Below are 49,473 nucleotides of genomic sequence, written 5' to 3'. Positions count from 1 at the left end.
CCCGCATCGACTTGCTCCTGTACTTGCGAATGATCGCGCGTGAGCTGAACGAACGCACCCTCACGCAAGCGATAGCAACGCGAATCGCCTAGATGAGCTAACACTAGTTTGGAATCGCAAAACAGTGCGGCAACCAGCGTCGTACCCATGCCGTGCAAATGCGCCTCGCCCAAGGCAGCGGCGCGAATGTTGTCATTGGCTTTTGTGATCGCCCCAACAAGCAGTTGCCTCAAATCGCTGATTTTTGCCTGATCGTCAGCTTCTGCCATGCATTGCATGGCATCCCTCAGATAATTCACCACGCCATCTGCCGCCATCCGGCTGGCGACTTCACCGGCGTTGTAACCGCCCATGCCGTCGGCCAGTGCAATGATGCCGTGCGTCACATCAAGTGCAATCGCATCCTCATTATGCGCACGTACCAAACCGGTGTCGGTTTGCGCTGCGACATGAAGAACGAGGGATGACATCATGAAAAAATTGAACGTGGTGACGAGGATGCGTCCATTATCCACGGATTAACACTTCACCCAAAACGATGCAGCAAGTGATCCGATGTAGTCGGGTGAAGCTTCGGACAAAGCTTGCCCACTATAATGCGGGTAAATCGCGGCAGCTGCCTGTCCGGCATTGCCATCAATTATTCACATTGCATTCACAGAAGAAGATGCGCCCATGCGCATCGCACCATCATTCCATGACAACGCGTATTTATACCCACGAAGATTGCCTCGATCACCAACCGGGCTCCGGCCACCCCGAATCGCCGGAACGCCTGAAAGCCGTGCTGCGCGTATTACGCACACCGGCCTTCGATGCCGCCGAATGGCGCGATGCGCCGATGGGAACACGTGAGCAGGTTTTGCTGATCCATACTGAAGACCATGTAGCAGACGTCGAAGATGCTGCGCCAGTGCGCGGCACCATGCCGCTCGATGGCGGCGATACGGTCATGTCACCCGGCTCACTGGATGCCGTAATGCGTTGCGTAGGCGCAGCCTGCGCGGGTGTCGATGCGGTGCTGGATAACGAAGTCCACAATGTATTCTGCGCGACACGTCCTTGCGGCCACCATGCAGAACCCAATAAGGCAATGGGCTTCTGCATTTACAACCAGGCGGCCATCGCCGCTGCGTACGCCTATGAAATGCACAAACTCGAACGTGTCGCAGTCATCGATTTCGATGTGCACCACGGCAATGGCACGCAGGCTGCGTTCTACGATCGGCCGGAACTGTTTTATGCGTCCAGCCACCAATCGCACTTCTACCCATACTCGGGCCTGGAATCCGAAACCGGTACTTCGCACAACATCGTCAATGTCCCGCTGCCACGCGGTTGTGACTCAGCCCTTTTCCGCGAACAGATCGCGGCCAAGATGCTGCCTGCGATTCGTGATTTCAATCCTGAACTGATCATCATCTCCGCCGGCTTCGATGCCCACCATCTCGATCCGCTAGCTGGTCTGAAATTGCAGGATGACGATTACGACTGGATCACGCGTGAACTCATGTGCATCGCCGACGATACCTGCGAAGGTCGCATCGTATCGATTCTCGAAGGCGGTTATAGCCTGGAAGGCTTGGCATCGGCCACAGCCGTACACGTCAAGGCACTGATGGACCACTGACTTAATGAACAGACAAATAAAAAGCGGACTTTGATCCGCTTTTTATTTTAATAACAAAATGAGGGATTTGTTGTCTTCACACGACAGCACAATATTTCTACAAAACCCTGCCTAATCCCGCAAGACCCAAGCCCAGCGACACTTCTCCGCCTTTTCCCGCGCCCCATATTCATGGGATCACATTGCCGCAATTCGCTTTCGAAAATATAATAAGAACGATTCGCATTTATTTAATCGAGTATTCTTTCGGCAGACTATTCGCATGCACTCATGCTGATTTCGGTAAAAGGGCTGGCGCTCAAAACCGCGGCATAAGCAAATCTGATACGCACACGACAAGCTGTTTTCTCATGACTACCGCCACCCATTCGGACATCGAAGCGCTCTATACAGCACATCATGGCTGGCTGCGTACTTGGCTGCACCGCAAGCTGGGCTGCTCGTTCGATGCCGCCGATCTGGCGCAGGATACGTTTGTACGCGTGATCAGCAGCGATCAACGCAAGGAGGCACTCTCTCTTTTGCGAGAACCTCGTGCCTATCTGAGCACCATCGCCAAAGGCTTGATGGTGGATATGTTTCGCCGTCGTTCACTCGAACAAGCCTGGCTCGAAGCACTTGCCACGCTCCCCGAAGAAACGGCAATTTCTCCCGAAGAACGATTCGTGATCCTGGAAGCATTGCAAAGGCTGGATGCCTTGCTCGATGCCCTCCCCGAAAAAGTACGCACGGTATTCCTCATGTCGCAACTGGATGGCATGACCTACGCCGATATCGCCTGCCGGATGAACCTGTCCCTGCGCACCGTCAAACGTTACATGCAGCAGGGATTCGTGCAATGCCTGACGCTGATGCTGTAATGCACATGGGTGCCAGCGTTCCTGTCGATCAGCGCATCATCGTCGATGCCGCTGGATGGCTCGTCAAAATACATGCGCATGACATGACGGCGACCGATCACGCTGCCCTGGCGCGCTGGCGTCAGATCAGTGAGGAACATGAACGTGCCTGGGCCGCAGCCAATGATCTGGCGCGCACCTTCGGCACAGTGCCCCCGGGACTCGGCAAAACGACGCTAGGCCGTCAACGATCACGCCGTACGGCACTCAAGACCTTGGCCATTCTGGCAACGGCCGCGCCAGTCAGTTGGTTCACCTGGCGTTCACTCACACGCGAGCGTTACCAGACCGCTTCGGGTGAGTGGCAAACTCACACACTGTCCGATGGCAGTACCGTACGACTTAACAGTGGCAGTACGGTGGATATCGCATTCAATGACCAGCGACGGCTTGTTCGCCTACAGGAAGGCGAAGTCCTGATCGAAACCGTGCACGATACGGCAGGAAAGAATCGTCCGTTTCTGGTTGAAACGAAGGAAGGTACGGTGCGTGCACTGGGTACCAGCTTCATCGTCCGACAACATGTCGGCAGCACACAGGTTTCCGTACTCGAACATGCTGTCGAAATCCTCACCGGCCGCAACCAGCGCCGCCTGCTCGAAGCGGGTGAAACAACCTATTTCACACGTCAGTCGATCTCGACAAACAACACCATCGACGTCGCAAGCACGGCATGGACACAAGGCATCCTGATCGCAGACAACCAGCGACTGGGCGATTTCATTCAGGAGCTTTCTCGCTATCGTCCCGGCATGCTGCACTGCGATCCGGCGGTCGCCGATCTGAAAATTTCGGGTGTGTTCCAACTGGCCGATACCGACCATGCCTTGAACATTCTGCAGGAAACCTTGCCCGTTGCACTTCACACACGCACACGTTACTGGATCACCGTCGCTGCGGCAGAGAAAAAGACAACAATGCGCAGCCGTTGAATCCGAACTTTTTTCAAAAAAATCGAAAAATCGTGGCCCCTTTTTGCAGATCGTTCGGCAAGTCAGTGAAGAAGCAATACAACTGACTACCAAGGAATGATCATGCATCTTGAATTACAAACGCGGGCCGGCAATCATGCACGCGCCCTTCATCCCACGCCACTTGCCCACGCCGTGGCGACCGCACTGCTCAGCATGGCACTGGGAGGTGCCGTACTGGCTCCTGCGTACGCACAAACCAACACCGCAACCAATAGTGCCGTCAAAAGCTACAACATCCCCGCTGGCCCTCTGAGTCAGGCTCTCTACAGCTTTGCAGGTAATGCCGGCATTACACTTTCTTTCGAACCTGGCTTGACAGAAGGTCTGCGCAGCAACGGCTTACATGGGAATTACTCCGTGCAACAAGGATTGGATGCCTTACTCGGCGCGCACAATCTTGAGGCAGTCGCCGGCAATGGCGGCTATCGCCTACGTCGCGTAGTACAAGATGCAAGCACACTGCCAGCCATCAATGTGGCAACAACCACCGTAACTGATTTATCTCCCGCCTATGCCGGCGGTCAAATTGCGCGCGGTGGCAGCCTGGGCCTGCTGGGCACCCAAAACGTGATGGATACCCCTTTCAGCACCAACAACTACACCGCTGAACTACTGGAAGACCAGCAGGTTCGCACTCTGGCAGATGTGGTCGTGAATGATGCTTCGGTGCGTATGACCACAGGCAGTACCGGGTTCGACGATACATTTCAGATTCGTGGTTTTGCAGTCAGCGCCACGGATGTGGGATTTAACGGGCTGTATGGCCTCATTTCGCAAAACAGAGTGCCAGCCCAACTTATTGAACGTGTTGAAGTACTAAAGGGGCCAGGCTCATTAATGAATGGCATTTCGCCGAATGGAAGCGTCGGCGGTGGGCTTAATATCGTGAGCAAACGTGCTAGTGACACGCCTCTTACAAGGCTGACCGCGCTCTACAGTGGCAAGGAGAATTTTGGTCTTGCAATTGATTTAGGCCGACGTTTCGGTGAGGACAATGCTTGGGGTCTCCGATTCAATGGCCTTTTACGGGATGGCGAAGCCACGATCGATGGAGGTAATCAGCAAACAGGCCTTGCAGCATTGGGGATCGACTATCGCAGCAGCCGTTTACGCTGGTCTCTTGACGCGATTACGCAAAGAGATGATACGGACAATTTCCGGCCACAGATCAGTCTAGATGCGGGATTATCATCAATTCCGGCGCCACCGGATGCACGCTCCAACTGGTATCCGGGAACAACGCTGGTACAAAAAGACTCAACACTTGCCACTCGTCTTGAGTACGACCTCACAGAGGTCGTCTCGGTCTACGCTGGAATTGGTTATAGAGATGGTACAAACGATCAGATTTTCCCTAGCACTTTGCGCACAGCTCCGGTTAATGCAGCAGGCAATTTCACGGTACAAAATAATTATTACGACTCATACACAAAAACAACGAGCGCAAATGCAGGTGTGCGCTGGCGTTTCAATACAGCCAGTGTTGGACATACGCTTACCGCTGCCGTGACAGAAATGCGGCAAGAGGCAGGCAATGCCTATATCACGGGAAATACTGCCGCTTCAAATATTTATAATCCATCGGCCTTACCTTCAATTACCTCTGCTCGCACTTCTCCCAATAAGGCCTCGGAAACGACATTGAGCAGTATCGCGATTGCGGATACGCTCTCTTTTGCAAATGATCGGTTGTTATTGACACTTGGCGTACGCGATCAAACCGTAGAGCTCAGAAGCTTTAATACATCCACTGGCATCGAAGGTACGCCTTACAAGGCAAGTACAGCTTCTCCGCTAGCTGCGATCGTATTCAAGCCTGTTGCCAATGTAGCTGTTTACGGGAATTACTCCGAAGGTCTTTCACGAGGTCAAATCGTCGGGGCTGGCTATGCAAACACCGGTGCGGTTCTCGCTCCATTTAAATCGAAACAGTATGAGGTTGGCGTAAAAATCGATTTTGGAGGAATAACTACGACTGCGGCTGTGTATGAATTACTCCGCCCCAACGCAATTCGGAATGACACCAATGCACTTGCTTATGATGGAGAACAACGTAACCGTGGATTGGAGCTTTCAGCTTATGGTGAATTAAAACGTGGGCTTCGCGGCATGGCTAGCATCGCGTTTGTGGACCCAAAACTGACCCGCACAGCCGGTGGTATAAATCAGGGGAATGATGCCGCAGGTGTCCCTGATACCACAGCGAGCGCAAGTCTGGACTGGGATGCACCTTGGTTAGCTGGCCTAGCATTCAATGGTCGTGTGATTTATACATCAGGTTCTTACCTGAATGCCAGCAACACCCAGAAATTTGACGGGTGGACACGGTACGACATCGGCGCACGTTACCGTACTGCCATTAATGGCAAACCGATTGTATTGCGGGCCAATATCGAAAACCTGTTAGACAAAAACTACTGGTTGACGACAGGCACATACGTGACGGTCGGCTCACCGCGCACATTGGTGCTTTCTGCTTCCATCGATTTCTAAAACAGTTGCATCTAATTTCAGCGCAAAAAACCTGCCCATGTGACAAAAGCCATTCCATAAACCGCGATCAAATCTTGCCGGCTAAAAAGGATCGCTGATGCATGTGCACCCCAAAAAAAGCCGTTGCGAAATCCTTCGCAACGGCTTTTCTACATTTTGTGGCTTGATAGAACGCGTTCGTCAGAACCACATCATCCTTTCTGCGCTATCGCTTCTGTCATCAGGAAACAGGATCATGTTCCCAGCAAACGCTTGTACCCCTCCACCAACCAATTATTCGTTCGCACCACATCTTCCGAAAATTCCGAAGCCTGCACACTGACACGCGGCACCGTCGCCAGATCGGTTTGTGCACCGATGCGCTCTGTCGAGGGAACGTAAAAGCCAGGTGGCAATGTGCAGCCGTCAACCACCGCGTTATGTCGAACCACGCAGCCTTCACCAATCGTGCAGTTGAACAAGACGCTATTGAAACCGATGAATACCTTGCTCCCCACGTTGCAGGGGCCGTGCACGATGGCACGGTGAGCGATCGAGGTATAGGCACCGATCGTGACGGCAGCGCCTGATTTCGAATGGATGACGACGCCATCCTGAATGTTCGAATGGGCACCGATGACAATGGGCTGCATTTCACCCGTGGCATCCACTTCATCGGCACGAATGACGGCATAGGGGCCGATGAAGACGTTTTCATGCACGATAACCTTCCCACACAGGATAGCGGTCGGATCGATAAAGGCACTCGGGTGAATGACCGGTTCATCGCCTTGCGGATTGGGGCGGATCGTTCCGAAAGGCTTTTGCTTCACCATGGGAATGGATCCTCCATCTGCATCCATGCTTCCGGTCCCGTCGCCATTTCGGCATCGGTCAGCAGGCAGGCATCGAATTGTTCCGTCAGTGCGGATTGGTCCAGATGCATGCCGATCAGCACCAGTTCCTGCCGCGCATCGCCGGTTTCAGGCGACCACTCGGCACGTATGCGTGCCACGCTTTCTGGATCCTCAGGCCAATTTTCCTGCGGCACGGCGGCCCACCATAAACCGGCGGCACCGTGCCGGCAAATACTTCCGGCTTGCGACCACGAGGCTGCATATGTCGGCCGACTGGCCAACCAGAAAAAGCCCTTGGAGCGCACAACCCCCGGCCATGCGCGTTGCGTCAATGCGTAGAAGCGTTGCGGATGAAAAGGCCGACGCGCACGATAGACAAAGCTGCCAATGCCGTAAGTTTCCGTTTCCGGCTGATGCGTGCCACGCAATTCCTGCAACCAGCCCGGCGCCTGCGATGCCTGCTCGAAGTCGAACAGGCCTGTATCGAGCACCTTGTCCAGCGGCACCTCACCAAAGCGTGATCGTTCGATACGCGCCCGCGGATTCAATCGTTGCAGGATGACCGTCAAACGCTGTAACTCGCCTTCACTGACCAAGTCGGTCTTGTTCAGAATCAGTACATCGCAAAACTCGACCTGCTCGACCAACAGATCGACTACCGTGCGCTCATCCTCATTCCCCATCGATTCGCCACGCTGACGCAGTTCGTCGTGGGATTCATAATCCTTGAGGAAATTGAACGCATCGATCACGGTCACCATCGTGTCCAGCCGCGCCATGTCGGACAGGCTTTTGCCTTTTTCATCGGTGAACGTGAAGGTTTCCGCCACCGGCAAGGGCTCGGAAATCCCGGTCGATTCAATGACCAGTTGATCGAAGCGCCCCGCCTGCGCCAGCTTGGTCACCTCTTCCAGCAAATCCTCGCGCAAGGTGCAACAAATGCAGCCGTTGCTCATCTCGACGAGTTTTTCGTCCGTGCGCGACAGGTCTGCCCCGCCGTCGCGCACCAGTGCGGCATCGATATTGACTTCCGACATATCGTTGACGATCACGGCAACACGCCGCCCCTCACGATTGGCGAGAATATGGTTCAGCAAAGTGGTCTTGCCAGCACCAAGAAAACCGGAAAGTACCGTAACAGGTAAGCGATTCATCTCATTCTTTCGAAACATCGATCAACATATTTGCAACTTTGTTGCATAATACATTAATGCAACAAAGTTGCAAATATGGGTCATCACGACGCTATGACAAATCAAAAATGGCGTTCGATTGACAATGAGCAAACTGCCAATACTGACTGTAAAAAGAATGTAAAAAGTTGTCAGGCAGGCGTTGTATTTGCGGCGTGAACCGGGAAACAGCGGGCAAACGCATCGACGCGACCAACTTCCATCGCTATACTGAAAATCGTTTCCATGTGGAAATGCAATTCTGTATCAAGGATGTCGATGAACACGCCACACCTCGTTAATACCCCCTCTACTCCCCTCGAATTTCTGGCATTTACCCTCGGCAACGAAGAGTACGGTATCAATATCCAGACGGTGCAGGAACTGCGCGGTTATGACGCCGTCACGCAAATCGCCAACGCACCGGATTACCTGAAGGGCGTTATCAACCTGCGCGGTACCATCGTCCCGATCATCGACATGCGCATCAAGTTCAGCCTGAGCGAACCTGTCTATGATCAGTTCACGGTTGTCATCATCCTGCAAATTGGGGGACGTACGATCGGCATGGTAGTCGATAGCGTGTCCGACGTACTTACACTGACTCCTGAACAAATCAAGCCCGCTCCCGAGATGGGCTCGACGGTGGCTACCGACTATCTGCTCGGTCTGGGCACCGTCAACGAACGTATGCTGATTCTGATCGACATCAGCCAACTCATGCAATCCAGCGAGATCGGTCTGATCGAAAAACTCGCCGCCTGATTTCTCTCTTTCTTGTAAAACCTGATCATGATGAAAAACATCTCAATCAAGCTGCGTCTTGTTTTAACCATGGGCTTTTTAGGCTGCATGCTGATTGTCGGCGGTGCCATGGGCGTACTTGGCCTGCAAGCAAGCAACAATGTCATCAAAGAAGCCATTACGGTTCGCATGCCATCGGCAGAAGCTGTGCAAAACATGATGGTTGCGCTGCTGCAGTCCCGCGCCACACTAAGCCGCGTCGCTCTCCGTCCTGATGCGCCCACTGCGAATACATCAATGGCACGCGCGCAGGAACTGAAAACGGAGTCTGACAAAGCATGGCAGAACTATCTTGATTTGCCGGCAACGGATGAAGAGAAGAAACTGTCTGATGCTGTGGTCCGCGATCGCGATGCTTATCTCAAGGTTGGGCATACAGCACTTATCGAAGCGATTAACAACAAGAACACCGCCGAGATAGAAGATATTCTTACCGTGAAGGTTTCGCCTGTCTTTCAGGCTCTTCGAAAGAGCTCAACGGCTTTGGCTGATTATCAGAAAAATCTGATCGCAGAGCAGTATGCGCAAAGTCAATCGACGTTTTCGGTTTTCCGCATCGTGGCCATTGGTGGCGTGTTGTTCGGTTTAATTATCGTAGCCATTTCGGCACTCTTTCTGATTCGCGCAATTACACGACCCTTGCAGGAAATGCTCGGACATTTTGAAGCCATTTCTGCAGGTGATCTGACGACACGCATCGAGGTCAAATCGAAAAACGAGATGGGTACGTTGATGGCTGGCCTGCAAAAGATGCAACAACGTTTGCGCGAAACAGTGACCAAGGTACGTGAAGGCAGCCTGACGATTGGTACCGCAACGACACAAATTGCCGCAGGCAATCTGGATTTGTCGAGCCGCACCGAACAACAGGCTGCGTCCCTTGAAGAAACTGCCTCGTCAATGGAAGAACTAACATCCACCGTCAAGCAGAACGCTGACAACGCACGCCAAGCCAATCAGTTGGCTGTCACGGCGTCAGCCGTTGCTGGCAAAGGCGGAGCCGTCGTCGCCGAGGTGGTAGATACGATGGGATCGATCGACGCGTCGGCACGCAAGATCGTGGACATCATCGCCGTTATCGATGGCATCGCTTTCCAGACGAATATTCTGGCATTGAATGCTGCAGTCGAAGCTGCTCGTGCCGGTGAGCAAGGACGTGGATTTGCCGTCGTGGCAGGCGAAGTGCGCAGCCTTGCGCAACGTTCGGCCGCTGCGGCCAAGGAAATCAAGACACTGATTGACGACTCCGTCAACAAAGTCGATCAGGGCAGCAAGCTGGTCGCGTCAGCCGGGACCACGATGAAGGAGGTCGTCGACAGCGTACGACACGTGACAGACATCATGAGTGAAATCCTCGCTGCCAGCCAGGAACAAAGCTCTGGTATCGAACAAGTCAATACTGCCATCAGTCAGATGGATCAGGTAACACAACAGAACGCGGCCTTGGTGGAAGAAGCCGCTGCCGCAGCGGCCTCCCTGAACGAACAGGCAGAGAAACTGACCGAAGCTGTCAGCGTGTTCAAGCTCAACAGTTTTGATAGCCAGACACAACAGGTTCAACCGAAAACGATGACGCGTTCGCTACCTGTCGCTCCTGCAAAAACCGCGGCGACGAAAAGCGCCACAGCGGCGGCACTGGCAGCACCTGCTGCGATGGCAGCCGCCAGCGGAACGAGCGAAGACGATTGGGAACAGTTTTAATTCCCCTGTATTTTTTACAAAAATCCGCCATTCGGCGGATTTTTTTGTGCGTTTTACAGGCACGGTCTTTCTTGTGAATCGAATGTGAAAAACCTGGATGGCAATTCGTGTTTCATCGCGGAATGTTGGTTTACACTCCCTCGTTTGACATGCTGCCCGGAAGACTGAAATGAGTGACGCTGCCATTGATCAGGAAGGTTTCAAACGCATCCTTACCCGTAACATCACCCTGCCTCTCGCGGCAGGTGTCATTAGTGCAGGCGTATTCATCGCTCTCATCGTCTATCTGCTGACCGTACTCGAATGGGTAGAGCATACGGATCGCGTGATTGCCAATGGCAACGAAGCTAGCAAGCTCGTCGTCGACATGGAATCCGGCATGCGCGGCTTCGTCATCACCGGCGATGAAACCTTCCTAGCACCTTACGAAATTGCCAAGGCAAAAGCGATTCCTGCGGTACGCCAACTGACCACACTGGTTCAGGACAACCCTGCCCAGGTCGATCGTCTGGCGCGAATCGAAGCACTGCACAACGAGTGGAATAACTATGCGCAGCGCATGATCAATTTGCGTCGTACCGACAAGGATGTCGTAGCAATTGCAGAGATTATTCGCAGCGGGCAAGGCAAGCTACAGTTCGATGAAATGCGCCGAGAATTCCGCAACTTTCTCGATCAGGAACATGAGTTGCGCCAAGAGCGTAGCGCCCAAGCAAAGACGATTACCTTCTTCGTCGTTGCCGGCTATCTGACATTGAGTCTGCTTTTGAGCTGCATCCTGGCGTTTCGCGGACGGCGCGAACTCGTCAGCCTTGCCAATACCTATAACGACGCGATCACAAGCCACCAGGAACATGCACACATGCTCGAACAGCAAGCATGGTTGCGCACTGGACAATCGCAACTCGCCGAACAAGGCATTGGGCAAATGCCTTTACCGCAATTAGGCGGCACCGTGCTGAGTTTCCTGGGTCAATACATTCAGTCCTCTGTCGCTGCACTCTATGTGCGGCAGGATGACGGTTCCTTGCGTCGCGTTGCCAGTTACGGCTTTAGCAAGGAAAGCGACTTGATGGAGCAGGTTATTCATAGCCAGGAAAGTCTGGTGGCACAAGCCGCGAAAACGCGAGAACTGATCCGCCTCGACAATGTGCCGGACAACTATCTAAAAATTACTTCCGGACTCGGTAACAGCAAACCACGTTTCGTCATCATGGTTCCAATTCATCATGACGGCAATGTCAACGGCGTCGTGGAACTCGGTTTCCTCCACGCACCGGTGGAACGCGATATCGACTTCCTGCAACTGATGTCCGCCAACCTTGGCACTGCCGTCGAGGCAGCGCTGTACCGATTGCGTCTACAAAATCTGCTGGAAGAAACGCAGCAGCTCAATGAAGAGCTGCAGGTTCAACAGGAAGAGTTACGCACGGCAAATGAAGAACTTGAAGAACAGTCGCGTGTTCTCGAAGAATCGCAAGCCAATCTGGAAAACCAGAAGGCCGAGCTCGAACAAACCAACGAACAACTGGCGGAACAGACACTGAGCCTGGATCAGAAAAATGTTGCGTTGATTGAAGCGCGACAGGCACTCGAAGAGCGTGCGCAGGAATTGCAACGCGCGAGCCGCTACAAATCCGAATTCCTCGCCAACATGTCCCACGAATTGCGGACACCGCTGAACAGCTCATTGATTCTTGCGAAGCTGCTTGCCGACAATACGAAAGGCAACCTGAACGAGGAACAGGTCAAATTCGCCAACACGATTTATTCTGCAGGCAACGACCTGCTGAATCTGATCAACGACATTCTGGACATTTCGAAAGTCGAAGCAGGCAAGCTTGAGCTGTCACCGGAAGATATTCCGCTGCATCGTATTGCGGAAAACTTGCAGATGATCTTCGAGCCGCTCGCAACGAGCAAGCAGCTCGACTTCGAAATTCGCATCGATCGCGATACACCACTGTCGATTCATACAGATAGTCAGCGTCTGGAGCAGATCGTCAAGAATCTGCTGTCCAATGCAATCAAGTTCACCGATGCCGGCAAGGTTTCCCTTGTGGTACGTGGCGATCAAAAAGGAAATATCGAATTCGTCGTCAGCGACTCGGGAATCGGCATCACGCCCGAAGAGCAGACACTCATCTTCGAGGCATTCCGACAAGCCGACGGCACCACCAGCCGCAAATATGGTGGGACAGGTTTGGGTCTCTCGATTTCGCGCGATTTGGCAGCATTGCTTGGCGGTGGCATCACGGTCGACAGCGTCGCTGGCCAGGGCAGCACCTTCACATTAAGTTTGCCGCCAGTTTTGCCATCGCACCCGCCGGAGATTGCGCAAACGACGACTGCTGTGACGACTGCACGCACCGCCCGCTCCACGCATGACGTCAACATGCGCCCTGCTTTGCCACCTGACATGTCGTCATCTGCATCGCCTGCACCATCCGCTCCGGCATTCCCTGATGACCGCGACAAGGACAGAGGCAATGCACGCATGGTGCTGATTATCGAAGACGACGTCACGTTCTCGCGCATCCTCTACGATCTCGCTCATGAAACCGGTTATCTCTGTACCGTGGCGCACGGTGCAAGCGATGGCCTGGAAGTTGCCAGCACCTTCTTGCCAGACGCCATTCTGCTCGACATGGGGCTTCCCGATGGTTCGGGCATGACCGTATTGCAGGCACTCAAAAGCAATCCTCACACGCGTCATATTCCCGTACATATTGTTTCGGCGTCGGATCGCAAGGAAATTGCATTGCAACTGGGTGCAGTAGGTTATGTGATCAAACCGGCAACGCGCGAACAACTCAGAGATGTCTTGCAAAAGCTGGAACTGAAATTTACGCAGACCAACAAGCATGTGCTGCTAGTAGAAGACGATGAACGTCAACGTGAGAGCGTCAAGCAACTGATCATGGATGATGACGTCAAGATCACGGCTGTCGCATCGGGTGAAGAAGCACTGGCTCTGCTACGCACAACCGTGTTCGATTGCATGATCATTGACCTCAAGCTGCCCGACATGCAAGGCGAGCAATTGCTCGAGCGCATGTCGTCTGAAGAAATTTGCTCGTTCCCGCCAGTGATTGTCTACACGGGCCGCAATCTGACACGCGATGAAGAAGCCGATCTGCTCAAGTATTCGCGCTCCATCATCATCAAGGGCGCGCGTTCGCCAGAACGTCTGCTCGATGAAGTCACGCTGTTCCTGCACAAGGTGGAAGCCGAACTGTCTGCAGAAAGGCAGAGCATGCTCCGTACCGTGCGTAGCCGTGATCGCGTATTCGAGGGACGTCGCATCCTGATCGTGGACGACGATGTACGCAACATCTTCGCGCTCACCAGCGCGCTCGAGCAGCGCGGCGCGCTGATCGAAGTGGCTCGTAACGGTTTCGAGGCCATCAACAAACTCGATACCGTTGCCGATATCGACATTGTTCTCATGGACGTGATGATGCCGGGCATGGACGGACTTGAAGCGACACGCCGGATTCGTGCCGATGCACGCTTCCAGAAACTGCCGATCATCACGATTACCGCAAAGGCAATGAAAGATGATCAGGAACAATGTCTGCGTGCGGGTGCATCGGATTACATGGCCAAGCCGATCGATCTGGATCGTCTGTATTCCCTATTGCGTGTGTGGATGCCAGGTCTGGAACGTCTCTGATGCCATCAACAAACAGTATTGATATCGAGCTGCGCCTGCTGATCGAAGCAATCTACCTCAAGTACAGCTACGATTTCCGCAATTACACCGGCGCTTCTCAAAAGCGCCGCGTCTTGCATGCTCTGCCCCATTTGCGATGCGCGACCATTTCGGAACTGCAGGCGCGCGTACTGCATGATCCGGAAGCATTCATGCAATTGCTACAGTTTCTGACGATCCCTGTCAGTGAGATGTTTCGTGATCCGCTGTATTTCCTCAGCCTGCGACAAAACGTCATTCCGTTTCTGCATACTTATCCATCGCTGAAGATCTGGATTGCCGGCTGCAGCACTGGGGAGGAAATCTATTCCATGGCGATCCTGCTCAAGGAAGAAGGCTTGCTTGACCGCAGCATCATTTACGCAACCGACATCAATCCGGTATCGCTTGAAAAAGCGCGCAAAGGTGTTTTCCCCTTGGAGAAAATGCGCAGCTACACCATCAACTATCAACAAGCTGGCGGCAAGGCATCTTTTTCCGACTATTACACTGCGGGGTATGAAGCGGCGTTGTTTGATCGCTCACTGTGCGAAAACATCAGCTTTGCCGATCACAGCCTCGCTACAGATGCTGTTTTTTCCGAGACCAATCTCGTTTGCTGTCGCAATGTACTGATCTATTTCAATCGTGAATTGCAAGAGCGTGCGCTCGGCCTGTTTCACGAATCGCTGTGTCACCGTGGTTTTCTCGGCTTGGGTAGCAAGGAAAGCATCGAATTTTCCAGCCATGCGACGCGCTTCGAAGCGCTCGACAAAGCGCAACGCATCTACCGGAAAATCTGATCATGACAACCATCCAGTCACTCAGAGCTGAGGCAGTCGATGCCATCGTGATCGGTGCTTCGGCTGGTGGTATCGATGCCTTATTGCAGCTATTCGATCAGCTCCCAGCAAGCTTTTCGTTGCCCATCGTGATCGTGTTGCATTTGCGGGACGATCGAGATAGCCGCCTCGCCGAACTATTCGCGCAACGCGTCGTCCTGCCAGTGCGCCAGGCACAGGACAAGGAACCCGTGACACCAGGTGTCATGTATTTTGCCGCGCCGGGCTATCATCTGTCGATCGAACAGGATCGTAGCTTTTCTTTCAGCAATGAAGATCCGGTACATTTTTCTCGGCCGGCCATCGATCATCTGATGACATCAGCCGCTGATGCGTATGGACCACGCCTTGCTGGCATTCTGCTTACCGGTGCCAATGAAGACGGTGCAAGCGGTATGCAGAGTATCAAGCAGGCTGGTGGCATAACCATCGTGCAAGACCCAAACGAAGCCCAAATTGCCGTGATGCCACAAGCGGCAATTGCTCTTTGTCCGCCCGACCATATCCTGCCGTTGAAAGATATTCGGCAATACTTAATCAGATTGGGACACGCCTGATGTCTACCCAGCACAACACCAAGCTTTTGATTGTCGACGATCTGCCCGAGAATCTTTTAGCACTGTCGGAAATCATCAAACAGGAAGACCGCACGATTTATCAGGCTACGTCCGGCGAAGAAGCACTCTTCCTTCTGCTTGAGCATGAGTTCGCGCTGGCGATTCTGGACGTCACGATGCCTGGGATGGATGGCTTCGAACTGGCCGAACTGATGCGCAGCACGGAGAAAACGCGCCATGTTCCGATTGTCTTCGTCAGCGCTGCCGGCAAGGAACTCAACTATGCATTCAAGGGCTACGAGACAGGGGCCGTCGATTTTCTGCACAAGCCGCTCGACATCGCTGCCGTCCGCAGCAAGGTGAATGTCTTCGTCGCGCTGTATCAGCAGCGCAACCAGGTACGTCATCAACTTGAAGCATTGGAAAAAAGCCAACAGGAATTGCACGCCACGCAGGTCGAATTGCAACGCTCGCTACGCATGCGCGACGAATTCATGTCGATGGTGGCACATGAATTGCGCACGCCGCTCAATACGCTGTTTCTGGAAACCCAGATGCGCAAGATGCAACTGGAAAAAGGCCATATCGACGCCTTCAATGAAGACAGTCTGCAGCGCATGGTCGCGCGTGACGAACGGCAGATAAAGAGCATGGTACGACTGATTGACGACATGGTCGATGTCTCGCGCATTCGTAGCGGCAAACTGTCGATACGGCCATCGAAGAGTGAATTGTCCTGTCTACTGCAACGCATCGTCAGCGATTTGTCCCATCAGGCGGCCAATGCCGGCTGCGAAGTGACGCTCTCCGCAGAAGCAAAGGCGCATGGCGTATGGGACGAGTTTCGGGTGGAGCAAATCATCGTAAATCTGCTAACGAATGCCTTCCGCTATGGTGGTGGCAAACCGGTCCATGTGACATTACGCACGAATCACCTTGACGCAGAAATCGCGGTGCGCGATCACGGCAATGGCATTACGCTGGCAGATCAGCATCGTATTTTTGAACCGTTTGAACGTGCCAATACGAAAATCGGTTCGGGGCTCGGGCTCGGTCTGTACATTGCCCGTCAACTAGCCGAAGCACATGACGGCACATTGGAAGTGGAAAGCGCTTATGGTGAAGGTGCCACCTTCAAATTGCGACTGCCATTTCGCAACGGACTCGAGCAGGAATAAACGCAAATATTATCTCGGCGACAAGAATAAGCTGGGTTTTTCATCCTATTCTCAAGCCGATTGCTATAATCGATCACGCCCCATCGCTTCGGCGCAATACGGTTTTCGTCATGACAATCACTTTACGTATTTTTCTTGCCCTGCTCACTCTGTCCGCTAGCACATTGGCAACCTCTGCAGAACCTGGTGAACATACGATACAGGGGCCGCAAATCGATGTGCGCCTTTCCGTCGCAGATCCTTGCCTCAACTCACGCTATGCAGACCTTTCTGCCTGCAAGGAACGTCTGACGCAACGAACCAGCGAAAAGTCCGAACTGATTCAGCTACATACCGACAACGGCGAAGTCGTACACTTCTCGCCCGGCACCTCCTACATCGTGCGCACAACCGATTTTTACTAGGACGTGTCTAGTCGTACGTCACTGTGACGGTCAACGTATCCTGATAAGTGCCAGGCACTAGTGTGTTCTGACCGGCAGCGATTCGTCCATACATGGTGGATGTGAGCGAAAGGGTTCCCAGTACGTTCAACACAATCGTCCCAGAGATCGTCGGCGCGCCAGACGTGCCATCTCCCCAAATGGTCGAGTAATTGCTGTTCGAATAAATGTTGTAGGCAAGATTGCGCGTGCCATTCTTCATGAGACGTCCGGTCATGGTGCCACTGCCAGCGTTGATTGCAATACTGTAAGGAATCAACAACCCGGCAGCCCCCGAACAGGAAAACGTCACGCTTCCATTGGCGTCCTGCAAAGCCCCGCCCAACGGATTGTAAGACCCGAACGCAATCGAGGTTGCCGAGACGCTGCAGGTACAGACGGGGGAGATGCACAGTGCCGCAGCCTGTGTGGCACCAACAGCAAGCAAACTGGCAACGATCCATTTTTTCATCATTCACTTTCCTCGCAAACAATCGTACCGAGTTCGTCCACGATTTCTGCTGCGCCCTGTAATTGCAAGTTGGCACGGCAGGTACGCGGCCCTTCTGATTGCAAATGCACCCGCAGGTCTGGACTACTGACGAAAACCTTCCCATCGAAACCGGTGATCGCATTTTTCCCCTGCCCTTGTACGCGCAGAACAGTCCCTGGCGGTAATGCCGTGCCGTCACGGTAGATCAGGCGGGCTGTGGCCGAAGCCATGCGTCGAACAGGAAAGTGAATGGCGATGCCACTGCGCATGGCTGGCGTGACGATCATATCCAGTTGATCAATTTCGGCATCGAATGGCAGATCTGCCTGATCGATGCTAAGACGATTACGCTGGTAACCACGCAATCCCGTCACGAAAGCATATCCCTGCCGCCCCGTCTTGGCGACCTGCTGATTTTCACGCAAAACATTGACATTGGCATAATCCCCAACCTTCACAACAGCAAAGCTGTCATCGATTTGCCTTGTGGGATAAAGCCCACCGTTCAACATCGCCACCGCGCCCGCGGCGCCGAGTCGGTAAGTGGTTGCGCCCTGTTCAGCGCCGGCTACACCGGCATTCAATCTGGCGTAAGCATTGTTGAGCGTACCTTGGGCACTGTAACGACGTGCGATGCCATCTTCGGCATTGATCTGATAACCATAACCAGGCCCTGCGGGACCATTGCGTTGCAGCTGTAGGGCGGTAAACGAGCGTTGGTTTTCCTTGCTGCGAATTGCCGATACGCTATCGCGTAATCCAAGTGCGTGGATAAAGCTCACCACAATCGATGTAGCACGCGCATCGCCCGATTGCCGCGTAGCGGCAATACTGATGAACGACTGCGCGCCGACACTGCGGCTATAACTCAACGTCACGATACGATTGTCCTGGTCCTGCCATGTCGTCTGCCGTGCATAACTGGCACCCAATCCGCCTCCCATAAAAGGCATACCAAACCCAAGCGCTGCCGATAGCCTGGTCGAACGACCTTCGATTTCGCCTAGTTGTCTGAAATCCCTAGTCGCATAGCGCGCCACAAGGTTACTACTGAAAGTCGGTGCCTGACGCTCGAGACTGAGACCCGAAGACCAGCCATTCGCCTGTGTGGTCCGACTACCCGCGGCCTGCAAGCCTATCGTACCGACCGTACCCAGTAACCAAGTACCACCAGCCGATAACATCTGCTGCGAACTCAGCAATTCGGCGCGCAATTCACGTGTAAAGCGCGGTGTGATACCCACTCGATCGGTTGCAGCGATAAAAGAACGTCCGTAGCGATTGCTGAAGAATCCATAGTCTTCACGAATGCTCCCAGCTTCTACCGAAAAGTCGTGCAAACCCGGTTTTAACAATGCCTGGCTTGCATAGTAGGGTTGCGTAATGATCTGCTCCCTACCCAACAGGTCACGCACCGCCATGCGTATTTCTCCTTGCCCGGTCACCAGCGGTACATTTGCCAAATCAAAAGGTCCGGCTGGTACACGGGCTTGCGATCCGTAATTGTTATTGATGTACAAATCAAGCGTGGATGGCAAAGCCGCTTCACCGCGAATCGTCGGTAGCGCCAGCGTCGAAAATCCTGGCGTCAAGCCAAAATTCGTACCCCAGCGTACCCCACCGAAACGTACTGCCCGCCCAAGCGTTCCACCATAACTGATGGCATCGCCAAGCCAGATTGACTGGCGCTTTTCAGGCATGTCGATGGTCCATGTTGTATCGAGCCGTACATTACGTTCGAATCCTTCAACCATATTGCTGCGATAAACCGAAGTGTAGGCACCTGTTCCCCACTCACCAAAGACCGAGAATCCATAGAAGCCGGAGTACGCATGCCTTCCATTGCTGTAATCGCTCTGGACGTCGTAGTTGAAAAACCCGCCGGGTGGCGATGGCGTAACGGCCGGCGACCGATCGCCAGTCAGCGCTACTTGATGAGAGACGAATGCATCGGCTCTGGCTTCGAGAATCAACGTTTGTGTGCGCGTATCGATACGCCAGCGAAGTTCAGGCAGATCGCGCAAACGAATATAAACATGCTCGTTGAAGCGCAATTCTTCGGCTGAAGAAACCGACAGATTCCATGTCAGCAAATCCGCTTTGGCAACGGCCAGATCGTTGTTTGGCAGTTGCAAGGCTTCGATCGTGTCGTCACGCAAAAGGCCATTAATTGATACGGCCAGAAAGACGATATCGACTTTCGCCATTTCCTGTCCTGCATTGGCGATACGACGGGATGGACTGCCGTTGACAATTGTTGTGAGTGTGGGCGAAGAAGATGCGGCAACGGGTTCCGTTTTTTCCGGTGACGGTGGCAACGTTATGTCATAGGCAAGCATAAGCCGCGATGGCTTTTTTTCAGGCACGGACGTCTCACTTACCGTCTGCGCGCACAGAAAAGACGATTGCAAAGACAAGATGAGCAGGCAGTGCCAGCGCATCTAGTCGCCTTTTTGCAATTCCGTCAGAATGGTTTGCGGTCCGCGATCGGTAAATACCTCCAGCGTAACCGGCATCTTCTTCAGCGGACGCGATTGCATCTGCTTGAGAGTGAATGTACGTGATTCACCAGGAAACAAGACTGCCCCCTCGGACGAACTGGCCAGCGGCACGTTGGTCGACTCTTTTGCATCATCCGCACGTACCTTGATACTACCTACCTTATAGTGCACATTGCCCCGGTTATACAAAGTCACCTGTAGGTTGTTGCGCGCATCGGATACGACTTGCCATTTTTCATCCTGCACGATCTTGTCCGGCGCAACATAGATTGGCAGACGCATTGCCACCAATACGCGAACACTGGTTCCCTGTGTCGGATCGCTCGCTACGGGTACTTCCCGCAATACAAGTCGATATGTTGCCTCCATCGATTGTTCGTTAGGCCGTCGCAAACCTACACGCACAATCTGCGTCTGCCCCGGTTCGATGGTGAACACGGCAGGGTTGACCATCACATCACTAGTCTCGCCATCCTGATCCACACCATCGATACGCTTCCATGCAATGGTTTCCGCCTGCATTGTGACAGCTTCAGGCCCGTTGTTGACGACACTGACCGTCGTGCGATTGATACTTCCACCCATCTGGATCGCAACCGGTGTAACGCCCAGATTCGCAGCCCACGACGGCGTACTAAGGAAAGCAAGGAAAATTGCCAGAATGCGCGCTGCCGTCATATCGCTGCCTTTCCTTCTCAATAAGTGATGGTGACTGTCACCGTATCGGTATAGCTACCAGGCACAGCACCCGTCAGCGAAGGCAGACGACCGTAGATGGTGAGCGATTGATTGCTGCCGGAACCGGTACCACTGACTTGACCGCTGCTGTTGCTACCGTTACCCCAGACCGTGCTACGGTTTGAATCCGAGTAGAGCTGATAGCCCAAAGTACTGGAACCATTCTGGATCGCCCGCGCGCTGAAGTTTGTCGCACCACCGGCATGGGTACCTGCATTCAGTGCCACCGTATACGGCGTGGTGTTGGTACAGGCAACGGTCAGCGTCGAAGTCGAATCCAGCGGAGTGGTCGCAGAAAAAGGATCGATGCTGTTACCGAAGTTCAATGTGGTACCCGACACGGTGCATGAACTGATCACTGTTGCCGTGACCTGAAACGTATTGTTCGCCGTTGCCGACCAGGACATACCGCTTGCAAGTGCTGCAGAGCACAGGACTGCCGCTTTCAACATGTTGGACATTGCATCCTCCTCGATTTACTGGTTACCGGGCTTGCCGGCGTCGACCAGCGACTTGATCCGGTTCAGCACGTTTTCAATACCGCTACTCTTGTCATAAAAGCCGTTGGCCCCCAGCAGCATGCTTTGCTTCCTGTACTGCTCATGCGTTTGGTTGGTCACGACAAATATTTCAGCGGTATTGCCTGAAGCACGCAGTTCCTTGAGTACGTTGAAGCCATTTCCCGGAGAGAGATTGACATCCAGGATCACAATATCCGGCTGTTTCGCGGGAATCACTTCAAGTGCGGATTGTTCGGATTCGGCTTCGCCGACCACTTCCACGCTTGACACCGACTCCAGCAAGGCAATCAGATGCTTGCGTATGACTGCAGAATCTTCGACTACGACGATTTTCATAAGGCACTCCCGATGAGTCTTCAGAATAAACATCGGAGCGCCTTTGTATAAGACGCGAACAACGACGGTGAATGACAGGTGTTTCCACCAAAAATCGTAAGGAAATCCCTACACCAATCACCTTAATTTTTTTCAGTCAGGCCGTGCTGCACACAATATTTGGTCATCTCGATCTTGTTCTTCCAACCGGTCTTTTGCAGAATGCGCGCCGTGTAGGTACTGACCGTTTTCGCAGATACGTGCATGGTTTCACCAATCTCATTGGCCCCCTTGCCCGCGGCCAGCAGCAGCATGACGCGATACTCTTGCGCAGATAGCTGCTCATGCGGCAATTGTTCCATCTGCTTGCCATCGAGGATATCGAGCAGACGATCAGCCATGCTTGGTGTGACGTAGCGTCTGCCAGCAAGAATGCGCTCGATGGCCGTCACCAATTCTTCAGCCGCCAAATCTTTGGGGACATAACCGGAAGCCCCCATCTGCAACACGCGCGCGGCATAGACGGATTCAGCGTTCAAGCTAAGAACAAGCAGCGGCACGCCTTTCGCTGCACGCAGCATGCGTGTTACGCCCTCTGTCCCGCTGACATCGGGCAAACTCAAATCAAGAACGATCAGATCGGGCCTGTCTTCTGCACAACGTTGGACGGCAGCAGTAATCGACTCGGCTTCATTGATGGTCGCATCAGGCCAGCGACCAAACAGCAACTGTTTGATACCCAGCCGCATGATGGGGTGATCGTCAACGACCAGATACTTCATTGGAACTCCTCGTCCAAGGTCAGATGGATGACGACTGTCGTTCCCTTGCTGGTGCCGGGACCAAACCGGAATGTGCCTCCGGCTAATGCAGAGCGTTCACGCATGTTGCGCACGCCGCTTGCATCGCTGCGTATGGGTTGCGGGCCGATACCATCGTCAGCAATGGAAAAACAATAGTGTTGATCCCCATCCCGGCGCCCTTCTACCTCAATGGATTCGGCATGGGCATGACGACGCACATTTGCAGCAGCTTCTTGCAGAATACGGAAAAGTTGATTGGCCTGAAGCGGAGAAAGCAACTGATCATCGCGCACAACCACGCGCATCTGCGGACCACCCTGCTTGTTGAACTGTTGCGCGTAATGCTGAAGCGCGGCAGCCAGACCGAAATCGTCAAGCAACGCAGGACGCAGCTCTGCTGAAATGCGACGTGACACATGAATACCTTCATCCAGTAGTTGCGCAAGTTCATCGAGCTTTTCTGCAGAAAAATCGGCTGCAGATTTCTTTGCGCCTAACAGCACAAGCTTGAGAGAAGTAAAAACCTGGCCCAACTGATCGTGGACCTCCCGAGCTAAACGCCTTCTTTCGGTTTCGATATTCTGGTCCTGCTCAAGAGCGAATGTCTGAATACGCTGCAACGCAGCCTGCAATTGTGCAGTCCGCTCGCCGATGCGTTCCTCGAGAGCGAGATTGGTTGTGCGCAGTTGCGTTTCGGCGATATCCCGACGGCGCTTCTCCCGTACGAGAAAAATACCGCTCAGCAAAAGCAAGAGGGCGGCACCGACACAGATTTGATAATTGAGGTTGAATGATCGACGCTGTACTTCGCGCGCCAGTTCGATATGCGCTTCACTGATGGCATTCTGATCGGCCTGCAGCAGGCTGATCTCTTGCCGAATTTCATCCATCATGCGTTTGCCTTCGACAAACAGCATGGTGTTCGCCAATAGCAATTCGCCGAGGATACGGCGTTGTTCGATCGTATAGCTCGCGTGCTCGATTCGCTCATGAACCAGTTTGTCCAGACGCTCGTGCGAGTACTTAATCGGGCGATCGTCGCTTTCCAGGACGTGGGTAAGCTTGCTGTACGTTTCGCCGAAACGCTTACGCGCTTCGTGATAAGGGGAAAGAAACGCTTCGTCACCCGTAATGATGAAACCACGCTGCCCGACCTCAACATCTTTAAGAAGCGATAAGGTCTCAGCGAGTAACGTCGTATTTTGCAAGGCGGCACTACGCGCCTCGTTATGCAGCCGTATTTGTTCGATGCTGTGCAACCCTTTTTGCGCGGTATAGATAAACGCGCATAGTCCGGCCACCAACAACAGTATTGCAATATTGGTATACGGCAGGTTTGCCACAGATCGGCCCCAACCTGCCATGGCGCCACGTAAATGAACGTGCATGTATGTCCCTTTTGTCGCCTTATATTCAGCTTCTGCGAACATCTGTAGAAGCGAATCGAGGCAGATGATCTGCCTCGAAGCACAAAAAATATTTTGGGGGGATTCCTTACCAACACCTATCCCATGTTCATGGGATATTTATCTATGAGCAACGAAGATGACACGGACGCCTACAGAAGATGGTCCAACATATCGGGACCAAATACCTCACGATGTATTTTTTGTGAAGGAACACCCGCAGTCAGCAATGCAGCCCGTTGTTCCTGCATGAATGGTAACGGACCACATAGATAAACATTCGTCACCTCCCTATTCCACTTCGGCAATCCGTTGATCTGCATGCGGCCCTGCCACGCTTGATCATCTGCTTTTACGTTTTCATAAAACACCACACTCTGCAGATTTGGCATGCGCTGCTTTGCCTTCTCTACATCGGCGCGATGCGCGTGATGTGCGGCTTCACCGGCTGCATGAGCGAAGATCACATGACGTTCGGGCTGGCGTGCCGCGATATGGTTCAACGTCGCAATCATCGGCGTAATGCCCACGCCCGCAGACAACAACACGATAGGCTCGTTGGAATCTACATCGGGGGCGAACTCACCAAACGGTTTGCTGATCGACAGCGTGCAACCGACCTCGACATTGTCATGCAACCAGTTGGAGATGGTGCCGGCCGGCGTCTCTTTTCCGGCAACCTCACGCTTGACCGAGATGCGCAAATAATCCTTGCCCGGCGCATCGGACAAGCTGTACTGACGCAATTGCTGCAAGCCACTCGGCAGCAACACACGTACACTCACATACTGGCCTGGCTGAAACGTCGGCAGCGCAGTACCGTCCGCCGATTTCAGGATGAAGGATTTGACCTGCTCGCTTTCCTCGATGATCTCTGCGACCCGCATATCAAACAGCTCACCCGGCTTGATCCCCACGCTCTCATAAAGTTTTTTCTCTGCATCGATCAATGCATCGGCCAGCAAACCATATGCTTCCGCCCATGCTGCCAACAATTCAGGCGTGGCAGCATCGCCGAGCACTTCCTTGATGGCCCCCAGCAAATGGTGACCGACGATTGGGTAATGCTCGGCCTTGATGCCAAGTGAGGCATGCTTGTGCACGATACGCGTAACCACCGGGGCCAGCGCGGCTGCATTGTCGATGTTGGCCGCATAGGCGAATACGGCCGAGGCCAGCGACTGCTGCTGCGAACCGTTGGCCTGATTACCGGAATTGAAAAGATTTTTCAGTTCAGGGTGCGCCGACAACATGTTGCGATAAAAAGTCTTGGTGATGATCAAGCCATGCTCACGCAAAACAGGAACGCTGGCGTCAATATACGGACGGGATGCTGCTGACAACATGATGACTCCTCAATTAATGCATTTTTTATGCAACATTTAAATTAACAAAAAAGCCCTTGCGGGCTTTTCCCTTTTTAAGCGGCTTCCAGTTTCTCAGCCAGGAATCGCTTGTGCATGCGCACGATCTGCTCACCGGTATTGCCAGATACCACTTCTGCCAGCGTGTAAGCATCTAGCGCCTTATAAAAGGCTTCAACCCCTTCGCGCAATACATGCCGCACGCGGCAATCGCCAGACAAACGACAACCGATACCGGCACAGTCGATCACTTCATCGTCGCCTTCCAGTACGCGCAAGATACTGCCGACACCCAAGACTGCCGGATCAGCGGCAAGCCTGATACCGCCATTACGGCCGCGCATGGCATCGATCCAGCCCATTTTGGCCAACGTACCGACGACTTTGACCAGATGGTTGTGCGGCACATCGAACTGCTGCGCCACTTCAGCCACTGTAACCGGAGAGGTGCGCGTATCCTTTGCCAGATACATCAGCACACGCAAGCCGATATCCGAAAATCTGGTCAGTCTCATTGGCCCGTCCTTTTTCGCATCACAATTTTATTTAATATGCATATTAAATGCAATATATTAGATTACCCGCCATCGCAGCCTAACAACGATGTCGCTATCACCGTTTTCCCATTTTGCGCAGTTTCCGGGCTATTATCCATGCATAAAAAAGGACAATCCTGTCCAACCCAAGGAGACCACCATGCTGCTCGGCCTGATCGGACTGTTCATCGTCTATGCCATTTCGCATTACCTGATCACCATTAACCGCCGCGATCTGTTCGCCACCATTCTGGTGATCGGGCTGCCTTTCGTCGGTCTTTACTATCTGGGCTGGATGTCTCTACTTTACTGCCTCGCTGGCGCCTACCTCGGTACCAAAGCCGGGCTCAAGAAACTGCAGCGCGACCGCCCGCTGCGCACATCGTTTTATCGCGACGACGAAGAACCGCAAAAATGATTGCTGCCGCTTGTGAGCAAACGCAATCGACTTTCATCTAGCAAGAATTCTGCCAGCAAAATGCATCAAAACGCAGGATTCTCTTCGCTCCTGCCGTTTTCTGCCGAGGCAAGACACAAACGGGTGGTGCAAGGACTGTCTATAATTGCACCATTCCGTTCTGATAGCGCCTATCCATGCCCGTTTCACTTGACCGCCTGCTCGTCGTGGGCATTTCTTCGCGCGCCCTGTTCGATCTTGAAGCGGAAGAGACAATCTTTCGCACGCAAGGACTGGAAGCTTACCGCAAACATCAGATCGAGCACGAAAATGCCATTCTGAAAGCCGGCGGAGGCTTCGCCTTGGTGCGTGCGCTGCTCAAGCTGAATGCGCTTGCACCGGATCAGCGCCTGGTCGAAGTGGTTGTCATGTCGCGCAACTCCACGGAAACCTCGCTGCGCATCTTCAACTCCATCAAGCATTATGACCTCGACATCACGCGCGCCGTCCTGTCGGGTGGCGCTTCGCTGACACCCTATCTTCGCGCCTTTAACGTCAGCCTCTTCCTTTCGCTGCATGAAGACGATGTGCAGGCGGCCATCGACTCGGGCACGGCGGCCGCCCTGCTCTACCAGAAACCCAGTAGCGCCTTCGAGGAGTTGGACCAGATTCGCATTGCATTCGACGGTGATGCAGTGATCTTTTCGGACGAATCCGAGCGCATCTATCAAACGCAGGGCATCGAGGCATTCGAGAATCATGAACGCGAGAATGCCCTCAAACCCTTGCCGGAAGGTCCATTCGCACGTTTGCTGAAGGCCATCTCCTTCATCCAGCACAACTTCCGTCAGGCTGGCGTGCAGAAGCCGCCGATTCGCACCGCGCTCGTCACTGCACGCTCATCGCCAGCGCACGAGCGTGTGATTCGTACCTTGCGCGCATGGAACATTTTGATCGACGAAACCTTTTTCATGGGCGGCGTCGCCAAATCCGATGTGCTGGCCGCCTTCAAACCGCATATGTTCTTCGACGATCAGCCCGGCCATTGCGATCGCGCTTCGACACTGGTGCAAACCGGCCGCGTACCGCTACGCGGCGAGATCAAGACCATCAAGGATCTGCCGACACCATGAAAAAAGCCGCTGTTCCCAGCGGCTTTTTTTTCACAACTTGCGTCAATCCTATTTTCAAGCGCCCTCGGTTCCCATTGCCTCCGCCACGCAAAGCGCCGTCATGTTGACGATGCGCCTTACCGTCGCCGATGGCGTCAGGATGTGCACAGGGCTCTTGCAACCGAGCAAAATCGGGCCAATCGCCACGTTGTTGCTGACCGTTGTCTTCAACAGGTTATAGGCAATGTTGGCCGAATCGATGTTCGGCAGGATCAGCAGATTGGCATCGCCCTTGAGCGGCGTATCGGGCATGACCTTTTTCAACTCGGCGTAATTCATGGCGATATCGCCGTGCATCTCGCCATCGACTTCCAGATCGGGCGACTGTTCTCGCACGAGAGCCAGCACATCACGCATCTTGCGTGCCGACTCAGAATTGAACGAACCGAAATTGGAATGCGACAGCAAGGCTGCACGCGGTGTCAGACCAAAGCGACGCATTTCTTGGGCAGCCAGCAATGTAATCTCTGCCAGTTGCTCGGCAGTCGGATTTTCATTGACGTGCGTATCGACCAGGAACAACTGTCGATCCGGCAGAATCAGGCAGTTCATCGCACCATAGACCTTGGTGCCCGGCCGTTTTCCAAGCACCTGCTCGATGTAATGCAAATGCAGGTTGTTGGTGCCGAACGTACCGCACACCATGCCATCGGCGTCGCCCTTGTGGATTGCCATTGCACCGATCAGCGTATGACGGCGACGCATTTCCAGACGCGCATATTGCTCGCTGACACCCTTGCGGCGCGTCATGTCGAGATAGGTTTCCCAGAAATCGCGATAACGCGTGTCGTACTCGGGATTGATAACGGCAAAATCGACATCGGGCTTGATACGCAAACCGTAACGTTCAATACGTTGCGCCAGCACTGCCGGGCGACCGATCAGGATCGGCTTGGCAAGGCGCTCGTCGACCACAACCTGCACGGCACGCAGCACACGCTCTTCTTCGCCTTCGGCAAAGACGATGCGCTTGCGTTCGGCAGGCGCTGCCTTCGCGATCTGGAAGATCGGCTTCATGAACGTGCCGCTGCGATAGACGAATTCCTGCAGACGATCCTGATACGCTTCCATATCCTTGATCGGGCGTGCCGCGACACCACATTCTTCGGCCGACTTGGCAACCGCCATTGCAATACGGATCATCAGGCGCGGATCAAATGGCATCGGGATGATGTAATCCGGACCGAAACTCAGGTTGGTGATGCCATAGGTGGTGGCAACGATGTCCGACTGTTCTTCCTGCGCCAGACCGGCGATCGCATGCACCGCCGCGATTTCCATTTCACGCGTAATGGTGGTGGCACCGCAATCGAGCGCGCCGCGGAAGATATAGGGGAAGCAAAGCGCATTGTTGACCTGATTCGGAAAATCCGAACGACCAGTCGCAATCACGGCGTCCGAACGCACGGCACGTACTTCGTCCGGCAGGATTTCCGGTGTTGGATTGGCCAGTGCCAAGATGACCGGTTTCGCTGCCATCGCCGCGACCATCGCCGGCTTGAGTACGCCACCCGCCGAAAGTCCGAGGAAAATGTCAGCACCGCCGATGACTTCGCCCAGCGTGCGCGCATTGGTTTTCTGGGCGAACTTCGCCTTGTCGGGATCCATCAGTTCGACACGGCCTTCATACACCACGCCACCCAGATCGGTGACGATGATGTTCTCGCGGCGGAATCCGATATCGACCAGCAATTCCAGACAAGCCAGCGCAGCTGCACCAGCACCGGAAGTCACCAACTTCGCCGTTGCTACATCCTTGCCGACCACTTTCAAGCCATTGAGAATGGCTGCAGCAACGATGATGGCGGTGCCATGCTGATCGTCATGAAACACCGGAATCTTCATGCGTTCGCGCAGATTGCGCTCAATCGCAAAACATTCCGGTGCCTTGATATCTTCAAGATTGATGCCGCCAAACGTCGGCTCCAGCGCGGCAATGATGTCGCACAACTTGTCAGGATCGGTTTCGTCGATCTCGATATCGAACACGTCGATACCGGCGAATTTCTTGAATAGTACGGCCTTGCCTTCCATCACCGGCTTGGCGGCTTGCGGGCCGATGTTGCCCAGCCCCAGCACAGCAGTGCCGTTGGTGATGACAGCAACCAGATTGCCGCGCCCCGTATAGCGGTAGGAATCTGCAGGATTGATCGCGATTTCTTCACACGCTGCCGCCACGCCCGGCGTATAAGCCAGCGCAAGATCATGCTGATTGGTGACCTGCTTGGTCGGCATCACCGCGATCTTTCCCGGCTTGGGGAATTCATGGTACTCGAGCGCCGCTTGTCTCAATTTCTGGCGCAGCTCTTCTTTCTTTTCCAGGTCCGACTCCATTGCACAACCTTTCCTGTCTTTGTAGTTATGAGAGATGAGGCAATTTGATTCTAGCAGGGTAAGCCCCTGTTTTTGCCAGCGGCCATCTTTCCACGCCATGCTTGCGCCTGCCTGACAAGATTACGTTAAATTAGATGCATATAATATGCATATTAAAAGAAGGCTTTGCTACACTCTCTGCATTAGAATGCTGCCCAAATTCGTTCTTTTCGCTCTTCATCATCTACTGCGTGCCATACGGCACACCCGGAGAATCCCGCATGAACCCCATCGTCATCATTGGCACCGGCATGGCCGGCTATACCGTCGCGCGCGAATTTCGCCGCCTGAACAAGGAAACACCACTAATGCTGATCACATCCGACAGTGGTGGCTCATATTCTAAGCCGATGCTGTCGAATGCCTTTGCACAGAAAAAGGACGCGGCCCAACTGATCATGCAAAGTGCTGAGCAAATGGCAACCCAACTCAATGCCGAGATCAAGACCGGCACGAGCGTCACGGCCATCGACACCGCCGCCAAGACCATCGACACGTCAACTGGCCCCATCAGCTATGACAAGCTCGTGCTGGCTGTCGGCGCCAAACCGATCCGCCTGGCGCTGGAAGGCGATGCTGCCGAGCGCGTACTGTCGGTCAACAATATCGATGACTATGAAGCCTTCCGTAAACAAACAGCCGCATCGCCATCGGTACGCATCGCCATCATCGGGGCTGGTCTGATCGGCTGCGAATTTGCCGACGATCTGGCTGGTGCCGGCCATGCCGTGTCAGTGATCGATCCCAACGATCGTCCGCTGGCGGCGCTGGCCGCACCAGCACTTTCCGAGGGATTGAAAGCGGCGCTGGAAAAACTCGGCGTCGCCTTCCATCTTGGCACCAGCGCGCAGAAAGTCACGCAAGGACAGAACGGTTTGCAGGTTCATCTGGCAAACGGCAGCGCCATCGAAGCCGATGTCGTGCTTTCTGCCGTCGGCTTGCGCCCCGACCTACAACTGGCACAACTGGCTGGACTCACGACCAAGCGCGGCATCGTCGTCGATACGCAGGGGCAAACCAGTGCGGCCGATGTCTATGCGCTTGGCGATTGCGCCGAATACACGTTTGCGGATGGCAGCGGCCACACCCTGCCTTACATCGCACCGATCATGACAGCTGGCCGTGCGATTGCCGCCACGCTCAATGGCGCACCAACCGGCATCGATATCAAACCCTCGCCCGTCCTGATCAAGACGCCAAGCTACCCACTGGCCCTGATCGCACCGGCACCGCACACGCTTGCCAACGGCCAGTGGACGATGGAAAACGTGGACAATCGCACCGTCTGTCGCTTCCACGATGCCGAAGGCGTGCTGACGGGCTTTGGCACGTCGCCACATGACAATGCCATTCGCCAGACGCTGCTCGGCGAACTCGGCAAGAAAAAAGAAGCGGCTTGATCCAACGTCACTCTCCCATTTATCTGTCATTGCCGAAGATTACTGAAATCGGCGGGCAGCATGGGAGATACGGTCCCCTACTGTCGAGTATTTTGCATCCATGTCAGTGCATCATCGCGGCATTGTTGAGTCCGGGTGCACCTCTACCGGCAAGCGAAAGGTAATCCGCCACCGGTAAAAGCATGGCGTGCTTCTGTACAATCACGCCATGCTTTCCGAATTCGATCTCATCGCCCGCTATTTCAAACGCCCATCCCATCGCCAGCACGCTGCACTTGGGATCGGCGACGATTGCGCGCTGCTGACGCAACATAACGGCATGCAGACCGCCGTCTCGACCGATATTCTGGTCGAAGGGCGTCATTTCTTTGCTGGCGCCGACCCGTGCATGCTCGGTCACAAATCGCTGGCCGTGAATTTGTCCGATCTGGCCGCAATGGGTGCAGAGCCGGTCGCTTTCACACTGGCATTTTCGCTGCCCGGCGTGGATGAACATTGGCTCGAACAATTTTCCGCCGGCATGTTTGCCTTGGCCGATGCGCAAGGTTGCGAACTGATCGGTGGCGACACAACCAAAGGGCCGCTCAATATTTGCATCACCGTCTTCGGCCGCGTACCGATTGGCGAGGCCTTGCAGCGCACGGCAGCAATGGAAGGCGACGATATCTGGGTTTCCGGCACGTTGGGCGATGCACGTCTGGCATTAGGTGCGCTATATGGCGACTACACGCTGGACGACTACACATTGGCTTGTGCCGCACCGCGCCTGCATATGCCGCAACCGCGCATTGCGCTCGGTCTGGCACTGCGCGGCATTGCCCATGCTGCACTCGACTTGTCGGACGGTCTGGTCGGCGATCTTGGCCACATTCTCAAGGCATCCAATGTCGGTGCAACGCTGAATGTCGATGCCCTGCCAGCCGGTCCCATGCTGGAAAAGCAGGATACCGATCGGCGTCGCCACTTCACGCTGTCCGGCGGCGACGACTACGAACTCTGCTTTACTGCACCGGCATCCCGCCGCGAAGCCGTGCTCGGTGCCGCAATGGCGGCTGGCACACCTGTCACGCGCATCGGCCGCATCGATGCCTCTCCGGGCCTGCGACTGACGGATGCCAACGAGGCACCACTGACCTTGCACGCTTCTTCCTTCGATCACTTCGCAGCACCATGACCGCTTCTCCGTCGTCAGATAAACGCTCGATTCACCCCACCTCCGTTTTCATGCGCGCCCATCCGGCACATTTGCTGGCGATGGGCTTCGGCAGTGGCTTGCCGCGCATCATGCCGGGCACCTTCGGCTCGCTGTTCGGCTGGCTGTCGTTCAATGTGCTGACATGGCGCTGGCCGGAAATCTTCACGCCGCTGACGTGGCTCGCGCTGATCATAATCGGCTTTTTCGTCGGCGTCTGGGCTTGCAATGTCACGGGCAAAAATCTGGGCGTTGCCGATCATGGCAGCATGGTATGGGACGAGATCATCGCGATCTGGCTGGTCATGCTGTTCGTCATGCCGGCCAGCACGGTGATGCAGTTGGCAGCATTCGTGATCTTCCGTTTTTTCGACATGCTCAAGCCGCCACCGATCAGACAGATCGAACGGCGCTTCAAGGGTGGTTTCGGCGTCATGATCGATGACATCGTTGCTGCCTTCCTGACCCTGCTGGTGATCGCAGTCTGGGTGCGCATCTGATCATCAAGACGCCTCCCTTTCCTATGCAGGATGCAAACTTTGAACGCATGCATGGCTGATACCGCAGTCGTTTCAACACAGGAGTACGTGATGTCTGTCATCGTGAAACTTGCAGCCGAAGTCGGCGAGGCATTGCAGCAACGTGCATGGATGCTGGCGACGGCCGAATCGTGTACCGGCGGCGGTGTGGCACAAGCGATTACCGAGATTGCCGGCTCTTCCGCATGGTTCGACTGCGGTTTTGTCACCTATTCCAACGAGGCCAAGATGCGCCTGCTTCAAGTGCCGGAACAAACACTTGCGCAACATGGCGCGGTCAGCGATCAAACCGCAGCGGCAATGTGTCTGGGCGCCATCGCCAACAGCCAGGCATCAGTCGCCATTTCCACCACCGGCATTGCCGGCCCCGATGGAGCCGTGCCGGGCAAACCCGTCGGCACCGTCTATTTCGGCTGGGCGATTGGCGATCAGGTACAGACCCAGCGCATGGAATTTGCCGGCGACCGCCAAGCCGTGCGCGAACAAAGCGTGATCCACGCGTTACAAACCCTGCTGACCTTGCTGCAACAGCAGCGCCCATGAAAAACGGCGGCCATCTTGTCGATGCCGCCGCTTTTGATTTCAGTTGCCCATCCGCTGATCTGACAAATTCAGCAGCACTTAGCTGCCCTATCCTGCGAGGTCACAGCGCTATCAGTTGCGATACTGATTGATCGCATCGCGCGTTTCCTGCGCCACGCGCCGCGCCGCCTGCGCGAAATCCTCGCCTTTTTCGGCATCCGGCTTTGCATACAGAATCGCGCGTGACGAATTGATCATCATGCCGCCGCCTGCAACCGTGCGGCCCGCTTCGACCGTCGCCTTGATATCGCCACCCTGCGCGCCAATGCCGGGAATCAACAGCGGCATGTCGCCGACGATGGCGCGTACCTGCGCCAGTTCATTCGGAAAAGTCGCCCCAACCACCAGTCCGCACTGGCCGTTCCTGTTCCACTTTTCGGCAACCATCTTCGCTACATGCTGATAAAGCGGTTTGCCGTCCACATTCAGGAACTGCAGATCGGAACCGCCCGCGTTCGAGGTACGACACAGGATGATGACGCCGCGATCTTTCCATTCCAGATAAGGCTCGACCGAATCGAAGCCCATGTAGGGATTTACCGTCACGGCATCGGCACCGTAACGCTCGTAGGCTTCGCGTGCGTACTGTTCGGCCGTCGCGCCGATATCGCCACGCTTGGCATCGAGCACGATCGGGATCGCCGGATAATTAGCGCGCAGGTAATTGCAGATTTCTTCGAGCTGTTCTTCCGCACGCAGGGCCGCAAAGTAGGCAATCTGCGGCTTGAAGGCGCAGGCAGTGGCTGCCGTGGCATCGATGATGGCCTTGCAGAACTGCACGATTGCATCCGGCTTGCTGTGCAGATGCTGCGGGAATTTGGCAGGATCGGGGTCCAGCCCAACGCACAATTGCGAATTGCTAGCGGCGGAAACGGCAGAAAGTTTTTCGATGAAGGTCTGGGACATGCTATTGGCAACGTTCGGATTTGGATGTCCGGTATTGTACCCAATGGGCACCTGCTTGCCCGCCACGAAAAGCGGCGCTGCGCTATGATGGATCGAAATCCGGTATGCCGATGTCATATGGCAGACTGCCGGATCGAACGAATTCTTGCCGAAGGAAAAACAAAAATGCAAAAACTCACCAAATGGCTCGCCATCGCACTTTTCGCCAGCATGCTCAGCGCCTGCGGCTATAACGACTTCCAGGCCAAGGACGAAGCTACCAAGGCGGCCTGGGGCGAAGTCGTGAACCAGTACCAGCGCCGTGCCGACCTGATTCCGAATCTGGTCAACACCGTCAAGGGTTATGCCTCGCACGAGCGCGAAACGCTGGAGGCCGTGACCAAGGCCCGTGCGGCTGCCACCAGCTTCCAGATCACGCCGGAAGTGCTGAACGATCCGCAGAGTCTGGCGAAATTCCAGCAATTGCAGGGTGAACTGTCTTCGGCCCTGTCGCGCCTGATGGCAATTTCGGAAAACTATCCGCAACTCAAAGCCGACACCAGTTTCCGCGATCTGCAATCGCAGCTCGAAGGTACGGAAAACCGCATCACCGTGGCACGCCAACGCTACATCGCTGCAGTGCAGGATTACAACGTGCTGGCACGCAGCTTCCCGACCAATCTGACGGCCAAGGTATTCGGTTATCCGGTCAAGCCATCGTTCACGGTAGAAAACGAAAAAGCGATTTCGGCTCCGCCGAAGGTCGAGTTCGGTAAGTAAGCAAAACCCTTACTCGCCATGAAACACCTGCGTTCCCTGCTGACCGGTCTGCTGCTGTGCCTGTGCCTTCCTGCTTGGGCGCAGCAGTTTCTCGCCGTGCCGCCATTAGAAGCGCGCGTGACCGATCAGATCGGCATGCTCAATATCGGCCAGCGCAACGCGCTGGAAAACGTGCTGGCCGAATACGAGCAGCGCACCGGTAACCAGATCGCGATTTTGCTCGTGCATTCGACTGAGCCGGAAACCATCGAGCAATACAGCATCCGCGTGACAGATGCGTGGAAGCTAGGGCGCAAGGGTGTTGATGACGGCGTGCTGCTGCTCGTCGCCAAAGGCAATTCGAACGCAGCAGGCCGCCTGCGTATCGAAACCGGGCGTGGCGTACAGGGCGTGCTGACCGATGCGCAATCCAAACGCGTGTTGCAGGATGTGATTGCACCGCACTTCCGGCAAAACGATTTCTACGGCGGTCTCGCTGCCGGCGTGACGGCCATCACCGGCCTGCTCGATCAGGAAACCTTCACCCCACCGCAAAACCAGCGTGGCGGGCAAGCCGCGGCGGCCGCAAGTTCCGGCTGGTTTGACACCCTGCTTCCCTTTGTCGTTTTCGGCTTCTTCATCATTGTGATTTTCATGCGGCATCGCGGTGGTGGCGGCCCGCGCCTGCGCACGCATCGCAGCGATGACTGGGGCCAGGCAGCTGGCGTGATCCTTGGCAGCACCATTGCCAATCGTCATTCTGGCGGTTTTGGCGGCAGCTTTGATGGTGGGGGGGGATTTTCCGGCGGAGGCGGTTTCTCGGGTGGCGGTGGCGGCTTCGATGGCGGCGGCGCCTCGGGAAATTGGTGAGGACGAACATGAAACGTCTTTTCCGTCACCTTTTCAGCACACAGGCTTCCGGCCGCAAGGCGTTTCCTTGTGCCACACTGCAAGCGATCAAGTCAGCCATTACGGAAGGCGAACGTACGCACCGAGCCGAACTGCGCGTGATCATCGAACCCGCCCTTCCCTTGAACGACATTCTGGAACGCCGCAGTGCACGCGACCGCGCGCATGAACTGTTCAGTCACTACCGAATTTGGGATACCGAAGAAAACTGCGGCATTCTGCTGTACATCAACCTGGCCGATCATCAGGTGGAAATCGTGGTCGATCGCGGCATTGCCTGCTGCATGCCGACGCAGGAGTGGCAGGCTGCCTGCCACCACATGACGCAGGCTTTCGCAAACGGGGAATATCACGATGGCGTGCTGGCAGGCATTCGGCATCTGAACAATGTGCTGGCCCGACACTTCCCCGAACGCCATGCCCTCGGCTACACGCCGCGCAACCAACTCTCCGACGCACCCATCATTCTTTGAAGGTCTGTGCACTCATTCAGAGTCGAATATAAGGACCGAGGCAGCCGTATCATGTGCTGACTGCCCGTGAGACAGACTTGCTAGCAGCGCATCTGACAAGCCTGCAAAGCAATTGCCGTGTGTACCAGCCAGTCTGAATCGAGCATTGACGCGTTCCAGATTGCGCTACAAATGCTCTGCCAAAACAAAACGCGATGTGTCGCTGCATGCGCACATCGCGTTTTTCATGAGAAAGCGTTCGATCAATCAGGCTTGCTGCTTGCTCAACCGTTTTCATAGACCCACTGCAGGAAGGCATCCTGCGCAGCCCGCCCTGCCTCGGCACGACTATCGTTGATGATGCAAACGACTGCATAGCGACGGCCTGAGATGGCTTGCACATAGCCAGCCACAGAACGCACACCATCGAGCGAACCGGTCTTGATATGCGCACGCCCTGCCACGTCGTCATTAACCAGACGACGACGCATGGTGCCATCCAGTCCCACGATCGGCATGGAGGCGATGAACTCGGCCATCACCGGTGATTGGTACGCTGCCACCAGCATGCGGCCCATTTCTTCCGGCGTGATCTGCTCGGTACGTGAAAGCCCCGAACCGTTTTCGATGACCAGCTTGTCGGTATCGATGCCTTTGCGGTTCAGCCACGCCCGCACCAGATTGACGCCGAACTGCGGTGTCGCCGGCACATTGCCGTGCTGTGCAGCGATTGTCAGCAACAAATGGCGCGCCATGACGTTGTTGCTGAACTTGTTGATATCACGCACGATTTCCGGCAAAGATGGCGATTGCCATTCCACGATCTGGCGCGCATCGGGCGGCGTGGTACCGTCCACGACATTACCGCTGAAGCTGCCGCCGACATCACGCCACAATTGGCGAAAAACCTGACCAAAGTAATCGTTGGGATTCAGACGGTAAGGATGGATGTACCAGATTTTTTCGCCGCACGAAGCCGGATAACCACCACTAAAACGGACGCCATCCGGCTGGAATTGCGGTTGTAGGTTGCCCTGCCAATCGCCACAGGCACCATTCGTCAGATTGGGCATGCGTGTCTGTGTCCATGCGACAGGCGGATCGAACTGCACCGTCGCCACACCGCGTACCGCATCCGGCATGAAGCGCATGGTGACGACGTTGTAGTTGAGCAGCAAGGCATCAGGACCCACGTTGTAAGGCTTCAGCGGCGAACCATCGAATGCGCCCGCATCGTAAGCCGTCGTCGCGAATTGGCTGCGATCGAGAATCAGATTGCCGCGAATCTCGCGCACGCCGGCAGCACGAATCTGTCGCAGGAACTGCCAGAAACGTTCTGTCACCAGTTTGGGATCTCCCTCGCCGCGAATGATCAGATCGCCTTGCAGCACACCATCGGACAAGGTTCCACGCAGGTAGGCACGGGTTTTCCAAACAAAGGCCGGGCCAAGCATTTCGAGCGCAGCGTCGGTCGTCACGAGCTTCATTGTCGAAGCCGGATTGAAACCGGCCTCTGCGTTCCATGCCACAGTAGGTTTGGGGCTGGATACTTCCTGCACGTAGGCCCCCACCGATTGCAGGGGAATGGCACTACGTGATAAGGCTTCGGCAACCACCGGTGGTAGGGGTTGCGCAGCATGCGCCGCAGCCGGAATCAAGCAAAGCAGACCGGAAAAGAGAGAGCAGGAAAAAACGAGGGAAGAGAGTCGGTAATTTGGCATGGCATCCGGCGTTGAAGTCAGATGCGATTATGGCATGGCAGCGGCAAGCGTTCAGCGCTCCCGCTGTTAATGATCAGGAAGTTAGCGTACCGCTATCGAGCGTCAGTCCGTGTCCGTCGCGCAGCATGCGCGTCATCTCCTGGGCCGTGACAGGCGGACTGAAGAAGTAGCCCTGCATTTGGTCGCAGCCGTTCTGGTGCAGATAAGCCAGTTGTTCGGCCGTTTCAACTCCTTCCGCAATCACCTGCAGACGCAAGCTGTGCGCCAACGAAATGATGGAGGTAACGATCGCGGCGTCGTCAGGATCGGTAGTAATGTCATTGACGAAGGAACGATCGATCTTGAGGACATCGATAGGGAAGCGCTTGAGGTAGCTAAGACTGGAATAGCCGGTACCGAAGTCATCAATGGAAAGCTGTACGCCCAAGGCCTTCATGTCGCGCAGGATGCCGATTGCGTGCTCCACATCGGCCATGACCAGACTTTCCGTGAGTTCGATTTCGAGGCAGGTTGGTGGTAAGTCAACCGCCTGCATGGCATCGCGAATCGATTGAACGAGATCATGCTGGGTAAACTGACGAGCCGATAGATTGACCGCGGTGCGCACTTCCGACAAGCCTGCTTCCAACCATGCCTTGCTCTGACGGCAGGCTTCACGAATAACCCAATTGCCAATCGGCACAATCAGCCCCATTTCCTCGGCCAGGCTGATGAAGCGGCCTGGTGGCACCATGCCTAGTTCCGGATGCTGCCAGCGAATCAGCGCTTCCACCCCGATGATGCGGCCGGTACACAAATCAACCTGCGGCTGATAGTAAAGCAGGAATTCGTTACGCTCGATGGCCAGACGCAGATCACCTTCGAGACGCAAACGTTCGAGCGCGCGCTCGTTCATTTCGGAGGTATAGAACTGGAAATTGTTGCGACCGATTTCCTTCGCGCGGTACATCGCGATATCGGCATGCTTAATCAGCGTTTCAGGGGTATCGCCATCCGCCGGATACACCGCGACACCGATACTGCTGCTGATGAAAAACTCATGCCCCTCGATGGTCAGCGGCTGCGCAATCGCTTCCATAATGCGCTGCACGATGCTGGTGGACAAGCCGGAATCCATGCGTTCAGGCAGCACAACAACGAATTCATCCCCGCCCATGCGCGAGATGGTATCGGTATCGCGCAGGGCGTCGCACATGCGCGTCGCGACAGCCTTCAGCAAGGCATCACCGGCTTGATGGCCCAGGGTGTCGTTGACGAACTTGAAGCGATCCAGATCGATGAACAATACCCAGATCGGATGGTTGTAACGATTGGCATAGGAAATGGCCTGCCCCAGACGATCGCGCAACAAGGTGCGATTGGCAAGACCGGTCAACGCATCTCGGTTGGTCTGGAATTCGAGTTCAGATTCGTAACGTTTGGTCGCGGTGATGTCGTAATGCGCGATCACGAAATGACTAATCTGGTCGAAATCATCGCGAACTGGCGCAACATACATATCGCTCCACAGCAGCGAGCCGTCCTTGCGATAGTTGCGCATCACAGCATGCCCTTCACGTTGTTCTTGCGCGCAGGCACGCAGCTCCTCGATACCGGGTTGCTCATCATCCTTGCGCCACAGGAACCCGATGTTACGTCCAAGGACTTCCGCTGCCGAATACCCCGTTATGCGCTCGAAGGCCGGATTGACATATTCGATGCCATATTTAGGCGCCACCGCACTCGTGATGATGATGGCATTCGCGCTGGCTTCAATGGCACGTTCGCGCAGTTGCAGCTCCTGCTCGGCATGACGACGTGCGGCGATATCGGCAACCAAATCCTGATTTACCGAACGCAGTTGCATGGTGCGCTCTTCAACCAGCGTCTGAATGCGGCGCGAACGCGTGACGATAGTCTGCATGTAGAACGCTGCGCACAAGGAGAACAAGATGCCCGTCAATAACGCCCAAAATGCATCGCTATTCCTGTCGGTGAACGACGTTGCCGGGGTCGATACCACGACGCTCCACGTTTCGCCTGCGACATCGAATGCGCGGACATAAGGCTCCGGTTGATCGTAAATCAACCATTTCGGCAAGACCGGCAAGGACGGCGCCTCGTTGGACAGCAGGCCGTTGCCGAACACGAGATGTTGTGAATCAATGTTGGCGGAAGCATACACACTGATGTTGATGTCTTCCTGATGATCGGACGCGATCAGATAGTTGTCTGCCAGCAGAGATTTCAGGATCAGATCGCTAGCGGAGAACACGGCAGCAGTGTCGCCAATCACGGCAGCGCGACGCGAGGCCACGTTGGGCAATGCCGCACCTGGTCGGTAGATAGGCATTAAGACAATAAAGCCTCGTTCAGAACCGGATTTTTGTACCAACGGCAGCAACGTCGTGGCAGACGGCTTGCCAGTATCGATGGCGCGTTGCATGGCCGCAGATTGAAAAGAGGAGTTTCCTGCATCGAAACCCAGCGCCTGCTCATTGCCCACCATAGGCTCCACATAATCAACAACACGATATTCCGGTCGTCGCGACGAAGTCTCCAAGCCATCACCCTTGCGATCACGAATCGCAAAATCCGGATACTGTTTGCGCATTTCATCTTCATACGACTCACGCTCGGCATCTGAAAGGATGCGATGGTAATTCAGGGCCTGAATATAAGGATGCCGCTGCAGCAGGGGGGCAGAAAAGATCTTGAACTGCTCGCGACTAACGTCGCCAAATGTCACGAAAAGCTGATTGATATCTTTCAGCACATCCAGTGAGCCTTCGAAGCCATCCTGAATTGCGGCCACACGCACTTTCGCACGCTGCTGGAACTCCAGCTCGACCGTGTCATGTTCCAGTCTGCGCAACGCGGCAAACAGAATGGCACTGATCAGCAAACCGATTATCAGGGTCAGCAAGGCTGCGATCGACAGAGGTGAATGACTACGTCGCATCAGTGGGTGTTAGAGCCGTTTCCGCAATGGAAAGCGTGGTAGGAGAAACCGTAGTCGTGGACAAGCAAGAAAAAATTATTGCCGTAGGGTAACTTATTTGCTGTCTTTTGATAAGTAAATGATGCTTACCGCGTCTTCGGTAAACATCAAAAACAACAATGCTGCACGAAGCAAGACACGGCGGAGAGAGCCGACGACTCAGCCCAGCCATTTAGCAATCGACAACAACAATACCAATGCCATCCACAGCAGCAAGGCGCGCCAGACAAGCCCGACTGTGCTCTGCAATGCTCTTGCCGATGCCTCTTCACCTACTAAGGCTTCGGGTTCGATATTGAGCGAATCGGCTGTCGCCGCATCAGGAGGAATCACCTCCGCTACATTCTCTGCCGGTGCGCCAAGACGGATACCCATAGCACCACCACCGGAAGACAGAATGATGCCGATCGCCTCGTCCTGCCAGCGTGCGGCAAAATTGCGCCAGGCATAAACGGCATCCTCGAAGTTGCCTACGATGGCGAAAGCCGTTGCCGTCAGACGCACCGGAATCCAGTCAATCCAGTAAAACGCTCTGGCAGCAAAACGACCGAACTCTTCACGCTCGGCACTGACACCCGGCTCATTCCAAATGCGCGCCAGATATTCAGCAATACGATAGATGACGGCACCAATCGGCCCGAGCGGCGTCAGCATCCAGAAAAAGACACCAAAAACATTGCGATGCGTGGTGACGAGCGCGGTTTCCACCGCGATACGCGCCACTTCGTTGGCTTCCATGCCAGCCGTATCGCGACGTGTCCATTCGGCCAGCAAGGTACGCGCAGTCGCTTCATCGCCATTGTTCAGCGCCAGTTGAATCGAAGTGAAAAAATGGCTGTAATGGCGAAAACCCAGCGTCAGGTAGACCACCAGCACATTAAGCAACAGCACGGCCAGGATACCGAGCTTGATGGCCACCCAATAAAGCAAGGCTACTGGTACCGCGAATGCGGCAATCATGAGCAACCAGGCAATGCGACCGTGCTGCGCCTGCCCGGCATTGAAAGAGCGTTCGATGTGGGCTGCCAGTGACCGCGCACCGGCATAGACCGGATTGTCCGCACGCAGCGGTTTCAACTGTTCGATCAGCAGTGCAAAAAGAATGGAAAAGAAAGTCATTGGATGCCCTGTTTATCGGTCAGGCCATAAGATAGCGCACGCCAAGAGTGGAATCAAATCAACTTGGCTCATCGACTCATTAGCGATCAGGCACGCAGCAAGTGAAACAGGTTGCGCAACATGCCTGCCGTGGCTCCCCAAATGAAGAAGCGCTCGTAGGGCATGACATAAAAGGTTCGACGTCCCGTTTGAAATTCGGCCGTACGACGCTCGTGATGCGTACCGTCCATCAAGTAGGCCAATGGCACTTCAAATACTTCCGCCACTTCAAATGGTTCCGGACGCAGTTCAAAAGGCGGCTGCACAATGCCAACCACAGGAGTCACGCGAAAACCGGTGCCGGTATGATATTCGGGCAATGTCCCCAGCACATCAATATGGCTGCGGTCCAGTCCCACCTCTTCTTCGGTTTCTCGTAACGCCGTATCAATCGGCGAACCATCGAAGGACTCCATGCGCCCGCCGGGAAAACTGATTTGGCCGGCATGATCGTTCAAGTGTGCGGTTCGTAAGGTCAGCATCAATGTCGGCCCTGTCTCGCGCAACACGATCGGCACCAGCACCGCAGCTTCGGTCAAGGGACCGCTCATCGGACGAACCAACCGCTCGACCGTGATTTCAGGCGACCACTGCGGCGGATGCAAAAAGCGATTGCGCAGAAATTCGACCGCCAGACGGTCGGCCGATACGGGCTCTTCTCCACCTAGCGAATCAACAGGCAACAATTCCGGATCGAAATGCAGTCTAGCCAAGATAATTCTTTCGCGAGCAAAGGCTTTGGTCGGTATTGGATAAAGGAAACATGAATAAGTTGAAGGCATGCATCAGTATGAAAGCATATTGCATTGACGCACGAACAGCCAAATTGTCACATTCTCCGGCATTCAGGATACAAGAAACGAAACATTTTGTTTCGGACGTAACGTTACACGTAACACGCAAGGCAGCAGTTTTTCTTTATCCAGCAGTGCAGCCTCAAGTGGGATTTACGCACTAAGTAGTTGATTTAGATAAATAAAAAGTTCCAACAAAAAATTCTCCAAGACAACAAAGTCCGTTGGCACAGCGTTTGCCATAGACGGACATAGCCCTTCCTTTTAAGTTGTCATCAGGAGAACAAACATGAACATCCCTAGCATCTATTCCCGCAGCATTCTCGTGATTAGTATTGCCGCTCTTGTAGGTTGCGCAAGTGGCAGAGGCTCCGGCAGCGTATCCAGCGGCGGCGGCGGCGATGACGGCGGCGGCACCGTCACCACATTTGCCACGCCAACTGGTCAGGTCGTCGAACGCAAAGCGAACGTCATTTCCGCAACCGGCACAGCCATATCCGACACAGGCACAACGCTCGGCGAAATGAATTTGCCATTGGTGTCGGCGCAGACCAGCGGCGATGTCGCCACCGTTGTAGAAAACACGGGCGGTATCGTCACGACGCTGGGCGATGGCATTGCCGATGGACTGGGTCAAATGGGATTAATCGAGAATCCTGTTGGTACAACCGTTAATGTCGTCGATAACGTCATCGCTCAGACAGGCGTAACCGTAGAAAGCGTGGGTACACTCGTGTCGAATTTGGGTACGGACCAGCTGAGCGTGCTGGCACCCGTGACAACGCCGGTTGGCAGCCTGGTTTCCAACGTGGGCAGTGCAGTTGTCGACCTGTCGACCAAATTGCCATCAGTGATCGAGTCGACTCCCATTGAGCAGATTACCCAATCGTTGAGCAGCAGTATCGTGCCGCTCACCAGTACCGTAACATCGCTCACTCACCAGATCGGAGGCACGACAGGATTGGGCCGACCCGTGAACAATCTGCTGGAAACGATTGGCGGCAATGTTGCTGGCCTGGGAATTGGCATTACCGATAGCAACACACCGGTCGTAAGCAATCTGGGTGGTGTTGTGACGGCTACCGGTGACACCGTCTCCATTCTTGGCATCCTGTTGCAACCTGAAAATGATGTGGGCACCAATCAAGGCCTTGCTTCGTTGCTCAGCCCAATCACTGGCATCCTTGGCGGAAAAATCGGCGCGATCGGTAACGGCAGCAACGATGGATTGCTGGCACCTGTCACGTCGCTTGTTAGCGGCCTCACCGGCAATCAAGGTGCCGGCGTACTCGCTCCTGTTACCGATGTACTTGGCGGTCTGAATGGCGGCGGTAACGGAGAATTGCTGGCTCCGGTCACGGGACTTGTAGGTGGTTTGACAGGCGGTAGCACCGGTCATGTAACCGCCCCTGTCACAAATCTGGTTGGCGGCCTGACCGGCAATCAGACGGGCAGCATCCTGACGCCGGTTGTCGTAACCGTACAGACAGTCGTCGGCGGTGTTGTTCCCACCACGGGTAGCGGCGCGGGTACCAACCAATCCCTTCTATCCCCAGTGACCAATCTGCTGGGCGGCGTAGTCGCCACGAATCGCTAATTCCCAAAAGCAACAAGCGGGCTCTGATAGCGGAGCCCGCTTGTTTTTTTGCAGACTTCCTCAAGAAAATCAGAAATACCATAAATATGGTATGTGCACTCGCCTTTCCGAAAGGCATGATTTATCACGTTCTTTTAACAATTCGTGTTCGCCTGCCAGAGTAAAAGAATGATTCGATTGCAAGCAAACAAATTTTCGCTTATCGGCATTTCTGTCGCGCTTTGCCATGTCGGGCTATTACCCGAGGCATTGGCAGAAGTACGTAGCCCTGGCCAGGGGAATCCCTTGGACTCGCTACCGAAGGTTGATACACAACCAGCCCAGCCCGTCACTGTCGACATTCAATCGCCGCCACCAAACGCAGCGTTGCAGCGCCTTTTGGCTTCACGAATCAAGCCTTCGAAATTTCAAATCGCAGGCGTTAAATCCATCCCTTTTGAACAAGTCTCCGCCGAGTTCGTTCCACTGACGAATCGGGAAATTACCGTGGCCGAATTGCTGCAGGCAGCCAATAACGTCACGCGTCTTTATCAGGAAAAAGGTTATCCCCTTTCTTTTGCTTTTGTGCCCGACCAAAGTTTCAAGGACAACGTCGTTGTCATCAGCGTGGTGGAAGGCTATGTAGCGAAAGTTCGTATCGAAGGTTCGCCTGGCGCCTCGGAAGAGCGCCTGCGTCATATCGCAGAACAGTTGACGAACGATCGCCCGCTAAGCAAATCGCAATTCGAACGTATTACCAGTATCTTGGGCCTACAACCAGGCATGCGTATCAAGGCGACCGTGACGCCACCAACAACCACCGATGGTGCGGCGGAAATGGTCCTTGATGTCAATCGCAAGCCATTCAACGCTTCATTAGGACTCGATACGGCGCACTCAAGTCCGCGTGGTGTCTTAAGTGCGAGCCTCAACGGCATCAGCCCGCTGGGCGAACAGCTTACTGTCAGCACACTGGTACCCAAAGGACCGTCCAAAGAAGAGTATTACGCCGTCAATTACGCCCAGCCCATCCGCTGGCAAGGCATGCTGTTGAACGTCAACCTTTCGCGCTACAGCGCAGAACCGGAAAATCGTGCCCTAGTGGATCGCCAGTTCGAAGCGCGCTACCAAACACGCACCGAACGCGCCAGCATCAACCTCAGCTACCCCTTGGTGCTGACAGCCAGCCGCAACCTCACATTAAGCGGCGGTGTTTATGCGGCACGCAACAATGCACGTTACACACGTTCGGTACCAACCGTACCAACTGGTGTTGAAATCGAATCCGACATCCGTGCGGTGTCGCTTGAAATAAATAGCATCGAAGTCACACCCAAGAGCAGCACGCAGTACTCGCTTGGCATTTACCAAGGCATCGATGGCGCCGGTGCCAGCCGTTTCAACAGCAATGTTGATCTCGACTTTCTACGGCTACGCGGTAGCTTCACGCAATCCAACACATTTACCAACGGCTATGGCGTTGTCATCCGCGGCAGCGGTCAATACAGCGGCGACATCCTGCCACTGTCCGAACAGATCAGTTTTGGCGCACGCCACTTCGGTCTTGCCTACCCTGCTGGCGAAACCGCAGGCGACAAAGGCTGGGGGCTTGCACTCGAATTCAATCGTGCCTTTGAACGCGATGGGAAGTATGTCAAGCAAGTGCAACCGTATGTCCTGGGCGATACCGCACGCACCTACTTGAATGGTTTTGATATTGCGGGCGGCGATTTGGCATCGCTGGGTTTTGGTGTGCGGCTTTCGGACAAAAAGCATTATTCACTCGACCTGTCCGTCGCACAGCCTGTCGGCGACATTCCCATTAATGCAAACAAGCGCTCACCGCGTTTCAATCTTTCGTATGCATACCAGTTCGAATGACGGCACAGCGCTCCGTGCATGTCATGTATCAAGCAGCAAAAGCATGAGGAACAGTCATTCATAGAAATGACATGACATACAAACCAGGAGTGCATTTCTTAAATAGGAGAAGCAAATGAAAACGCAAATCATCAAGTTCTTAAAAGATGAAGAAGGTGCAACGGCAATCGAGTATGGGCTGATTGCGGGAATTATTGCAGTGGCAATCATTGCTTCTTTAGGCAACGTTCGTACTGAGCTAGATAACTTATTCGGGCGAATTGTAACGGCCTTAAAAAATGCAGGATCTACTGGCGGAACAGGCACGAATTAATCAGTGCTTCTTCTGATAGTAATTTTTTGCGGATTCATCATTTCATCAGACCTGCTATTTCGTCGTGTACCGAACCAAGTTCTTCTTGCAGCTCTGATTGCAAATGTGACCTGGTTTGTTATGAATGGAAGAGGCTTTGGAAGTATTACTGTTCAAGACTCTTTTATAGGAGGTCTGATCGCTTTTGCTTTATTAATACCGTTATACGCACTACGTGCAATGGGTGCCGGCGACGTAAAGTTTTTTGCCACACTAGGATTCATCATGGGGCCATCGTATCTGGTTCCCCTATGGTTAATTGGCAGCGTCCTCGCCGGCATGCATGCATTACTTTGGTATCTATCCAACACATCCTTGGCCAGGGCATCGGCTACCTGGATGCGTATTCGGAATGCTGTAATCAGCAGTTCGCTGTACGAGAAAATTTTGGAAAAACGCGCAGGAAGACGCGGCATTCCTTATGCAGCCTATCTGGCAATTGGGGCCATCGCGATTGCCATTGCTTGATGCACGTTTCGCTGGAGACAAGAAGCCATGATCGCGAAATGTCATAACAAAAAAAGCGGTTTTTTTGTAACGTTCACTTCTCTATCTCAGCGAGAAGTGATGACGTCACCCCTATTGCGGATCGCCATCAAAAAGAAAAATCAAAAAGGTGCATCTGCCATCGAATTCGCATTGGTATTTCCCCTTTTCTTCCTGATTTTTTACGCCATCATCAGCTACGGCATGATTTTTGTGGCACAGCAATCGTTGACGATGGCCGCGGCCGAAGGAGCGCGGGCCGCTCTAAGACACGTAGAAAATTCATCTGAAAACACTATTGAACAAGCTCGCGAAAATAACGCGCGGCAAGCCGCTGTTGGCCCTCAAAGTGTTGCTGCATGGCTGGGTACAGTCAATCTGACTTTCCAACCAGAACCTGAACCTTGCGTGTACGACACAGCCCCTAATCCTGCGGACCGTGCGCAATGCTATCGCGTCACCGTCAGCTACCCATACGCGCAGCGCCCCCTCGTTCCTGTTCTGCTCGGCCCGCTAATGGGGTTCGCGATTCCGCAAACATTAAGCAGCACGGCGGTCATACAACTCAACTGATCGGAAACGGATAACAACAAGAATGAACAAGCTCACCCGAATCCTCGCAGCTTTTCTCATCGCTCTGGCAGTGGTACTGGCCGGCATTGCCTGGTGGATGGGCAGCCGCCCTCCCGAACCGGCACCGGTTGCAGCGGCAGAACCTGCACCATTCCATACGTTGGTCATCACAGCGGTACCAATCGAAAAAGGCAAACGCATTGATAGCAAGGACTTGAAAACGATCGACTCGCCGCGGCCGGTTCCGGGTTCCTATCACGCCATCTCCCATGTCGCTGGACGCATTGCAGCCAGCGACATTCCTGCTGAAAAGCTACTAACAGAAGGCAATCTCGTACAAGGCATTGCGCTGCAACTTGCCGACGGCGAACGCGCGCTCGCGCTGCCGGTCGATGAAGTTATCGGTGTGGGGCACAAGCTCGATCCGGGTGATTTTGTCGATGTTTTCGTGACGTTGAAACCCAGCACGCCAATAGAGAAAGGACATGCACGCCTGATTGCATCACGCCTGCGTGTCTTGGCCTATGGAACTGAAGTGATCGGTACGATCGATGCAACCGATGCGACGACCTTGCGTAAGCCGCAAGGATCCTCTTCTGCGCAGCCACGCACTGCCGTTCTCGCAACCCCCGTCGAAGAAGTGAACTCCCTGCTGCTTGCGGTACAACACGGCAAGCTCGCCTTGGCCCTGCGTCATCCCGGTGATGCGGGCATTGCCAACCATGCACTCTTCCCGGACTCGGGTATCGCTTTGTTGCCGCGCGCAGGATTATCCACTGAAGAAAAACAGCACCTTCTTGCACCGGATAACCGTGCCTTCGCCGGGCTGGAAACAACAAGCTGGGCGGGCGACAAATCGAAAAAGACTACGCCCGCAAAGCCGTCGCATGCCGTTACACCCTCGAACAATTCACCGCGCACGCTGGAAGTCATCAAAGGTGCACAACGTGAACAAGTTCGTTTCTGATTTTTATCCGACGCTTGATTGCGACCAAGTAAAACGCCCGATCTCATGAAAAACATTCAAACCATCACACTGGCGATCCTGCTTCTTGTGCCCGCGCTTTCTGTCATGGCCAAGGAAATCGAATTGCTCATCAACGTCAAGGAACAGCGCACCTTACCTGTTCCTGCCGATCTCGAACGCATCGCCGTGGCCGATCCCGATATTGCCGATGTTGTTGTACTCTCCGGCAATCGCAATCGGCCGGGTTCGATTCTGCTAGTCGGCAAAAAACCCGGGACAACCACTGTATCGGCCTGGTCTCGCAATCGCATCGAAACCGTTTGGCAAGTACGCGTGCAAAGTCAGTTGCTTGGACAGATACCCGCTACGGATGCAGAAATACGTACAGGTAACGGCAGCACACTGATTCGTGGTGAATCACCGTCCGTTGTTTCTCACGCAGTGAC

Annotated in this window: 46 protein-coding genes; 27 read left to right on the top strand and 19 right to left on the bottom strand. The window is 54.4% G+C overall.

Features of this window, described 5'->3' with window-relative positions:
* Window positions 1–470: protein phosphatase 2C domain-containing protein (locus tag QZ725_RS12715; protein ID WP_293780143.1), on the bottom strand; the 470-nt coding region annotated here is incomplete at its 3' end.
* A 227-nt stretch (window positions 471–697) separates the two neighbouring features.
* Here QZ725_RS12715 and QZ725_RS12710 point away from each other — a divergent pair.
* The 4 genes from QZ725_RS12710 (at window position 698) to QZ725_RS12695 (ending at window position 5,996) form a co-directional block, all read left to right on the top strand.
* Window positions 698–1,630, top strand: coding sequence for a histone deacetylase family protein (locus QZ725_RS12710; protein WP_293780140.1), 933 nt, complete (start codon window positions 698–700; stop codon window positions 1,628–1,630).
* 350 nt (window positions 1,631–1,980) lie between these two features.
* The gene (locus tag QZ725_RS12705) at window positions 1,981–2,490 is read left to right on the top strand and encodes a sigma-70 family RNA polymerase sigma factor (protein WP_293780138.1); all 510 of its coding nucleotides are present in this window, start codon (window positions 1,981–1,983) and stop codon (window positions 2,488–2,490) included.
* Complete coding sequence (locus QZ725_RS12700) at window positions 2,469–3,461, top strand: FecR domain-containing protein (RefSeq protein WP_293780135.1); 993 nt, start codon at window positions 2,469–2,471, stop codon at window positions 3,459–3,461. The genes QZ725_RS12705 and QZ725_RS12700 overlap by 22 nt, the downstream gene beginning before the upstream one ends.
* A 102-nt stretch (window positions 3,462–3,563) precedes the next feature.
* Window positions 3,564–5,996 (top strand): TonB-dependent receptor, encoded by a 2,433-nt coding sequence (locus QZ725_RS12695; protein WP_293780132.1) that lies wholly within the window; start codon window positions 3,564–3,566, stop codon window positions 5,994–5,996.
* Between the two features lie 233 nt (window positions 5,997–6,229).
* On the opposite strand, the gene QZ725_RS12690 is transcribed toward QZ725_RS12695, so the two are convergent.
* The 3 genes from QZ725_RS12690 to QZ725_RS12680 form a co-directional block, all read right to left on the bottom strand.
* On the bottom strand, window positions 6,230–6,811 hold the full coding sequence (locus QZ725_RS12690; protein ID WP_293780129.1) for a carbonate dehydratase: 582 nt from the start codon (window positions 6,809–6,811) through the stop codon (window positions 6,230–6,232).
* Window positions 6,805–7,986, bottom strand: a complete 1,182-nt coding sequence (gene zigA, locus QZ725_RS12685; RefSeq protein ID WP_293780126.1) for a zinc metallochaperone GTPase ZigA — start codon at window positions 7,984–7,986, stop codon at window positions 6,805–6,807. Before zigA ends, QZ725_RS12690 begins: the two co-directional genes overlap by 7 nt.
* Before the next feature lie 170 nt (window positions 7,987–8,156).
* Entirely contained in the window at window positions 8,157–8,291 is a 135-nt protein-coding gene (locus tag QZ725_RS12680) for a hypothetical protein (RefSeq protein ID WP_293780123.1), read from the bottom strand.
* Here QZ725_RS12680 and QZ725_RS12675 point away from each other — a divergent pair.
* The 7 genes from QZ725_RS12675 (at window position 8,284) to QZ725_RS12645 (ending at window position 17,184) form a co-directional block, all read left to right on the top strand.
* Complete coding sequence (locus QZ725_RS12675) at window positions 8,284–8,769, top strand: chemotaxis protein CheW (RefSeq protein ID WP_293780120.1); 486 nt, start codon at window positions 8,284–8,286, stop codon at window positions 8,767–8,769. The two genes, QZ725_RS12680 and QZ725_RS12675, sit on opposite strands and share 8 nt — an antisense overlap.
* Before the next feature lie 30 nt (window positions 8,770–8,799).
* Window positions 8,800–10,509: a methyl-accepting chemotaxis protein gene (locus tag QZ725_RS12670; RefSeq protein ID WP_366774260.1), complete on the top strand. Its 1,710-nt coding sequence runs from the start codon at window positions 8,800–8,802 to the stop codon at window positions 10,507–10,509.
* 169 nt (window positions 10,510–10,678) lie between these two features.
* The gene (locus QZ725_RS12665) at window positions 10,679–14,185 is read left to right on the top strand and encodes a response regulator (protein ID WP_293780114.1); all 3,507 of its coding nucleotides are present in this window, start codon (window positions 10,679–10,681) and stop codon (window positions 14,183–14,185) included.
* Window positions 14,185–15,006, top strand: coding sequence for a protein-glutamate O-methyltransferase CheR (locus tag QZ725_RS12660; RefSeq protein ID WP_293780111.1), 822 nt, complete (start codon window positions 14,185–14,187; stop codon window positions 15,004–15,006). The genes QZ725_RS12665 and QZ725_RS12660 overlap by 1 nt, the downstream gene beginning before the upstream one ends.
* 2 nt (window positions 15,007–15,008) lie before the next feature.
* Window positions 15,009–15,602: a chemotaxis protein CheB gene (locus tag QZ725_RS12655; protein WP_293780108.1), complete on the top strand. Its 594-nt coding sequence runs from the start codon at window positions 15,009–15,011 to the stop codon at window positions 15,600–15,602.
* Window positions 15,602–16,780: a hybrid sensor histidine kinase/response regulator gene (locus tag QZ725_RS12650; RefSeq protein WP_293780105.1), complete on the top strand. Its 1,179-nt coding sequence runs from the start codon at window positions 15,602–15,604 to the stop codon at window positions 16,778–16,780. Before QZ725_RS12655 ends, QZ725_RS12650 begins: the two co-directional genes overlap by 1 nt.
* Window positions 16,781–16,890: 110 nt before the next feature.
* Window positions 16,891–17,184: a hypothetical protein gene (locus tag QZ725_RS12645; RefSeq protein WP_293780102.1), complete on the top strand. Its 294-nt coding sequence runs from the start codon at window positions 16,891–16,893 to the stop codon at window positions 17,182–17,184.
* Between the two features lie 7 nt (window positions 17,185–17,191).
* Here the strand turns inward: QZ725_RS12645 and QZ725_RS12640 are convergent, their stop codons facing one another.
* The 9 genes from QZ725_RS12640 to QZ725_RS12600 form a co-directional block, all read right to left on the bottom strand.
* Window positions 17,192–17,674, bottom strand: a complete 483-nt coding sequence (locus tag QZ725_RS12640) for a spore coat U domain-containing protein (protein WP_293780099.1) — start codon at window positions 17,672–17,674, stop codon at window positions 17,192–17,194.
* Window positions 17,674–19,902, bottom strand: a complete 2,229-nt coding sequence (locus tag QZ725_RS12635; protein ID WP_293780096.1) for a fimbria/pilus outer membrane usher protein — start codon at window positions 19,900–19,902, stop codon at window positions 17,674–17,676. The genes QZ725_RS12640 and QZ725_RS12635 overlap by 1 nt, the downstream gene beginning before the upstream one ends.
* A gap of 234 nt (window positions 19,903–20,136) precedes the next feature.
* Entirely contained in the window at window positions 20,137–20,874 is a 738-nt protein-coding gene (locus tag QZ725_RS12630; RefSeq protein ID WP_293780093.1) for a fimbria/pilus periplasmic chaperone, read from the bottom strand.
* Between the two features lie 17 nt (window positions 20,875–20,891).
* Entirely contained in the window at window positions 20,892–21,395 is a 504-nt protein-coding gene (locus QZ725_RS12625; protein WP_293780090.1) for a spore coat U domain-containing protein, read from the bottom strand.
* Window positions 21,396–21,410: 15 nt separating this feature from the next.
* Window positions 21,411–21,791: a response regulator transcription factor gene (locus QZ725_RS12620; protein WP_293780087.1), complete on the bottom strand. Its 381-nt coding sequence runs from the start codon at window positions 21,789–21,791 to the stop codon at window positions 21,411–21,413.
* A 122-nt stretch (window positions 21,792–21,913) separates the two neighbouring features.
* Window positions 21,914–22,552, bottom strand: coding sequence for a response regulator transcription factor (locus tag QZ725_RS12615; protein WP_293780084.1), 639 nt, complete (start codon window positions 22,550–22,552; stop codon window positions 21,914–21,916).
* Window positions 22,549–24,003, bottom strand: coding sequence for a CHASE3 domain-containing protein (locus tag QZ725_RS12610; protein ID WP_293780081.1), 1,455 nt, complete (start codon window positions 24,001–24,003; stop codon window positions 22,549–22,551). The genes QZ725_RS12615 and QZ725_RS12610 overlap by 4 nt, the downstream gene beginning before the upstream one ends.
* A gap of 128 nt (window positions 24,004–24,131) precedes the next feature.
* Window positions 24,132–25,325, bottom strand: a complete 1,194-nt coding sequence (hmpA, locus tag QZ725_RS12605) for an NO-inducible flavohemoprotein (RefSeq protein WP_293780078.1) — start codon at window positions 25,323–25,325, stop codon at window positions 24,132–24,134.
* A gap of 74 nt (window positions 25,326–25,399) precedes the next feature.
* Window positions 25,400–25,858 (bottom strand): Rrf2 family transcriptional regulator, encoded by a 459-nt coding sequence (locus QZ725_RS12600; RefSeq protein ID WP_293780075.1) that lies wholly within the window; start codon window positions 25,856–25,858, stop codon window positions 25,400–25,402.
* A 181-nt stretch (window positions 25,859–26,039) separates the two neighbouring features.
* Between QZ725_RS12600 and QZ725_RS12595 the strand changes: the two genes are divergently transcribed.
* Window positions 26,040–26,297, top strand: coding sequence for a hypothetical protein (locus QZ725_RS12595; RefSeq protein WP_293780072.1), 258 nt, complete (start codon window positions 26,040–26,042; stop codon window positions 26,295–26,297).
* Between the two features lie 176 nt (window positions 26,298–26,473).
* Complete coding sequence (locus QZ725_RS12590) at window positions 26,474–27,409, top strand: 5'-nucleotidase (RefSeq protein ID WP_293780070.1); 936 nt, start codon at window positions 26,474–26,476, stop codon at window positions 27,407–27,409.
* 54 nt (window positions 27,410–27,463) lie between these two features.
* On the opposite strand, the gene QZ725_RS12585 is transcribed toward QZ725_RS12590, so the two are convergent.
* Window positions 27,464–29,782 carry an NADP-dependent malic enzyme gene (locus QZ725_RS12585; RefSeq protein WP_293780068.1) on the bottom strand — a complete coding sequence of 773 codons (2,319 nt, stop codon included), beginning with the start codon at window positions 29,780–29,782 and terminating at the stop codon, window positions 27,464–27,466.
* 260 nt (window positions 29,783–30,042) lie between these two features.
* On the opposite strand from QZ725_RS12585, the gene QZ725_RS12580 reads away from it, so the two are divergent.
* The 4 genes from QZ725_RS12580 (at window position 30,043) to QZ725_RS12565 (ending at window position 33,495) form a co-directional block, all read left to right on the top strand.
* Window positions 30,043–31,221, top strand: a complete 1,179-nt coding sequence (locus QZ725_RS12580; protein WP_293780066.1) for an FAD-dependent oxidoreductase — start codon at window positions 30,043–30,045, stop codon at window positions 31,219–31,221.
* 208 nt (window positions 31,222–31,429) lie between these two features.
* Window positions 31,430–32,395 carry a thiamine-phosphate kinase gene (thiL, locus tag QZ725_RS12575; RefSeq protein WP_293780064.1) on the top strand — a complete coding sequence of 322 codons (966 nt, stop codon included), beginning with the start codon at window positions 31,430–31,432 and terminating at the stop codon, window positions 32,393–32,395.
* Window positions 32,392–32,913: a phosphatidylglycerophosphatase A gene (locus tag QZ725_RS12570; RefSeq protein ID WP_293780062.1), complete on the top strand. Its 522-nt coding sequence runs from the start codon at window positions 32,392–32,394 to the stop codon at window positions 32,911–32,913. The genes thiL and QZ725_RS12570 overlap by 4 nt, the downstream gene beginning before the upstream one ends.
* A 90-nt stretch (window positions 32,914–33,003) precedes the next feature.
* Complete coding sequence (locus QZ725_RS12565) at window positions 33,004–33,495, top strand: CinA family protein (RefSeq protein WP_293780060.1); 492 nt, start codon at window positions 33,004–33,006, stop codon at window positions 33,493–33,495.
* 111 nt (window positions 33,496–33,606) lie between these two features.
* Here QZ725_RS12565 and pyrF read toward each other — a convergent pair whose 3' ends face one another.
* Window positions 33,607–34,440 carry an orotidine-5'-phosphate decarboxylase gene (gene pyrF, locus QZ725_RS12560; RefSeq protein ID WP_293780058.1) on the bottom strand — a complete coding sequence of 278 codons (834 nt, stop codon included), beginning with the start codon at window positions 34,438–34,440 and terminating at the stop codon, window positions 33,607–33,609.
* Window positions 34,441–34,605: 165 nt separating this feature from the next.
* Between pyrF and QZ725_RS12555 the strand changes: the two genes are divergently transcribed.
* From QZ725_RS12555 to QZ725_RS12545, 3 genes are read left to right on the top strand one after another with little or no spacing between them, the layout of a single operon-like run.
* The gene (locus tag QZ725_RS12555) at window positions 34,606–35,199 is read left to right on the top strand and encodes a LemA family protein (RefSeq protein WP_293780056.1); all 594 of its coding nucleotides are present in this window, start codon (window positions 34,606–34,608) and stop codon (window positions 35,197–35,199) included.
* A gap of 18 nt (window positions 35,200–35,217) precedes the next feature.
* On the top strand, window positions 35,218–36,048 hold the full coding sequence (locus QZ725_RS12550; protein ID WP_293780054.1) for a TPM domain-containing protein: 831 nt from the start codon (window positions 35,218–35,220) through the stop codon (window positions 36,046–36,048).
* Between the two features lie 8 nt (window positions 36,049–36,056).
* The gene (locus tag QZ725_RS12545) at window positions 36,057–36,560 is read left to right on the top strand and encodes a TPM domain-containing protein (RefSeq protein ID WP_293780052.1); all 504 of its coding nucleotides are present in this window, start codon (window positions 36,057–36,059) and stop codon (window positions 36,558–36,560) included.
* A gap of 263 nt (window positions 36,561–36,823) precedes the next feature.
* Here QZ725_RS12545 and dacB read toward each other — a convergent pair whose 3' ends face one another.
* The 4 genes from dacB to QZ725_RS12525 form a co-directional block, all read right to left on the bottom strand.
* Complete coding sequence (gene dacB / locus QZ725_RS12540; RefSeq protein WP_293780050.1) at window positions 36,824–38,260, bottom strand: D-alanyl-D-alanine carboxypeptidase/D-alanyl-D-alanine-endopeptidase; 1,437 nt, start codon at window positions 38,258–38,260, stop codon at window positions 36,824–36,826.
* 73 nt (window positions 38,261–38,333) lie between these two features.
* Window positions 38,334–41,201, bottom strand: coding sequence for an EAL domain-containing protein (locus QZ725_RS12535; protein WP_293780048.1), 2,868 nt, complete (start codon window positions 41,199–41,201; stop codon window positions 38,334–38,336).
* A 198-nt stretch (window positions 41,202–41,399) separates the two neighbouring features.
* Window positions 41,400–42,359, bottom strand: a complete 960-nt coding sequence (locus tag QZ725_RS12530; protein ID WP_293780046.1) for a CobD/CbiB family protein — start codon at window positions 42,357–42,359, stop codon at window positions 41,400–41,402.
* 86 nt (window positions 42,360–42,445) lie between these two features.
* Window positions 42,446–43,111: a CoA pyrophosphatase gene (locus QZ725_RS12525; RefSeq protein WP_293780044.1), complete on the bottom strand. Its 666-nt coding sequence runs from the start codon at window positions 43,109–43,111 to the stop codon at window positions 42,446–42,448.
* A 370-nt stretch (window positions 43,112–43,481) separates the two neighbouring features.
* Here QZ725_RS12525 and QZ725_RS12520 point away from each other — a divergent pair, with 370 nt between their 5' ends.
* The 7 genes from QZ725_RS12520 to QZ725_RS12490 form a co-directional block, all read left to right on the top strand.
* Entirely contained in the window at window positions 43,482–44,789 is a 1,308-nt protein-coding gene (locus QZ725_RS12520; RefSeq protein WP_293780042.1) for a collagen-like triple helix repeat-containing protein, read from the top strand.
* A gap of 168 nt (window positions 44,790–44,957) precedes the next feature.
* Window positions 44,958–46,649, top strand: a complete 1,692-nt coding sequence (locus QZ725_RS12515) for a POTRA domain-containing protein (protein WP_293780040.1) — start codon at window positions 44,958–44,960, stop codon at window positions 46,647–46,649.
* A 115-nt stretch (window positions 46,650–46,764) separates the two neighbouring features.
* The gene (locus QZ725_RS12510) at window positions 46,765–46,962 is read left to right on the top strand and encodes a Flp family type IVb pilin (protein WP_293780038.1); all 198 of its coding nucleotides are present in this window, start codon (window positions 46,765–46,767) and stop codon (window positions 46,960–46,962) included.
* Window positions 46,963–46,965: 3 nt separating this feature from the next.
* On the top strand, window positions 46,966–47,469 hold the full coding sequence (locus QZ725_RS12505; protein WP_293780036.1) for a prepilin peptidase: 504 nt from the start codon (window positions 46,966–46,968) through the stop codon (window positions 47,467–47,469).
* A gap of 27 nt (window positions 47,470–47,496) precedes the next feature.
* Window positions 47,497–48,060 (top strand): TadE/TadG family type IV pilus assembly protein, encoded by a 564-nt coding sequence (locus QZ725_RS12500; RefSeq protein WP_293780034.1) that lies wholly within the window; start codon window positions 47,497–47,499, stop codon window positions 48,058–48,060.
* Between the two features lie 22 nt (window positions 48,061–48,082).
* Window positions 48,083–49,027: a Flp pilus assembly protein CpaB gene (gene cpaB / locus QZ725_RS12495; RefSeq protein ID WP_293780032.1), complete on the top strand. Its 945-nt coding sequence runs from the start codon at window positions 48,083–48,085 to the stop codon at window positions 49,025–49,027.
* Window positions 49,028–49,072: 45 nt separating this feature from the next.
* A partial coding sequence (locus QZ725_RS12490; protein ID WP_293780030.1) for a pilus assembly protein N-terminal domain-containing protein occupies window positions 49,073–49,473 on the top strand: 401 nt, incomplete at its 3' end.

The sequence above is a fragment of the uncultured Oxalicibacterium sp. genome (assembly GCF_913776015.1).
Taxonomy (GTDB): Bacteria; Pseudomonadota; Gammaproteobacteria; order Burkholderiales; family Burkholderiaceae_D; genus Oxalicibacterium.
This window is presented reverse-complemented; position numbering and strand designations above follow the sequence as displayed.

Bases quoted from the DNA above. Each gene is read 5' to 3' on its own strand.
- QZ725_RS12710 (WP_293780140.1), top strand. From the start codon at position 698: ATGACAACGCGTATTTATACCCACGAAGATTGCCTCGATCACCAACCG.
- QZ725_RS12705 (WP_293780138.1), top strand. From the start codon at position 1,981: ATGACTACCGCCACCCATTCGGACATCGAAGCGCTCTATACAGCACAT.
- QZ725_RS12700 (WP_293780135.1), top strand. From the start codon at position 2,469: ATGCCTGACGCTGATGCTGTAATGCACATGGGTGCCAGCGTTCCTGTC.
- QZ725_RS12695 (WP_293780132.1), top strand. From the start codon at position 3,564: ATGCATCTTGAATTACAAACGCGGGCCGGCAATCATGCACGCGCCCTT.
- QZ725_RS12690 (WP_293780129.1), bottom strand. From the start codon at position 6,811: ATGGTGAAGCAAAAGCCTTTCGGAACGATCCGCCCCAATCCGCAAGGC.
- zigA (WP_293780126.1), bottom strand. From the start codon at position 7,986: ATGAATCGCTTACCTGTTACGGTACTTTCCGGTTTTCTTGGTGCTGGC.
- QZ725_RS12675 (WP_293780120.1), top strand. From the start codon at position 8,284: ATGAACACGCCACACCTCGTTAATACCCCCTCTACTCCCCTCGAATTT.
- QZ725_RS12670 (WP_366774260.1), top strand. From the start codon at position 8,800: ATGAAAAACATCTCAATCAAGCTGCGTCTTGTTTTAACCATGGGCTTT.
- QZ725_RS12665 (WP_293780114.1), top strand. From the start codon at position 10,679: ATGAGTGACGCTGCCATTGATCAGGAAGGTTTCAAACGCATCCTTACC.
- QZ725_RS12660 (WP_293780111.1), top strand. From the start codon at position 14,185: ATGCCATCAACAAACAGTATTGATATCGAGCTGCGCCTGCTGATCGAA.
- QZ725_RS12655 (WP_293780108.1), top strand. From the start codon at position 15,009: ATGACAACCATCCAGTCACTCAGAGCTGAGGCAGTCGATGCCATCGTG.
- QZ725_RS12650 (WP_293780105.1), top strand. From the start codon at position 15,602: ATGTCTACCCAGCACAACACCAAGCTTTTGATTGTCGACGATCTGCCC.
- QZ725_RS12645 (WP_293780102.1), top strand. From the start codon at position 16,891: ATGACAATCACTTTACGTATTTTTCTTGCCCTGCTCACTCTGTCCGCT.
- QZ725_RS12640 (WP_293780099.1), bottom strand. From the start codon at position 17,674: ATGAAAAAATGGATCGTTGCCAGTTTGCTTGCTGTTGGTGCCACACAG.
- QZ725_RS12635 (WP_293780096.1), bottom strand. From the start codon at position 19,902: ATGGCGAAAGTCGATATCGTCTTTCTGGCCGTATCAATTAATGGCCTT.
- QZ725_RS12630 (WP_293780093.1), bottom strand. From the start codon at position 20,874: ATGACGGCAGCGCGCATTCTGGCAATTTTCCTTGCTTTCCTTAGTACG.
- QZ725_RS12625 (WP_293780090.1), bottom strand. From the start codon at position 21,395: ATGTCCAACATGTTGAAAGCGGCAGTCCTGTGCTCTGCAGCACTTGCA.
- QZ725_RS12620 (WP_293780087.1), bottom strand. From the start codon at position 21,791: ATGAAAATCGTCGTAGTCGAAGATTCTGCAGTCATACGCAAGCATCTG.
- QZ725_RS12615 (WP_293780084.1), bottom strand. From the start codon at position 22,552: ATGAAGTATCTGGTCGTTGACGATCACCCCATCATGCGGCTGGGTATC.
- QZ725_RS12610 (WP_293780081.1), bottom strand. From the start codon at position 24,003: ATGTTCGCAGAAGCTGAATATAAGGCGACAAAAGGGACATACATGCAC.
- hmpA (WP_293780078.1), bottom strand. From the start codon at position 25,325: ATGTTGTCAGCAGCATCCCGTCCGTATATTGACGCCAGCGTTCCTGTT.
- QZ725_RS12600 (WP_293780075.1), bottom strand. From the start codon at position 25,858: ATGAGACTGACCAGATTTTCGGATATCGGCTTGCGTGTGCTGATGTAT.
- QZ725_RS12595 (WP_293780072.1), top strand. From the start codon at position 26,040: ATGCTGCTCGGCCTGATCGGACTGTTCATCGTCTATGCCATTTCGCAT.
- QZ725_RS12590 (WP_293780070.1), top strand. From the start codon at position 26,474: ATGCCCGTTTCACTTGACCGCCTGCTCGTCGTGGGCATTTCTTCGCGC.
- QZ725_RS12585 (WP_293780068.1), bottom strand. From the start codon at position 29,782: ATGGAGTCGGACCTGGAAAAGAAAGAAGAGCTGCGCCAGAAATTGAGA.
- QZ725_RS12580 (WP_293780066.1), top strand. From the start codon at position 30,043: ATGAACCCCATCGTCATCATTGGCACCGGCATGGCCGGCTATACCGTC.
- thiL (WP_293780064.1), top strand. From the start codon at position 31,430: ATGCTTTCCGAATTCGATCTCATCGCCCGCTATTTCAAACGCCCATCC.
- QZ725_RS12570 (WP_293780062.1), top strand. From the start codon at position 32,392: ATGACCGCTTCTCCGTCGTCAGATAAACGCTCGATTCACCCCACCTCC.
- QZ725_RS12565 (WP_293780060.1), top strand. From the start codon at position 33,004: ATGTCTGTCATCGTGAAACTTGCAGCCGAAGTCGGCGAGGCATTGCAG.
- pyrF (WP_293780058.1), bottom strand. From the start codon at position 34,440: ATGTCCCAGACCTTCATCGAAAAACTTTCTGCCGTTTCCGCCGCTAGC.
- QZ725_RS12555 (WP_293780056.1), top strand. From the start codon at position 34,606: ATGCAAAAACTCACCAAATGGCTCGCCATCGCACTTTTCGCCAGCATG.
- QZ725_RS12550 (WP_293780054.1), top strand. From the start codon at position 35,218: ATGAAACACCTGCGTTCCCTGCTGACCGGTCTGCTGCTGTGCCTGTGC.
- QZ725_RS12545 (WP_293780052.1), top strand. From the start codon at position 36,057: ATGAAACGTCTTTTCCGTCACCTTTTCAGCACACAGGCTTCCGGCCGC.
- dacB (WP_293780050.1), bottom strand. From the start codon at position 38,260: ATGCCAAATTACCGACTCTCTTCCCTCGTTTTTTCCTGCTCTCTCTTT.
- QZ725_RS12535 (WP_293780048.1), bottom strand. From the start codon at position 41,201: ATGCGACGTAGTCATTCACCTCTGTCGATCGCAGCCTTGCTGACCCTG.
- QZ725_RS12530 (WP_293780046.1), bottom strand. From the start codon at position 42,359: ATGACTTTCTTTTCCATTCTTTTTGCACTGCTGATCGAACAGTTGAAA.
- QZ725_RS12520 (WP_293780042.1), top strand. From the start codon at position 43,482: ATGAACATCCCTAGCATCTATTCCCGCAGCATTCTCGTGATTAGTATT.
- QZ725_RS12515 (WP_293780040.1), top strand. From the start codon at position 44,958: ATGATTCGATTGCAAGCAAACAAATTTTCGCTTATCGGCATTTCTGTC.
- QZ725_RS12510 (WP_293780038.1), top strand. From the start codon at position 46,765: ATGAAAACGCAAATCATCAAGTTCTTAAAAGATGAAGAAGGTGCAACG.
- QZ725_RS12500 (WP_293780034.1), top strand. From the start codon at position 47,497: ATGATCGCGAAATGTCATAACAAAAAAAGCGGTTTTTTTGTAACGTTC.
- cpaB (WP_293780032.1), top strand. From the start codon at position 48,083: ATGAACAAGCTCACCCGAATCCTCGCAGCTTTTCTCATCGCTCTGGCA.